Origin of the sequence: Psychromonas sp. MB-3u-54, assembly GCF_002836415.1 — a bacterium.
In the GTDB taxonomy this organism is placed as follows: domain Bacteria; phylum Pseudomonadota; class Gammaproteobacteria; order Enterobacterales; family Psychromonadaceae; genus Psychromonas.
On sequence record NZ_PJBP01000087.1, the window covers coordinates 1 to 57671 of the forward strand.

A 57671-nucleotide genomic window follows, 5' to 3' on the forward strand; every position below is an offset into this window, starting at 1 on the left:
TATCAATCCCTTCACCGGCCCAACTGTCATCATAAACACCCTGATGCAAATAGCGATGGTATGTCGAATAAGGCCAATCGACGACGTTATTCACATAACCATGCTTAACAGGGTTGTAATGCAAATAATCCAGATGCTTTTCATAATCATCTTCATTACGGATTTTATGTTCCCAAAAACGGCGTTGCCAGATAGTCGATTCCCTGCGTTGCTGCTTGGATTTATTGATCCACTCCTCACGTAACAAATCTGGCCCGCATTGTTTGCTAACCGCTCGTTTTATCATTGCCCAACGCATGCTGAAATCCGCATCACCCGCCGGCAGCGTCCAGATACAGTGGAGATGATCAGGCAATAATACCCAGCCATTAATTTCAAAGGGATATTTTTCTTGTACATCGCGAATGCCATTACGCAAGGCAAGCATCACCTTTTTATTACATAATATCTGCTGCCGTCGATAGGTCACCAAAGTGAAAAAATAGGTGCCACCTTTGATATCTGCACGCCGGTAATTAGTCATTATTTAGGCTCCACAATTAACGATGCATAAAATATACCCCATCGTTTCTATTACCCGTAGGGTGCGCTTCAGCACCGATTACCAGATAAACATCAACCGTAGGGGTCTACGCAACAATCATAGTTTGCGATGCATAAAATGCATCCTACAAATAACATCAACCGAACGGCGCATAAGAAATACACCGTATCGATTGCATCGACCGTGGTCATTAACGATGCATAAAATGCATCCTACAAATAACATACCCGTAGGGTGCGCTCCGATTACCGACCTTATTGCGATCGAATGAAGATTTATATGTAGGGGTTTAAGCGTTACGGCCTTAAAGCCTTACAGCTCGTAGGATGCGGTGCATGGAATTCATCATAACGATGACATAAAAAAACCCGCAACGCTTTGATTAAAAAGCATTGCGGGTTCTAGCAACATTAACGATGCATAAAATGCATCCTACGATGGCATCGACCGTGATCATTAACGATGCATAAAATGCATCCTACGATGGCATCGACCGTGGTCATTAACCAAGCATAAAAACAGCCCCGTTAGTTTTACAGATTGGCATAAAGATTCATTAAGCAGCGTTATTGCTGTCTTCTAATAGTTGTGAATCGTTATCCTCAATTGGGGTTGATTCAATCTTGCGAGAAATTCTCGGATACGCAATTTCAATCAATTGTTGTGATTGTTTATAAAAATCCCCGGATATCTGGCTCTGCTGGCACAAGTAAGTTCTAAATTGAGCAAATGATTTTCTATTTACTTTAAACTCATCCTGCCAAAATTTATCCAACTTATCAGGGTAGGTGATCCCTTCAATATCATAAATTGCTTTGCCTAATACGATCGTGGGTAAATGGTGTAATAACGCCGAAATCCCCACTGTACTATTAACGGTTACAACGCCCGCAGTATGAGGGTAAACATCGGGTAAATTAAAATCATGTCCGTAAAGCACCCGCCCGTTAAGGTTTAATTCATCGCTAAGCTGCTTAATTAATTTCCCATAGTGTTCAAAACCACGGTTCTGCGGATGATGTTTGATAAGTAATGCCTGGTCAGGAGCGGCATGCACAGCAAAAGAATGCATCACTTCAGATATTACCTGTCCAACAGAAGAATAATGCGAATGATCTCTTAACTGAAAATCGACTTCAACCTGCAGGGGAAGAAGAAAAAATTTCCCTTTATATTGTTTCAAAAAGTGTTTGTAGCGTATTGGATCGGTTAATTTAGAGACCCACTTTTGCGCAAAACCTTTCCACCAGAACCCTGCTTCCTGGATTGCTGTCCAAGGTCGATGGTGATGATAATCTGCAAAGGTTTTTTTAGATAGGTGCATGAAAATATAGTAACAAGTAGCAAACCAGGTACGGCGAGCAAAAGTTGGACCGACTGAAAACGAGCTTTTTATATTTTTTGGATCGACCTTTTTAAAGTTTTCACTATCATTAAATAGGCTCGAGTTAGCATTGCAGCCCTCTTTTTCAAGGGTAACAAAACCGGCCCTTAGATAACCTTCTTCTAATGCCCAAAATTTGATCCCGGATTCAATGGTCACCTGCTTGGCAACTTTATGGTAAAAACGGCAATCACCATAAACAACGACTCGGCCAATATTATGTTTTTTGATAAACTCCGTTAAATAAGCGTGCCACATCGCATGGGAATCAACATAGTCAAATTGCCAATCTGCCCCGCCATAATATCTGTCTCCCCCATTAAAATTAATTTTATAGGTTTGATGCCCCTGCTTTGAAGCATAATGTGCAAATTTTTTAAAAAATGGCCCCAGCGGCCCCTGTAAGAACAAAATATTACTCATGAACAAAAAACCTTAAAAATTGACACAAAACGCGGAAGAAAAAATAAAAAAATAAGGGCTTGCTTAAAAACGAGTCGCTTCATAGAAGTAAGTTACTTTACGACTGAACCTTGATAACCAGGAACTGTTTAAACGAGACTTAGCACCACCTGTAGATTCATAGCGATGACGTTCTTCACTTAATAAATCAATCACCCGCTCAGGCGAGGTTAACAAGCCCGTTGTCCAATCAACATATTTCGGGTAAGAGATTAAAGTCGCAAAAATCAGTTGGTTCAAAGTTAATTGATGGGTGCGCTCCGTAAAATCCAATTGATCCTCGGTTAATCCCCAGCCGGCATAAAAAGGGGATCCATAAGTATGCACTTTTTTATTTCTTAATAAGGCTTCAAATCCGGTCAAAGAGGTCAAAGTACAAACCCGATCACAGAGATCCAGTAACGAGGTAATATCAACATCAGCAAGGTATAAATCAGCGACCTTTAAAGCCGCCTCATCTCCTAATGCGCCCGGGCGAACGCCAGAATACAAATCAGGATGCTCTTTATAAACAATAAAAGCATCGCTATAATCTTGGCGTACCTGTTGTAACAAAGCTAAATTGGTTTTTATTTTGCCACGGCTGTTAGCAATCGACTGATCTTGCTCAAACTGTCCCGGCACCAGAATAATTTCCTGTTTGCCTTTTGATAATTGCTTTAACTTCTGCATAGTCGCTAGTGCAGCAGCCGATAGATTCTTTTGCCCGACATTGTATTTACTCAAGGAACGTTCAACCACTAACTGCGCTAAGCGCTGCGCACGTTGATTTTGCGCTTTGCTTAATGTGATTTGATTAAGAATAGCGACAATATCAGAGGGCAGATCAGGGACGTAATACATGCCTTGTTTATCAATGACCAGCGAGGAAGGCCGGCGCAGATCTGCGCCTAATCCTATCGAGCGAATAAAGCCATCTTCTATAAACCACACCGGACAAGACGGCTTTAACTGCACTACCCAATCACTGTGGTTTGCTCCCCACAATAAAACCGCTGCAGAGGGTGTGGATGTCACTAATTTTTTTAACTTATTCCTGTTATTAATAAAAATAACTTTCCTGGCCATTCGCCCGACAAAGGGTTTGATAAAGGCGCGTTTCCACAGCGAAAAACCAAATGCATAACAAATCTGCACGGATTGATTCTGCGTTTGCAGTTGTAAAGCCAGCCAATCGACAATGGTTTCAACTTCGCATAGCTTATGCGTTTCAGGATCAAGGTAAGTTGGGTATTGAATCAAAGCGGCGCTGATTAACTGATTAAGTGTTAATTTAATATTACGACGTTCACAAACCTGCTTATCTTTGGTTAATCCCCAACCCGCATAAAACGGCAGGCCGTAGCAATACACAGGTAAACCATATAACAAAGCTTCAAAGCCTAACTGTGAGGTTACCGTATAGACCCGTTCAATTTTGTTAAACAGGGCTTTTAATGAACAATCCTCACCCAGTAAACGTACCCGTGAATGCGAACAGGCCTGAATATCAAGATATCCCTGCTTCTTGCCTTTAATCACATCCGGGTGAGTTTTGACAATAATCAATTGTTCAGGATGATTGTTTAAAGCATCTTCAATCATCTGCGTAAATGCCTGCGTTGAGCCTAAACCGCATTCCACCGACATATCACCGGCGGTTTGATCCACCAGCAAAATAGCACTGTGATCGGCTTGTTCAGCTAACCAAGTGGGTAAATTGTCACGCTGATGATTGTATTTAGAAATGCCAAATTCGACAATCCGGCTACGCAGCGTTTCAGTTCTGCTTTCCAATTCAGGACTAAACCATTGCTGAGACCACAAACACAACTGCTCCAAATCACTTGACTGCGTTGCATCATAATAGATGCCGGTTTTATCTTGAATCAATGAGAGACGTTTTGATTTATCCGTTGGGTGGCCTAAATATCCGATAAAACCATCTTCGAGGTGTGAATAGTTTACACCTAACTGAACAGCAAGTTTTTTGGCTTTTAGGGTATAGGGTTTATGACCCCAACCAACAATCATATCATTGCCTGCAATAGCTTCTTTGTTTACAAAAATACGGTGAAGTTTCTTAATATCCTTACCTAAAAATAAGGTTAATTGGGTGTTATTGGCAATGCCATATGTGGGAGCCCAAATTTTACGCCTGCCATGATCTGATACAGCCAAAAAGAATCTCCTAACTAAGATAGAAAGTTATTATTTGAGAATAATAAGTAAAAAAAGTGGATTATTACGTTTAGGGAAAAATTAATAGCAACATAAAAATTAACGATGAGGATGTAAATCTGAGTGTATTGAGAACAGTCAGTTTCGACATTGCACTCCACCATAATAACGACTTAAAATTTAACAATATCAGACATCATTTCAAGTCGATGCTTCCATGTATGATGGTCCATCACAAATTCAGAACCAGCTTTCACCATATCTTTATCTTGTTGACTCAACCCATCTAAGCTCAAACGTAACAATAGCTCTTTTGCTTCATTAATATTACTTATAACATGACAATAGTCACCAAATAATTTATCAACTGAAAGCGAAGGATTTGTCACGGCCAAGCTACCACAAGCTAAAATTTCAACTAAACGTCTTGAAAACATCGTTGGCGAATTTTCAATTGTATTTACATTTAACGAGACCATATAGTCACGGTAAATATTAGCAGTTTCAACATGAGAAACAGCCGCTTTAACTTCTAGGTGCTCAAGTTCGGGGTACCTATACATGGCAGACTTTCGTTCAGAGTTCCGATCAAAAACGGTCAAACCAAGTGGTTTTGAAGCCTCAAACATAAGATCTTGCCAATATCGCCTTTTATCATGGATAGTTGTACTATAACTACCAACAAAGCACGCTTTTTTATGCTTAAAAGAAAAATCAGTTGGATAATGTGTCGCAGGTTGTATAGGGAACAACATTGTATTCACCGTGGTTGTAGGGTCTAACCTTTTTTTATATTCCGATAAACAATTTTTATCAACAGTAAATACATGATCGAATAATTTTGCACTATTAATAAACCGTTCAAAGTGCACATCATCTTCTTTATTCCAAAAAACAGTTGGTATATTTAAATCTTTTGCAAAATCAACTACCTTTTTGAGCTTTTTATTATTACGTTTAGGGTAATCTGGATAACTCGCAACTTTAAACTTCCAATTTTTATTTTTTCCTTCCCATGTCGATTCAACAAAAAGTATATCAGGCTTCCATGTATACAAAACCCACATATAATTTAAGGGAGATACAATACGAACATTACATTCAAATTGTAAGCAAGACTCTGTTAGGCTATCAGAAATCAATGCGACTTTTAGATTCTTCAATTTATTTTTGCTCAATTTTTTGTTGTTCGAAATTTTCTAGCACACAGTTGATAATTCAGTTCGGCGAGTATTTTTGTTTAAAATTAAGTTCATTTGCAACAACTAAACTGGCTTGTTACCAATTGTGCCTTGTACACTGATTAGTGTTAGTTAAAACGCCCTGCTTGCAAAAGGAATGATAAAAGAAAGTTTGATAGTCGACTGCAATTTAATACTCTTATTTATAAACTATTTTAAGTTAAAAAAATTCCGCTAAAAACGTTCAGCTAAACCGCGTTTCGTTAGCCCAAATCAACCACAAGCACCTGATCGGCAATCCCTTGCGCCAAGCTTTGTACTAACGCCAGCTCCTCTCCCTCGACCATAACGCGGATCAAGGGCTCTGTTCCTGATTTGCGTAGCAGCACTCGGCCCCGACCAGCAAGCTTTAATTCCGCGTTAAGCACGGCCTGTGTCACTGCATCATTTTGCAGAGGATCTCCCTTGCCACTGAAGCGCACATTAATTAACACTTGCGGCAGCATAGTGATGCCCGTTAGTAACTGCTCTAATGTTTGTTGGCTGCGCTGCATGGCAGCTAAAACCTGTAAACCCGCCACAATGCCATCACCCGTGCTGGTATGCTGCAGGCTAAGAATATGACCGGAGTTTTCACCGCCTAAACCCCAACCGTTTTGATTAAGTAGTTCGACGACATAACGATCACCCACTTTGCTGCGGGCAAAGGGGATGTCCAACGCGTTAAGCGCAAGCTCTAATCCCATATTAGCCATCAGCGTGCCAACAACACCACCACTTAACTTACCTTGCTGTTGTAGATCTGTCGCAATAATGAACAGGATTTGGTCGCCATCAATCACCGAGCCATCGGCATTCACCATCATGATCCGATCGGCATCACCATCAAGTGCAATCCCCAAATCAGCACGCTCTTCTAATACCTTAGCTTGCAGGGTATCAAGATGGGTCGCACCACAGCGGTTATTGATATTGGTGCCATTTGGCTCGATGCCGATACTGATCACCTGTGCACCTAGCTCGGTAAATACATGCGGAGCGATTTGATAAGCCGCGCCGTGAGCGCAATCAACCACAATGCGCAATCCCGCTAATGACATTTCGCTCGGAAACGTATTTTTGCAAAACTCAATATAACGGCCTTTAGCATCATTGATACGAGCGACTTTACCGATATTATCGGAGCTTACACATTGCATGTGATTATCTAATTCAGCTTCAATTGCCAATTCAACTTCATCGGACAGCTTAGTGCCATTGGCTGAAAAAAATTTAATACCGTTATCATGATAAGGATTATGTGAAGCACTGATCACCACCCCCGCTTCACCGCGAAACGTTTTAGTTAAATAAGCCACCGCAGGTGTCGGAATAGGGCCAAGCAGATCCACATCAACCCCGGCAGCAACAAAACCTGCCTCAAGCGCCGACTCAAACATATACCCTGATACGCGGGTATCTTTACCTATCATCACCTTACGCGTGCCGCTTTTAGCCAGAACGCGCCCCGCAGCCCAACCTAGTTTCATTGCGAATTCAGGGGTGATCTGGCCTTGACCGACTAAACCACGAACACCATCGGTACCAAAATATTTACGTTGCATTAGATTATTTCCAAACTATCGTGTCGCTGCACGTGGCATGTTTATGCAGCTAAAAATGAAAAGGGTTAAGTTGAAGGATTGCCTTCTTAAAAGGTAAGTTGTTATCCCCAATAGATAATTAATTGAAATTGTATTTTTTTCTTAGTATTTTTAAGCTGTTATTGATTTTTAAATATTGTTAAATTATTTCTGCAACCTATAGACGGTATCAACACAATATCCCTTCACCCAAAGATTGGTACATCAGGCGATAACGCTCGGCATTTTTAACCCAAGTACGATGTTCACAAACCCATGCTCGTCCCTGCTGCCCCAACATTTTAAGCTGTACGCGATTATTGAATGCATAGTCGATGGTTTCAGTTAACGAATGAACATTACTCGGCTGACAGATGAGTCCGGTTTGCTTATGTTCAACCATCTCACGCAGTGGTGCCAAATCAGAGACAATCACAGGGATTTCCATCGCCATTGCTTCTAGTACTTTCATAGGGGGAACATAACGACACACTACATCATCGGTACGCGGGTAAGCGCATAAGTCGAAACTGCTGTACCAATTTTTCACCTCATAATGGGGAATACGGCCAACCAAGTGGATGTAGTCATGACCTTCAACAGATTTCTGTAAATCATTCTCGACTACACCAGAGCCAGCCACCACCAAACTAACAGGATAATCTTGTTTGTTTAGTTGGATGACTGCTGCAATAAGATCAGACAAGCCTTCATAGACAGTCAGTGAACCAATAAAACCGATAACAAAGCGGTCATCGCCCCAGCGTGACCGTAAACTTGAATCACATGCTTGAGCCTTAAACTGCTCTACATCAACCCCATTAGGAATCACATGAATTTTATCTGTATCGACGCCCCAACTGGTAATCAGATCTTTCATAGCGTCCGACAATGTAACGACTTTATCAGACTGTTCAAGTGCCAAAATTTCCATCTTGGATTCATATTTAAACTGATCGGTTTTCGCATAAGCGGGATTTTTTGCTAACCCCGTAATATGCCAAAAGCCTCGTGCCTCATAAACACAGTGCACACCAATGCGCCGCGCTCCATCAATAGCAGCTAGCCCATTTAAAAAATTTGAATGCCCATGGATCACGCTGCAATTTTTTTGCTTCGCTAATTCAGCTAATTGTTTACCATAATTTTCAACATAGTTGAAATCAGAGCCACGTTTATATGCAGCGTCATCCGCTGATAAGCGATAAAGATTTGTACCATCAACTTGATCACATTCAACCACTGGTAAAGCACGATGCTTTTGCAAATCCCAGGGATAACCAGGGCGTGTGGCACAAGTAACTGAGAATAAATTAGCTTGGAGCGCAGAGATTAAAGACTTAGTACGATGCCAGTAACCTGCAAAATCATAGGGGGCTGAGTTATGCAGAGCCATCAAAACGTTACCATTAAATTGCATCGATGATGGCACCGAATCAATATCCGTGTCTTCACATTCCCTATCGAGGAACTTTACTTGAGAATTCAATCGCTCAAGATGCAAGTAAGCATTGAGTTGCTTTGGTTCCCATCCATTTAACAAAGCATGAGGCTGACGAATCGAGTACTGCCTAGCCTGATATAAAGTCAAATGATATAGATGTTGTGGAAAAGAATGAACGATAATTTTTTGAGCCCACACTTGATTTTTTTTAGCGAGCCAACGCACAGCTAGTCCAGTTTTATTCGAAATGATTTTTTTTACCAAAATCAATGGTCTATAAAGATTAGAATCAATACAGAAACTTTTGGGGGTCGTCATTAGTTTACGGAATTTACGAATAACAGAAGACATTAAGTATCCTTACAACAATGATATAAATTAAGCATAAATCCTATATTATTTGAACGACAAGATTGATTTATATGGATAATCTGACATCTACATTGAGGGATTTAGATAAAACTGTAAGTATGATATTACCTCCGTTAATATCATAAGTAACTTCTAGATCTGAAGGATTGTCATTACTATCTGTAAAAATAAATTTAGTTATCAACAATGCTTTTTTTGCATTTATTGAGTTTGTCAATGCATAGTTAGGAGTTAACTCTCTATATTTTAATGATCGCCAGCCTTGAAGTTCAGGCTCCACTTGCCCTTTAACTATTGATAGATTGTTAACTACATTTTTAGTATGTAAAAAGTTAGAATCTAATGATATTGCAGAAGGGTAAATATTCATTTTTATATCTTCATTAATATCGGCTGCAAAAAAATCATTAAAACGTGATACATCAAGATCCTGATGAAAGTGCCATACTTGATCGAATTTTCTTAATGTGTTTGAATCCACTTTATCAATGACAATCAAAAAATCACTAGGTTTGTAAAAGATAATTCTAGAATGATTGACTTGAGGTTTTGTTCTATGTAATTCAGTTTTAAATATAAACGTGTTATCTATTTCATCACAAAATTTCAATGATGACTCATAATACATTTTATCTTTTAATTGATAACTTTTATCATCGATGACAAGTGAATTATGTGCTTTAGTTGATAAAATATAATCTCTTTCTTTATCTTTACTATAAGCATATTGGCCTGCATCAACCAAAATATTCATTCCAAACTCATATAACAACACATTAAAATCATCTGCATGTCGATGAGTATTATTTTTATATGCTGTTTGAAAGAACAACATTGAGGCAGAAGTTGGATCGGAATCAAAACAACTCCTGACGAATAAATAACCGCTATCTTCAAAATGTTTAACTATGTATGAGTCAGGATCACATTGATGATTTGCAGTAGAAAAATCTAAATCTCTAACTTTATATTCACTGTCACCGATCATTAGCGATTCTTTATTAGGAAAAATCGTCCAAAATTTGACAAGACGGCTTAAATTAAGATTTTCTCTAATTTTTGAAGAAGCCCTATAAACATCGAGATTGAGGAATTCATCAAAAGTATCTAAAACGAACCAGTGATATTTATCCGAATTTTCGACATGATAACCATCTGAATTGAATTGTTGCTCAATCAATTCTTCCATTTTCATTATCCCGTGCTGTATTGAGACCTCATTGCCAAGACAAAGTGAAAGCACGACCAAGCCATGAGCTTGAAATATACCATGGTTATTTATAGATAATGGCTGCCGATTTAATTCTGACAAATGATGACGTGCTATTTCCAATATACGCAACTTACGCTCATTACTTATTTTAAAGCTAGAGTTGACATGAGAAAATCTATTGATAATAAATGCCAACTTCAGAGCCCTAAGCCCAGTTGCCATATCATACCAAGTATAATCATTAAGATTTTGTTCGGTTATACTATGACGTTCCCAATCAAAAATAACATCAATTACACGATTAAATATGACTTCATCGAATTGTTTATCTAAAGTGAGTAATGTTAAATCTAAATGTCGCCATGAATTCAATTGAAAACACCAGTTCCTATCGTTAAATGGATCTAAATTCCAATCTAACGGATAGGATAAGTTATAACTAGCTACATCTGTCCTAGGCTTAAATGAAAAAAATGTACTTTTATTGGAATTAAACCCAAATATTCTTAAAGGCAAAATTTCATTATAGAGATTAACATTGGTATCATTACCCAATGAAAATGTTTTTTCAATATCGATGAATGCTTCATCGTATAACGGTATTGCCGTGTGCCCTCGTTCATCATCTGTAATATCAGAAATCATTTTGTCATGTTGATGATTGTTGATATAGCTATCATTAAGCAACATGAAATGTTGTTGATAGTGCAGTACATCTTGTTTATTTTGCTTGTAATAAACAAAAGGAAAGGAAGATTTTTCTTCAAAGTAATCAATTACATTCAATCTCATCTTACTTGGGGGTTTTCCATCAGCATTGATACCTAAATGACTTAGTATTTTTTGTGAGTATTTTTTATGATATTTTAGTGCATCAACTTGTGGGTTAACAACGCAAGCTTTACTTCCTTTCAGCATAGATGCAGACATCAATGCAGCAAACCCCCCAGCAGATGAACCATAAAAAGCAACATTTTCATATTTAACGCCTAATTCCTTGGTTACCCCTTCAATAATGGGGTTTAAATTCTCCAAGAAAAATGAATCTTTATCACCTTGATACCAAGTTATATATGAGCTTTCCGTCTCATTTAAAAAGTCATAAATAGTTGGATCCATAATAATCATGGATGAATAAGGTAACTTCTCCAGCCATGAATGACGTTGGTATACAGGCAAAGGTGTTTTATCTATGTTGACAGCGCCATTGAAGAAAACCACCAGTTTTTTCGAGTTACTTTTAAAACAAGTTAGGATATTGGTATCTAAACTACCCACTTTGACTATATGAGGCTGAACCTTGTCATATTCAATCGGAATTTCATCATGAATAAAAACTTTATCATCTGATTTCGGAGGTATAATTTCTTCAATATTCTTAGGTTTCACAGTAAGATTACTAAGAGTAATCTGGCCACTATCATCATGAGAAAAACGAAATAACAGTTTTAACGCTGTTGAGCTGGGGTGTTTATTAAAAACAATATTATTACCCCCTAACACAAGAGGGTATGATTTAGATTTTACTTTTTCATTTAACTGAAATTCTTGCAAGAAAACACTAACCTTAGCTTTATCCTCTCCTTTGAGAGTAACACTCACATTAATAGAATCGCCAAGGTTATCTATTTTAAACAGATCGTTCGTTCTTAGTGAGTTTGATTTTTCATCACCTAGTAAAAGATAAAATATATGCTTTACCGGTGTTTTTTTAAAATCTAAAGTTAAAGTGTTTGCAGAAAAAAACATATTATTCAAAGAACTACGGTTATTAACGAACCATAGATGCTCTTTGAAAACAAAGTTGGTTATGTCACTGTACACATTATCGCCACTTACATTCTTCAATGAAACGACTTCATCTGCAGTACCAATATAGTCAACTGATGGAACTATCTTATTTGATTCATCTAGCTTCGATTTGAGTGAAAGATTACTGATTGTAATCTCATCACAATGTTCATCTTTCAAATGAACAACAGGTTCAACATACTTCTGTATATCTACCCTATTTTTGGGGTTAATTGGCAAATCAGATAAAAATTCGTCTGCCATTGATAACACTTCATTGAAAAGAGTATTTCCCAAGCGATCATTTAAAGGAAGATTCATCATACTTTCTAGAATCATCCAATTATTTGGTAGAGATAACGTATTGAATACATGATCTGTTTCCAAATAAACATGTGGCATCCATGTTCCCATTCGATGCTCCCAATAAAATATGTCCAACGGATGGAAATACCTAATGGCTTGTTTAAAATCAACATCTTGAAAGAAATCTTGAAAAGCGTCATCACACATATTAACGTTATGTATTGAACTATAAAAATCTTCAGTCTTCTTTGTTTTAAGTGATTTTCGGTAGATTTCTGGTAAATCAGAAAGGTAGTTACCTTTAAATGCAGCTCTGGCATATGCTTGGCTTAAGTAATATCCTCGACCAATTTCATATATATTAGATCTGATATGTACATACTCTTCATCATTTAAAATATTCTTATATGCAGCTAAAAGCCCAGACCCAGAATGATAATAAGTTGACATCACAGCATCTTTTCTGAGTTCTGGATTGGAAAAATTATTCCTATCAAATACAACATGATCTAAATTATATTTTTTTGCCAATATTTTTGATACTTCAACATCTCGATCAAAATCACCTGTATTATTATTTTTATAAGTGATGAATTTTATTTTAGTAATTTGTTCAGGAATGGATAGCATTAACAATGCCAAAGTAACTCTGCTATCTAAGCCACCAGTTAGAGTTACGCATAACTTTTTGTCCGAGTTAGCTAATTTTTTAAGAATGTTCTTACATGAAACTACAAAAGCAGTGGCAACAGACGTTGTAGTTTTAGGGTTGTGATATTCTACCTGCATAATACCTGGATAAAATCTATTTATTTCTCCTGTATCTAAATTGAGCATTGTATTGGGAGTTAATATTTTAACGTCTTGTATTGGCGTTTTATTCCCTGGGTACCCATACTTAATAGGGAATACCTCAGTACTATTTACATTCCCTACTAAGTAGGGATGCGATGAACAAATAACAGAATCTTTAGTGGAATAAAAAACCCCACGCATTGAAGTAGCATCAGTTAAAATGTTGGTTCCAGATGTAGGGCTTGAATATATTAGTGCAAACCTCCCCCATATTTTTTTCAACGATTGGAAAAAATAAAATTCATTCTTATAAAGTTCATTTGCTAAAAAACAAATAATTTCATCAGGGCTGGACTGATCCTCTATTGAAAATATATCTCCAATAATAATCACGCCAACACCTTCATGATAAAAGGATAAAAAAGGGACGTTTGGATCATACGCCACATTTATATCCCCTTCATAATGAAGGTAATTATTAGGCACATTTTCTCCGAACATGCCCTTTTTTATAATAAATCCCAATGGACATTTAGAGTTATTCATTTATCAACCTTTCATATACTCTTGATATTTTATTAGCCAACATCGACCAGTCTTTTTCTGCAACCACCCAGTTTCTAGCATTATCACCCAGCTCTTTTCTTAAGGCAGGATCATCTATCAATTTTTGCAACGTATTAGCAAAGCTAATGGCATTATCTTTTTCAAAGGTTAAACCTGTAACACCATCATTCACAATTTCAGTAAGTGCGGCGACATTTGAAGAGATAACCGCTTTCCCCATACTCATGGCTTCAAAGGGTTTAAGGGGTGATACCATTTCACAGACAGGAACACCAATACGAGGAAATGGTGCAATATCCACCAATGAATAATAATCTTCTACGACTTCGTGAGGTACACGACCTGTGAAAGTGAAATAGTCTGCGACATTTAAGTCATTAACTAACGCTTTTATATTATCAAGTACCGCACCGTCGCCAACAATCATGACGACAAAATTATCTAAGCCTCTTTCTTTGAGCAAGCTTGTTGCTTGGACTAGGTGCTCTAAGCCTTCATAACTGACTACAGAGCCGATAAATCCAATCACAATTTTATCCTGATAACCAAGCTCCTGTTCCAATTCAGCGACTCTAGCTTTTGGCACAAAGCGATCAACATGAACCCCATTTGAAACAACTGTAATTTTATTCTCATTCACACCACGAGCTACCATCTCATCTTTTAATGCGTGGGTAATGGTCAGCACGGCATCAGCATTCATCGCTGCCTCAGTTTCAAGTCGACGGATCATGTTAAAGTGTTCACTGCCTTCCCAATCTGGTTGACGTGACATACGAGTTATTTCCCATAAACCACGCACTTCATAGACGCTTTTTATCCCCAAATTTCTAGCTGCGTAATTTGCAGCAATACCATTCATGAAATTCGAAGCCCCATGTATTATTGAAACATTAAGTTCACAGGCAAGTTCAGTCAACTCTTTCGCATAATTTTCAATATAATCTTGCAAATTAGCCACACCATAATGATTTATATCAGTAAATAACCTGTGGTAGTTCAATCCATCAACCATATCCATTTTAGGAATATCCATCCCCACCTTTTTATGGGATGAAAGGTCATGTGGGTACCCTAAGCGAGAGGCTATCTGAATGTTCCAATCATTATTACTAATACCCTTTGCTAAGCCATGCGAACGAGTCGCATAGCCACCAGAATGATATGGTAATGTATTATGCAAACAGTATAATACGTTAGTATTCTTATTTGCTAACGGCATTTTAATTGGTAAAGGTAAGCCATTTTCAAGTAGATTTTTATAGGCTTGGTAATGTGACAACTTCAAGCTATGTTTAGTATTATTCTCATTAAATCCCTTAACATTTATAGCTGAAGATATATCGCCGAGTTTAAAGTACAAATTACTTAAAGCTAAAGATATATATGCATCTTCACCTAGCGCTAAAACAGCATTAGCGTGTAATATGGCAAGCTCAATTAATTCATCATTATTCTTACATGATTCAAAAATTATTTGCGATACAACTAGACTGTCACCTTGTAATTCTTTTGGTAGGAGGTTATTGATTTCAACAGTTACATCAACGGAGGTTAAAAAAATATTTTTAATTTTAACTTCGTGTATTTTGACGAATTCGTTTATTAGTTTAGATTTAACCTCTGCAGATTTGTTAATTGCATATAACTCGCTATATATATTATATGCTTCATAATTCATTTTTAACCTAGATAACCTAAGCGCCAAAATTAAATTAAAGCTTTCATCAATATTATTGTTATGTTGTGCATATTTAATTCCATACTCAATAGCGAAACTTGGCATCAAGTCTTTAAGCAATGAGAACACGGTTTTATTAAATAACAGCAAGCCATCAACATTATTTTCCGATAGTACAACATAACTCTTTATGTTCGTTATGGTATCGTCATTTAAATCAATGAGATTTTTCAGCCCTGTTCGGAATGTGCTAACTGTTTGTGAACGATTGGCAATACCAGCAATAATTTTTGCTTTTTTTGTTTGCCCAATTTTTATATATCTATTTTGAACGACGTTCAAAAATGAAGGATCATTAGTAATATTGATAAATGGTTCAATGAACTCTAGCGCGAGTTCTGTTTCTTCATCTTTAAGCAATGAAAAAACTATCTTTGCCAAACCAATTCTCACTTGTTCTTTTTTGATGACTTTATTATTAAATGATGAAATTAGAGTTTCAGCGCCAGATTTTTCATAAGTATCTATTAACTTCTTTTTTTGGCTAACGTAACCATTTTCTAGTGTTTCATACTGTTTAACTAATGTAATAACTTCTTTTGCTCTTATAAGATCATTATTTCTTTTAAGTCTGGTGATATATACAGTGGCGAAATTAGGATCTATTTCTCTATTTAAAACTCTTTCAGCAAAATAAACCGAAGTATCAAAATTAATATCTTTAGTCAATCCAAAGGCGTATTTACAAAGTGAAGCATCAGAGTAGCCTTGATCTGTCAACTTTAAAACAAATTTAATTAAACCTGGATAATTCTTCTTATAAACTATTGCTTTCATTTTTAAGCGAGCAGATGAATAGTCTCGACGGGGTTCTCTTACTAACTTAGATTTTATTAACATTACAGTTTTTTTGAACATATACTTTCCTGAAACCAGTTCTATTTGAAAAATCCAACTATAAGAGTTTATAGTTGGATTTTTAATACTACCGAAAATCGATTATTCAATTAATACGGACAATTTAGTTGAAAGTACCCCATGTAATCTATCATGACTATCAGCGTATTTTTTACGTAGACGTCTACACAATGTAATAGCCAAATATGGATATTTACTAATCTGAAAATCAAGTTCGACCAAAGCCAAATCAAGCCCATAATCCTCTATATTATTAATGAATTGCAACTCAAGTTCTTTCAATAATATCTTTTTGTAAATAGGTCTAACTTCTTCATTGCCAAGTTTGAGTATTTTTAATGCCCGTTTTTTAGTTATTGCAAGAAATTTAGCATCATCAATAAGATGAATAGCAGGTTCTATCATTTGCAGAGCCAAAAGCGGCTTCAAATCCTTAAGCACTGAAAACGCAACTTTACGATATGAAACCTTCTTGACTGAGTTAATATTTATTGCATTTTCGAGCACTTTGATTAATTCAACTTCAGTAGTATCAATATTGATCTCAAATTCACTTTTTAATTCTTGATATTCCATATGAATTAATTTCCTTATACAATTGCATTAACAAAATCAAGCACATTAATGTCACTAGCATCCATAGCAACAAACTCTTTATGCTTTACTAAAATAGCAACCACGTCAGCTTGTGCTTTAGCGGTTTCCAGATCCACTAACTGAATATTTTCTAGGCTTGAAAATGCCTTGGGCAGCGCTTCAATATTTGGCTCAACGGCGAGGATTTCATAACTTTTGAGGGCTAAATTCTGGACGATATTTAATGCCGGGCTCTCACGTAAGTCATCAATATCCGGTTTAAATGCTAAACCTAAGCACGCAATTTTAGGGTTCTCGATGCCTTTGACGGCTTGCTCGATTTTATTAATCACCCAAAGCGGTTTGGCATCGTTGGTTAAACGCGCCTGATTAATGAGTTTCGCTTCTTCCGGATTTTGGTTAACGATGAACCAAGGATCAACGGCGATACAATGACCACCAACACCTGCACCCGGCTGGAGAATATTTACTCTGGGGTGTAAGTTTGCCAGTTCAATCAGCTCCCAAACGTTAATACCCTGTTTGTCACAGATCATCGATAGTTCATTAGCAAAAGCGATTTGTGAATCACGACTGGCATTTTCAGTTAATTTTGCCATTTCCGCCGTGCGTGCCGTTGTTGCGATACAGTTACCTTTATGAACAAAAGCTTTATACACAGCCGTCGCGGCCTTGGTACTTGCTTCGTCCATACCGCCTATAATGCGATCATTTTCAACCAGTTCACGGATAACTTGACCGGGTAATACCCGCTCAGGGCAGTGTGCGATTAAAATATCTGCAACTTGTCCTGCTTTAACGGTATGCGGAAAGCTCAAATCAGGGCGCTCTTCCTGTAACCAAGCAGCCATCTTTTCGGTTGCGCCTACAGGTGAAGTAGACTCCAGTACTACCAAGTTGCCTTTTACTAACTGTGGAGCCAATGCTTTAGAGGCTGCTTCTATGTATTTCAGATCTGGCTCGTGGTCAGTACCTTTAAAAGGGGTTGGTACCGCAATTAAAAAGGCATCCGCAGCTTGTGGGCTAGTGTGTGCCGTTAAATGCCCTTCTGCTACTGCAACCTTAACTAACTCTTCCAGCCCGGGTTCAACAATATGAATTTTCCCCTGGTTGATCGTGTCCACCGTTTGCTGATTTACGTCAATGCCTTTAACTCGAATACCGTTACTTGCAATGACTGCTGCAGTTGGCAAACCGATATAACCTAGCCCTACGACTGAAATAGTGTTAATTTTCATATTCTTCTCAAATTATTTAATTAATGTTTTTATAATGCTTATAGGTGCAATTTTACAAATATAAAATCGCCATGGTTAACCTATTAGTGATCTTTTAATACGCTAAAAGCGATGCCTAAAAGGTTTTAAATTAGTCTTTAATTATTGTGATGGGCTAAGCGATAAGCTCAGCGTTTAACCTTAATCTCAGTGCACTTTCACTGCCCAGTATTGCATTGATAATATGCTGGCTCGTTGTACCATCACCGTAGGGATTGCTCGCATGGCTCATGACCTGGTATGCAAATTCGCTATCAAGTAATCTGGTCGTCTCGGCAACAATCGTTTCGGCACAGGTTCCGACTAATTTAACTGTTCCTGCTTTAACAGCCTGCGGCCGTTCAGTCGTATCACGCATACATAAAACTGGCTTACCCAGCGTTGGGGCTTCTTCTTGAATACCACCTGAATCGGTTAAAATAATATAACTTTTTTTCATGAGGTAGACGAATGGCAAATAATCTTGCGGTTCAATCAAAAATACATTATCTAAGCCCTTTAGATTTCTGTTTACGGGCTCTTGAACATTAGGGTTTAAATGAACCGGATAAAGAATTTGCACATCATCTCGTTGCGCGAGTATCGCTATCGCTTTACAAATATTTTCGAAGCCGTCTCCGTGGTTTTCACGTCTATGCCCCGTTACTAAGATCAGCTTTTTAGACGCATCAATAAATGAAAACTTATCGGCAAACTCACTCGCCAGAGTTTGATTGCCATCTAAACGTTTTGATACCATCAGCAAGGCATCAATAACCGAATTTCCGGTCACAAAGATGCCATCTGGCTCTATATTTTCTAAGATTAAATTCTTTAATGAGCTGGTTGTTGGTGTGTAATGCTGATCTGCAAGGTTTGAAGTCAAACGTCGCATTCCCTCTTCAGGCCATGGCGAATAGATATCACCCGTACGCAAACCCGCTTCAACATGACCGACAGGAATTTGTTGGTAGTAAGCGGCTAAAGTAGCAGCGAAAGAAGTTGCAGTATCACCATGTACCAAAATTCGGGCTGGTTTAACCTCTGTTATAATAGGTTTTAATTTCTGCAGAATAGCGGTTGTAACATCCGTTAAATCCTGACCTGGTTTCATAATATTCAAATCATAATTAGGTTTAATATCAAATAGTTCTAGAACTTGATCTAACATTTGACGATGCTGCCCGGTCACACACACGATCGGTTTAATCGCAGGGTTTAATTTCATCGCTTCAATAACTGGACACATTTTGATGGCTTCAGGACGCGTCCCAAATACGATTAAAACTTTCATACTACTTCCTTTTAGTTAAAAACTTGAGTCTCTCGATCAAACAGTTCACAGAATAATTATCGACAAGAAACTGATGATTTATATTTATGTTGCTATGCCTTATTACTTTTTCAAATTCTTTTTTAGTAGCTATCTGATATACAAAACGACTTAGTAAATTCACATTTTTATGGTTAGTAATATCAATAACCGTTGCACCGCAAGCCAATAGTTCAATTAGCCTGCGACTGAGCATCGTTTTAGAACCGTCACAGGTATTAACATTCAGATGTATTCTTCCTGATTGATAATGCTTTTTAGAATCTTGGTACAAAAAACTCTGCATTTTTTCTATTAAAGGATCATTTTCCCAACCGTTATCCCCGTCTAAAAATCGGTCAAATACGACTAATTTTTGTTTATTTAAAGCGCTTATGGCGATTTTTAGACGTTGGGCACGTTCCGGGAATTCCTGCTAACACGTCAAAAACTAATTTAAAATCAGCTTGTTACATTTACATCGTAATGTGTTCTCTATCAGTTCAGTACCACATTCGCGGCAACCGCTATCTGGTAGATGATTTGGGTCATGTCTTTTACCGTCTGCATGGTTTTTGCATCGACCTTCGGCATTACTAGAATTTGGTCACCGCGACGGATTTGTGCATTAGTATCGAAAATCACCATGCCGTTTGCCCGCACTATGGATATTTTCTGATCTTCAGCACGATCGGTAAAACCGCCAGCCCAGGCAATATAATCATCCATTTTGGCATCGTCATTAAAGACAATCGCCTGCGGCATCATCACTTCGCCCGCCACCTGAATGAGATCCGTATAATGCGGAATAACCACCTGATCGCCTTTCTCCAGCAGTATGTTTGCTGTGACCCCGTTATCCGACACTATTACTTTGCCGAGTGGTTGAACTTTGCGTGCTTTTTCAGCAAACTGCATTACCATTTCCGCTTCTTTAGCACGAATAGAAGCGCCGCCATCGGAAGAGATAGGCGCGGTAAAAACGCTGCGTTCCAGCCTGTCGAGTGAGTCATTAAGCAACTGCTTTTGACGTTGCGCGACACTTTCACGCAAAATGTAGATGGATTTGCTATCCGTTAACGCAGGATTAATGGGGATATGGTTTAGAAGATCATGCAATCGGGTACTATTTTTAACGGCAAAGTAGGAAGGCCCCAAATAACTGCCTGATATCTGCACATCAATCACCTGAGCGTGCAAGTCGGCATTAAAGACAACACTGTCACCGTCCTGCAGTTCAAAATCTTGAAAATCCTGTTCTTCCAGATATACCGAGAAAGGCCCGTTTTCGCGGTGACCATAAACGCCGACATGGCTTATTTTGGCCAGCGGTCGGGCATAGTCAGATAATTCTCTGCCGGTGGAGATTTTATGATCAAGCTCGAATCGGAACGGGTTGCGCACGGCACCGGACACATTAATGGCTGATTTTTGCGGTTGCACTAGGATAACGTCTTTGTTCTTGAAGTTGATATTCGGCAGCTGCCCGGTCTGTACAAAACGGTACAGATCAACCTCAGCGATCACCTTATTATTACGCAGCACCTCAATATCACGGTAACTGCCACGCACGGAGTCGATACCACCCGCGCGTTTTAGAAAATATAATAGACTGTCGGACGCCATACCGGCATATTGACCGGGCCTGATTACCGGACCGGATAAATACACACTGACCGGTGTTGTCGACAGTAAGTTAACGTAGACATTAACGTTATTGGTGTAGGTCGCTTTGATTTTTGCGGTAACAAATGCATTTATCTGACTGGCTTTAACTCCTCGCACTTTAATCGGACCGATCTTGGGAATAAAGATATTACCCTGATTATCAACGGTCACCAGATTCGAATAACTCACCCCACCCCACAACCAGATATTAATTTTATCGCCCGCGGCAATCGGATAATTGGCATTTAATCCGTCCGTTCTTTCCGACTCGTAACCGCCGGCAAATAAGTTCGCCCCATAGGGTGGCGGTAAATCTTCACCGGAAGAAGGTAATAAACGCTTAATATCCACTTCACCCGGCAGTAACAAACCGCTTCTTGCCTGCTTATTATAACTGCCGCCATTTAATGAATCGATAGCCGAAGCCGAGCCAATCTCCGGGATTTCAGTGCTGCTATTGGCCCGTAAGGTATCAATCGAGCTGGGCTCAAAGGCCGCAAAAAGCGGCTGAGTGATAAACACCAGACACAGAAAACTTATTTTTTTATTTATCATTCCTACATCTCCACATAATGGCTAGATTCGATGATCTCTTTCTCAAGAAACCAGCCTTTATCTGCTTTATTATTTTTATTAATAAAATGATTTTCACAGGCAATACGTTTTTTTATCACCTGAGTATCATTAAACACTAATTCGCGGCAGGTGAGTCCCAGAGCCGAGGGATAAATGGCGCCTAAGCTGATTTGGTACTGCTGATGCTTTAAACGCGACTGATTGGCATCCGCTAAGATCGGCCAATATTGCTCAGGAATTTCTTTTTTATTCGGCTTTTCCATAGAAGAAGTCACCAATGGTAGCGAAGCACTGACGCTTCGCGGCCCGCTAGCGCAGGCTGTGAGACTTAACAGCGCACAAATCATCACCGCTTTTTTAATAACAGGGTGGGTAAAATTTTTTTTCATAATAAACAGACTCAAATACTTTTTAAAAATAATGATAATGAGGGAAACAAAGCAGCAAAAAGCGGCTGACGGCTGTCGGCTTTCAGCTGTCGGTCCAAAACGTACAGCGACGAGTAACGAGCCGCTAGCTACGAGCTACGAATCCCGAGCTGCTAGCTACGAGTGGCGAAACGCCCAGCTGCGAGCTACGAAACCCTTAGCTACGAGTGACGAAACTCGAAGCTATCGGTTATCGGCTGACAGCTATTGGCTATTGGCTGACGGCTGACGGCTGACAGCTATCGGCTTAATTGTTCGTACTAATTCTATTTTAGGCACGCTACCGCCCCTCGATGTAAACGAAAATCGACTAGAAGCGGTTGACGGCTGTCGGCTTTCAGCTGTCGGTCCAAAACGCACAGCGACGAGCTGCGAGTGGCGAGCTACGAGCTACGAAACCCTTAGCTACGAGTGACGAAACTAGAAGCTAGAAACTCGAAGCTATCGGTTCTCGGCTATCGGCTGTCGGCTGACGGCTATCGGCTATCGGCTATCGGCTTAATTGTTCGTACCAATTCTATTTTAGGCACGCTACCGCCCCTCGATGTAAACGCCAATCGCATTGCGTATGAAAACGGATGTCGGTTTTCAGCTATCGGCTATCGGCTGACGGCTGACGGCTGACGGCTATCAGCTATCAGCTATCAGCTATCGGCTGACGGCTGACGGCTATCGGCTGACGGCTGACGGCTATCGGCTATCGGCTGACGGCTATCGGCTGACGGCTGACGGCTATCGGCTGACGGCTATCGGCTATCGGCTATCGGCTATCGGCTATCGGCTATCGGCTATCGGCTATCGGCTATCGGCTGACAGCTGACAGCTGACGGCTATCGGCTGACTGCTACCCGCAGAAAGCCGACGACTGACAGCCGACAGCTCAAAACCGACAACCGACAACCGACGACAGACAGCCGACAGCCGCCCTTATTCCTGATGCTCTTTAATCACCGACAGCAGTAACCGTCCGACCAGATAAATAAGGGTGATAACAACAAACCAGGTGAAAATACTGTACAGGCGCTGCGGATATTTCTGATCTTCAGCTAACCTCGGATGGACAACCACCAGCAGGTATTTAAGATTTTTAAAGGCTTCGGCACGGGTCATCTCTAGACTTGCCATTGCCGATTTATACAAATCTCCCGCAAAAACCGCATTAAGCTCTAATTCTTTAAAATCAAAATTCACTTTATTAAGCGACTTCTGATCTTCATTCGTCAGTCGGGATTTTTCTTCTTTTAACTGCGCTTCCAGGGCGGTTATCTGATAACCCAGAGATTTTATCTCGGCGGCATCATTACGCAGATAAGCCTGCAGTGATTTAAGCGTTGTCTTTTTTCCTATCAGAGAAGATTCAATTTCATTGATCGCAGCAAACAGTGCCGCGCTTTGTAGTTCCGGATTATAAAGTGAGTTTTTATCCTGAAAATTGATTAAATTAATTTGCTGCTTTTTCAAATCGTTATACGCGCGCTGCACTTCTTTCTTGGCATAATCCAGGTGCTGCTGCGCCATATCGTCACCCAAACTGTTAATGAATTTTTTACTGAGGGTTAATAACGTTTGGGCCACTAAAAGCGAATATTGCGGATCAAAACTTTGCGCTTCTACCAGTAAAATTTCCGACATCTCGTCGTAACGCACGTTAATATGTTCTTGATAAAATTCCAGGTAATCTTCCTGAGAGCTGTCCGCACTTAAACGGCTTAAGCTATCCCAATTTTCCTGTTGATAATGCGATCGCAGGCCGACCGTTTTATCCAGTGCTCGAGCCATTTCCTGTGATAAAATATATTCCTGTAAAATAAATGCATCCCGCGTTGAAGACGAGGAAGCGCCGCCCAAAGCCATCAATGCGCCTATTTGTACCCCACTACTGGATGCCTGTTTGATAACAAACTGTACCTGGCTGACATAACGCGGCGAGGCGATTAAAGTAAAATAAACCACCACCAATAAGGATGCCAGCAGCACTACGGCAAAGGATCCAATTTTGGCTCTCGCCATATAAACGGTTTTTTTAGCTTGAATATAAGCTTTTGAATCAACCAGAAATAATTTAGGATTAGCTTTTAATTTCTGTACTTTACGCAATAATGCCGTGTCTTTTTTGTTATCACTATCTGACATAAATATCCTGATATTCCTTTATTGCATCATCCAATTTTTCGAAAAACACTAAATTCTGCTGATGGATAAGCAGCCCGGCATCGCAAAACTTTTTCAGTGCAGGCATGGAATGATTGACCATAATTAGCTTGGTTTTTTCATATTTTTCTAATAACAATTTTTCACTTTTTTTTCTAAAATTCGCATCACCCACCGCGCCCAGTTCATCAATCAATAACACATCAAAGTCAAAATCAAAGCCCATGGTCAAACCAAAAGTAATACGCGAACGCATACCGCTGGAATAATTTTTTACCGGCTCGTCAAAAAACTGGCCAATCTCGGCAAAGTCTTCGACCTGCTGCTCAATGACTTTGGTATTTTTATAACCGTGAATGCGCGCCACAAAACGCACATTTTCACGCGCGCTCAAAGAGCCCTGCAGTCCGCCCTGCAGACCTAATGGCCAGGAGATCTTCTTTTTTGAATGGATGCGTCCGCGGTTAGGCATATCTGCACCGCCCATCATTCTGATCAGCGTTGATTTGCCCACCCCGTTCGGGCCTAATACTGCAATATTACGGTCCGTCGGCAGGCTGATATTGACGTCTTTAAAGACATAAAAACGCCCTTTTTTGGTGGCGTAATATTTATTTAAATTCTCAAAATGAATCATGCGGTTATAAACCTCAATCTATTGACATAAAAACTGGTTAATCCGAGACTGAAAATCACTAGCGCATTCATTGCAAGATAGAACCAGCTGCCTAAGGGGGTTACATAGCTGCTGAAATAAGCAGCGCGGCTTAACTCAGTCGCATGAAAGATCGGATTCCAATCCACTAAATACCAATACTGAGGCGGGATCATAGTGGCACTGAACATCACACCGGACATAATCATCATAGGCAGAGTGATCATGCCGACTAATTTATTTACGTCTTTCCAATAAGAGTTTGCAGTGCACAGCATTAAGCCGAGGCCAGTCGCTAACAAAGCAACTAAAACACTGGCCGCCAGTACTTTAAGCAGATCATCGGGTAAAACGTTAAATCCCAGCCAGGCCAAAAAACTAAAAATAAGGCAGTAGACGATAAGGTAAGTAGCGAGTTCAATGATGATTCGGGTGATCACCGGATCGATAGCGGAAACTTGCCGGTAAGCCAGCAAAGCTTTATTGGCATTGACCGCAGAGGTGAGCTGGGTCATTAATTTGGTAAAGAGTTTAAACGGCAGCAGCGCCGTTAATATAAACAGCGCTACAGGAATATTCGCGACACTGCTGCGGCCTATTAGCGTGAACATCAGCGCCATAACAGAAACTCCGGCAACAGGTTCGGCAATTGCCCAAAAATACCCTAAGCGGTTAGCCCCGAAGCGGGTTTTTATTTCCCTCATCATTAAGGCATGCACGGTATCGCACATTATGGTTAGAGAATTTCTGTTTTTTTTCACAATGGCTCTTTTTTAAAAATAAAAAACTTACAAACATAAAAGATCGACAAAGCCATTTTATTATCTTTGTATAGTAACTGACCGATTTCATCCGATTGAAATATAAGCAGTTAGTCTAATTTAACATGAGACATAGATCAACAAAAACTGATTCAATAGTTATTTAAAAGTTATTTTATAGTAAAAAAAGTTTGCAGGTAGTAGCACTCAGAAAAATAAATTGAACTGTTTTTAAGTACCGGAAGGGGCCGTGCGGGGGCACGCATCAAGTAGCACATCCCAAATAGATCACTATTGCGGTTAACATTGGCGGGTTAAGAGGCATTATGTGCTGGTTAGCGGATAACCTCTGAGGTTAAAATCACTTCTATTACTGTGGTTACTTTAAAAATGGTAGGAAATACTGATACCGTGGCCATCAAATCCGGGGTTTACTTCATATCTGTTACCGTTTGATAGGTGCAAAAAAGAGTAACCAACAGCCCAGTTGGTTAATAAGTGATACTGCAGCCCCAGTTTTGCAAAAAACATCACATGACCGCCGTAATCTTTTAATGCTTCTCCCCGCTTGCCGTATTCCACATCAGTCAGCCAGGATGATCCCCCCTCAAAATAGAGATCAACCTTTTCAAAAAAGCTGTAATTCATACCCAGCCCACCTCCCAGCAATGCACCGTAATCACGGCCCGAGATAACGGCGCCCAAATTTAAAAGGGGGTAGAATGTCAACGAGTCAGTTATTTTCCCTACATCAAAAGGAAATAAATAGCTGCATTCTGCAATCTTAATGTCGACATTTTGCCTTGTTGCCGCCTGATAATATAAACAGCGTAATTGGTTTTCATTCTGCAAAGCAAAAGATGAATGGGGGAATATAAGAGTAGAAAAAATTGCTGACACAGTTAACAGACGATGCATACCGACTCCAGAGCTTGAGATCACAACAAGAAAAACGACAAGCTAGAGATTAGTCAGAAAGCTGAAATTTGGCAACACAAAAAACAGCATCCAGTTCAAAATTTTAATAAATAGGTTGACTTAACATTCTAAATATGAGTTTTTATTGGCGCAGGCTGCTATAGAACTTAAATTTTTGCGGCATTCCCCTATGTTCTGCTCCTGAATTTTTTGGGGAAATCATCAAAACGGCTTATACAAAGCAGCGTTATATTGTCCTTATTAACGGGGCATGGAATGCACCCTACCGATTGCATCGACCATGGTCATTAACGATGCATGGAATGCATCCTACAAATAACGTAACCCGTAGGGTGCGCTTCGCGCACCGATCAACATTAACGGTGCGCGGAGCAATATTAATGGTGCATAAATACACCGTACCGATGGTATCGGCCGTGGTCATTAATGATGCATGGAATGCATCCTACAAATAACATAACCCGTAGGGTGCGCTTCGCGCACCGATCAACATTAACGGTGCGCGGAGCAATATTAATGGTGCATAAATACACCATACCGATGGTATCGGCCGTGGTCATTAACGATGCATGGAATGCATCCTACAAATAACGTAACCCGTAGGGTGCGCTTCGCGCACCGATCAACATTAACGGTGCGCGGAGCAATATTAATGGTGCATAAATACACCGCACCGATGGTATCGGCCGTGGTCATTAATGATGCATGGAATGCATCCTACCGATAACATCACCGCACCGGGTAACATTAACGGTGCATAAATACACCGTATCGATGGTATCGGCCGTGATCATCAACGATGCATGGAATGCATCCTACAAATGACATACCCGTAGGGTGCGCTCTGCGCACCGATTGTCTGTGTTATTCACCAAATTCATTATCAATCCCGTCACCAGCAACATTAACGGTGCATAAAATGCGTCCTACCGATGGCATCGACCGTGGTCATTAACGATGTATAGCATGCCCCCCACCAATAACATAACCCGTGATCATCAACGGTGCATAAAATGCATCCTACAAATAACCTACCCGTAGGGTGCGCTCTGCGCACCGATTGTCTGTGTTATTCACCAAATTCATTATCAATTTCATCAATCCCGTCACCAACAACATTAACGGTGCATAAAATGCACCGTACCGATTGCATCGGCCGTGGTCATTAACGATGCATAAAATGCATCCTACCGATGGTATCGACCGTCGTCATTAATGATGCATGGAATGCATCCTACAAATAACATAAACCGTGATCATTAACGGTGCATAACATGCCCCCACCAATAACATACCCGTAGGGTGCGCTCTGCGCACCGATTGTCTGTGTTATTCACCAAATTCATTATCAATCCCGTCACCAGCAACATTAACGGTGCATAAATGCACCGTACCGATTGCATCGACAGTGGTCATTAATGATGCATGGAATGCATCCTACTGATAACATAAACCGTGATCATCAACGATGCATAAAATGCATCCTACCGATGGCATCGACCGTGGTCATTAACGATGCATGGAATGCATCCTACAAATGACATAACCGTAGGGTGCGCTTCAGCACCGGGTAACATTAACGATGCATGGAATGCATCCTACAAATAACATAAAAAAACCCGCAACGTTTTGATTAAAAAGCGTTGCGGGTTTTAGTCGTATATACCCCATCGGTTGCATAGACTGTGGTCATTAATGATGCATAAAATGCATCCTACAAATGACATAACCGTAGGGTGCGCTCTGCGCACCGATTACCTACCTTTTTGCGACCGAATGAAGATTTATATGCAGGGCTTAAGCCTTTTAGCCTTTTAGCCTTTTAGCTTTACAGCTTTATAGCTTTATAGCTTTAGTTTATGCACATCCGATGAAGAAACGTCAGAAAATTGTGATTTTAAGACTTTCTTACTTTCCATATGGATTTCGCCACCTTTGGCGATCGAAAAGTGATCTGGCTTATCATTAAATTGACTTTGATAGACCATCAAAAATTGCAGAGAATCCGCTTTTTGCTGTGCCGTTAATTTATCGCCGTTTACCCATTTACCCGTTTCAACAGCCTCTTTGAGTTGATTGTATACTGCGGGTGATATGCTCTGCGCATAATCCGTCATCTCTTTCATGATGCTTCCTCATTAATTCTGTTTAAGATGTCATTATTAATTTAAAAATCAATATCCCATAAAAAAGCCCTAACAAAGCGGTGCCAGGGCGTTAAATTTAGTTTATTTTAAGATAAATTATTGGCTGCAATTTATACTTGTACCGTTAATCATTAAGTTAAATGGCGTACACACTTTAACAAAATAACGGATCTGGCTTTAACTTGAATAGCGTCGGTGATATTAGCCTCTTCGTCGGTTAATTTACCCGACGAACAAACCGTATTTATTTTCATTTTCCAAGCCAAACCAACTTCTAAGGACGGCAAATTACAAGTAATGTGATAACTCGATGAGTTTAATATTATAAACCAACGCTCACCCAATTGCTTTTCCTCGCGCAATTCAACCGCAATCGCTTGAGAATTACTCGCGTGCCAATCAATCTCTTCCATTATCTCACCATTAGGGTGATACCACTGGACAAGATCTGAATTTTCACAGCGGTCAATACAATCATCACTGAGTGAAAGACTGCCAAATATATGAGATTCCTTACGTAGTTTTATAACCTCACTGGTAAAAGAAAATAGTTTTTTATCAGCATCAGTTAAATTCCAACTTAACCAGGTTAGAATATTATCCTGGCAATAAGCATTATTATTACCGGTTTGGGTATGACCCATTTCATCACCCGATAAAAAATGGGGTGTGCCCTGAGAAAGAAATAAACTGGCAATTAAATTACGTTTTTGCTGTTGGCGTATTTGATTGATTTTGACATCATCGGTTTGACCTTCAACACCATAATTAGCAGATAAATTATGCCCATGACCATCGCGACTTTTTTCACCGTTAGCTTCATTGTGCCTGCGCTCATAGGAAACAAGATCATCCATTGTAAAACCATCATGATAGCAAATGTAATTAACGCTAGTGGAAATAGAGCGGTAACTCTTGGCAAATACGTCACGGGAACCGAGTAAACGTGTGGCAAGATCGCCCACGTTACCGGTATCTCCACGCCAGAAAGAACGTAATGTATCGCGATAACGGTCGTTACACTCTAACCAATCACTGGGAAACCCGCCTAAACGATATCCTCCAGGGCCGATATCCCAAGGCTCAGCAATCAACTTGACGCGGCTTAATACCGGATCCTGTAACAGTGCTTTAAAAAAGGCACTGTGTTTATTAAAACCATTCGCTTCACGGGCGAGGGTCACAGCCAGGTCAAAACGGAAACCATCAACCTGCATTTCTGTTACCCAATAACGCAATGAATCGAGTGCTAATTTTAAAGCCCAAGGGTAATCAAGGTTTATCGTATTACCACAGCCGGAATGATTACTGTAGTTTGAATAATTAAAATGGTTGCCATCCACTTCTTTTTCAAAGGTATAATAGTTACGGTTATCAAACCCTTTTAAACTCAGGATTAGACCGTTGTTTCCCGCCTCTGCGCTATGGTTATAAACCACATCTAAAATGACTTCTATGCCTTCAGCATGAAGTTCGCGCACCATGGTTTTAAATTCATTGACCGCATCAAATTGTGAATAACGGTTTTCAGGCGCAAAGAAGTTAATCGGGTTATAACCCCAATAATTGGTTAAACCAAAACTTTTAAGTCTTAATTCACTCACAAAGCTAAACACCGGCATTATCTGCAAACTGGTAATGCCCAAAGCTTTATAATGTTTAATACTTTCAGGATGTGATAAACCAAGATATTTACCACGTTTTTCCAACGGAATTTTTTTATTACGCTGGCTGAAACTCTTTACATGTACTTCGTAAATGATGCGCTCATGCTCAGGAATATTAGGTTTAGTGACTCCTTTCCAATCAAAACTGTTATCAATAACAACTGACTTAACCACCTGAGAGTGATCGTCATCACTCTGCGCCTGAGCAAAGTTATGCTGGACACGATTTAAAGCCCTTGCATAGGGATCAATTAATAAATTATTTTGATTAAACAAAAGACCATTTTCTGGTTGGTAATCACCGTATACCCGATACCCGTATAGCTGTCCCTTTTTGACCTGATCAACAAAAATGCTCCACATCTTCCCTTGTTTGACTTCAAGAGGATAGTTAGCAATTTCATTTTCATGTTTATCAAATAAACATAAGTCAACGCGATAAGCGCCTAAGCTATAAACTGAAAAGTGACAGCCTTCTTTATCTAGAATTGCACCAAGGGGCAGAAACTGCCCGCGTGATGCAGAGAAAGGATGCTTTTTTTTATCCAGTTCTAAGAGTTTATCTTCCAATTATTTTACCTTTTTTTGTAAATACACAGTGGATAAAGGGGGTAAATTCAGTTTAATTGAATATTCCTTACCTTGCCACTGTTGTTCTTCTGCAACAAAGACGCCCATTTTATCGCCCATTGCATAATTACTGCCCCAATAATATTCACTATCGGTGTTTAAAATAACTTCATAATCAGCTAATTCATCAACGGCCACCCGGTAACCATCACGGGGTAACGGGGTAAAGTTAGACAGGCAGATAACCTGTTTATCTTGCGCTAGGTTTTTCCTTACAAAAGCAAGGATACTTTTTTCCCCATCGGAATGATCTAACCATTCAAACCCTTTCGTATCGTAATCAGCTTCATAGAATGCAGAGTTGTTTTTATAAGCTTTATTCAAGTCACAGGTAAGTAGCTTTTGACCTTTATGTTTATCAAACTTCAACAAGCCCCAATCTAATCCCTTGTTATAATTCCATTCACTCGCTTGCGCAAATTCAGTGCCCATAAAGTTTAATTTTTTGCCCGGATGAGCATACATATAGCCCATATAAGCACGTAAATTGGCAGCCGCTTGCCATTCATCACCCGGCATTTTGCCAATTATACTTTTTTTACCGTGCACTACTTCATCATGAGAAATAGGTAAAACAAAGTGTTCATTGTAATGGTAAACCATCGAAAAGGTCATTTCATGATGGTGGTATTTACGATACATAGGATCTGTTTCCATGTAACTTAAGGTATCGTTCATCCAACCCATATTCCATTTAAAACCAAAACCTAAACCACCTTCAAAAGTAGGTTTAGAGACACCCGCAAAGGCAGTTGATTCTTCCGCTATGGTCATTGCATTTGGATATTGACCGTATACTTCTTCATTAAACCATTTTAATAAGCTAATAGCTTCATAGTTATGGTTACCACCATCTACATTAGGTACCCATTCGCCTTCTTCACGTGAATAATCCCAATGCAGCATTGAAGCTACGGCATCAACACGTAAACCATCAACATGGAATTTATCTAACCAGATTAATGCACTTGCCACCAGAAATTGACGGACATGATCGCGACCAAAATCATAAATGTATGAGTTCCAATCTAGATGCCAACCACGGCGCGGATCTTCATACTCGTATAAAGGTGTGCCATCAAAGCGCGCTAAACCGTGCGGATCCGCAGGGAAATGTGCAGGTACCCAATCAACAATGACCGAAATACCAGCCTGGTGACATTGATCAATGAAATATTTAAGATCGTCCGCATCACCAAAGCGGCTGGTTGCCGCAAATAGACCAACGGGTTGATATCCCCACGAACCATCATAGGGAAATTCAGAAATGGGCATGACTTCAAGGTGCGTATAGCCCAATTCAAGCAGATAAGGAATGAGTTCAGCAGCCAGTTCACGATAGGTAAGCATACGATCGACACCATTTTCGTGTTTACGCTTCCATGAGCCTAAATGCACTTCATAGATGCTCATTGCGCTATAACGTTTGTCACCTGTTTGTGATGCGCGCCATTCCTGATCGTTCCATTGGTAGAGATCATGATCAACAACAATCGACGAATGAGACGGGTATAGCTCAGCTTGGAAACCGACAGGATCCGCTTTATGCGGCAGACGATTACCTAATCCATCTTTGAGTTCAAATTTATAAGCACATCCCGCTTTTAAATCCGGTACAAAAATAACCCAATGCCCACACCAGCTGCGCTGCATGGGTTGACGTCGTCCATCCCAATGATTGAATTGAGTGATCAGGCTGACACTGGTGGCATTCGGCGCATAGACAATAAAACGTACGCCAGAGATATCGATGTCACCAACATGTGTTGTTTTAAGTTGTGCACCTAATGTTTTATAAACATTTTGCGGCGCTTCATGCAAGGTAGACAAACCATCAAAAGCGATCTCATGGAATTGATAAGGATCGACAAAACGATGCTCGCCAGCAGCGTAAACGGCCTTAAATTCATAAATGAATTTTTCGTTCAGTTCTGGCAATTCAATTTCAAATAAACCCGCTGCATCTATTAACTTCAGCTCAGTTAATGGCTTTTCTTCTGATAAAGCATACAGCTCTACTTTTTGGGCATCGGGTAGCCAAGCGCGGACCACAAACCCTTTGCCTTTAGGGTTTTTCAACAAACCCAACTGCTCAAAAGGATCAGGTAATTTCGCTTCGTTCAGTAATGAAATTAAAGAGGCATGGACCTCAGGTACCACTGCCTTTTTAGCCTCATTTTTTACCGGCTTAGTTGTTTTTTTTGCCGCTTTAGTTACAGTTTTATTCATAATTTAAGAGCCTACTGGTTAATGTTAAATAGCAATTATATTTTACCGTTGCGCGCTTGAGATAATTTATTGAGCAGTGTTTTTATGTCTGGATCGGTAAATATCTGCTCAATATTTTTTGACAGTTTACGTTGCCAGTTCTTATATTCATCTGAAGTCCCGGGTACGTTAACCGGTTGATCCATTTCTAAAAAGTCTTCCAACTGCAAACTTAATAATGCGGAATTACCGGCCGCCAGATGGGTTTGCAAGGCGAAGTTTAAAGTTTGATCCATCGGAGTTATGTAAGCATCTCGCGGAAAATTACCGGGTAAGCGATTGTGACCATGCAAACTGTCCAGTATCTGCTGTTTACAACGTATACGATTTTCGAGTAGCTGTTGATAAGCGACCGGATCAGGATACAGCCCCAATTCTCTGCCAAGGTGAAGATCTTCACAATTCCAGAAACCTTTAATGGTTGGCATATCATGGGTCGACAGTGTTGCCATTGCCTGCTCACTGTAATGTGAAGGTGATATATAACCACCATCCGATGCGACTTCGAAGAAAAATACCTTATAAGAATACACACCGGCATCTTTTAATAAAACATCCATCCCTTCGGGTACAGTACCCAGGTCTTCGCCAATAACAAGACACTCATTACGAACACTCTCAAGTGCCAATAAATTAAGCATGTCATGTACCGCATAATAGACGTATGCCCCTTTATCTGCACCACCATTTTCAGGAACCCACCAAAGTCGTAATAAGGCCATCACGTGATCAATACGCAGTGCACCACAATGACTCATATTAGACTGCAACAGATCGATAAAGGGCTGATAACCCGCTTTGATCATTTGATCCGGTGCTATTGGCGGTAATCCCCAACTTTGTCCGAGAGGACCAAGCACATCCGGTGGCGCACCGATACTGATATTCTCACAATACAGCGAGCGGTTTGCCCAAATATCAGAGCTGCTTTTACCCACACCGACCGCCAGATCCCGGTAAATACCTAATGTCATTCCCAGAGATTTAGCTAATTGATGCGCTTCTTCGAGTTGCAATTCAGCAATCCACTGGCAATAGCACCAAAATAACACCTGATCCTGATTATCTTTTATCCATGCCTGTGATCCATCACTTTGAAAGGACTGAAATTCTTCAGGCCATGATGGCCAGCCCCAGGAATTTGAATCTTCAGCAAGGAATTTAAACTGCAGAGCATCGTAACTTGCTTGTTGCTGTAATGATTCGCCTTTTTGCTCAACATAAATTTGCAAACTGGCTAGCCGTTTTATACTTGCCGCACTGCCATCATTAAGTGTCGCAAATAATGCTTTTAATATTTCAAGTTTAAGTGCAGTCACCTTTTCATAATCGACCCAATCAGTCTCACGTAAACTTGTTAGCTGATGTTGAAATTGATCACTTTCTATTTCAGTTTGTAAGGCTTTATTACGTTTCAGCTCATCAACTGCAGTGAGATCCGTATATAAAATATTGAGCCATTTTCTTGAAGAGGGACTGTATGGGCTTGCCTGCTTAGGCTGGGAAGGAGATAACGCATGGATAGGGTTTAAGCCGATAAAATCACCGCCCGTTTCGGCGGTGTTTTTTAACAAGGTTTTTAAATCGCTGAAATCACCAATGCCCCAGTTAACCTCACTCTTAACACAATAAAGCTGGACACTGGCGCCCCAAACCTTTTTCCCCTGGTCTATCTTCTTCGGCGTATAACAACTTGCCGGCGTAATGATTAAAGACATTGTTGCCAGTGCTTCATCATTACCTTGTTCATAAAGCGATAAGGAATGATAACCAAAAGGCAAATCTAAGGTCAGTGCCATCTGATAACAGTGAAATTCAATATCTGAAATTTCGTTAACCGCGATTAACGGAAATTTTATTGCGGATAAGGTCTGCGTAATTTCATTTTTATCTTCGGTGGTGATTTTATAGAGCAAATCATCCGTTGCAAAATCAATCGGTAAACAGATATCCAGGGTATAAGTATCGTGCTTTTCATAAATAGCAACAGGCGGTAATAAAGATAACCAATGCTGCTTTTCCTGTTCGAGGTAATGCGCGGTTAGTGCATCATCATTATCGGCTTCGTAGCCCATTTTATTGATGATATTTCTAATGTTTTCATCTGAAATTTTAGCAGGTTTCCCCCATGCATCAACAAAACCAGGATCAATTCCTTTTAATTCCATAAACATATTTAAAGCTGAGTTAGTCATGTGACACCTATTTTTATCTAAAAATACAACTTATCAGTATTATTAATCGTTTCCCACATTTCATCTGTTAAAAGTTCAATAGCAGTTTAAAATGGAAAAATTTAATACTTGTTTCTAGAATATATTTAATATATCGCTCTGGAATATATAAACATTTTATGATTTAGTGTACAAGTACTACTAATAGATTTACTGAAAAAACAGTTCACATCCCACTTTATTATTTTGCACCTAGGGTGCCAATAAACAAGTGCTAAAAGCGTTATCTTAACCCAATACAACACCTCATCACATAGGATTTTTTCATGCTACGTCACATTTCTTTAGATAAAATAAAGACGTTATCCACAGCCGTTAGTATCCAAGCCGATGCAGCCGGTTATGAATTTTTAATCATCGGGCACGAAAAATTTGATGCCGCTTTTGCGCTTCATGGCGGCCATCTTGTGCATTTCCAATTAAAAGAACAACCGCCCATTATCTGGTTAAGTAAAACCGCCATTTATAATCAGCAAAAGGCAATTCGTGGCGGCGTCCCCGTTTGCTGGCCCTGGTTTGGTGCTGCCGATAAATCTTTGGGAGAAAACCTACCTGCACATGGATTTGCCCGCACCAGCAAGTGGGAGCTTGCTGCGCATAACGAATTTTCCGAGGGTGTGGAGATTGAACTGCGCTTAACCGACAACGCGGCAACGCGGGAAATCTGGCCATTTCAATTTGAATTAGTGCTAAAGGCGACCTTAACTGATCAAATAAAACTTGAGTTGATCAGCAAAAACACCGGCAACAGCCCTTTCTCATACCGAGGGGCTTTACACACTTATTTAAATATTAGTGCGCCGGAGTCATGTGCTATTTCGGGCTTAAATAACAACTATAATGATTCGTTGAATAATGGCCAGGCAAAGTCCGGTGACAGCACATTAAAAATCACAGGTCCGATCGATGCTATCTATAAAAAAGCGCTTTCCCCTATTAAATTGTCAGATAAGCAGTTTAACCGCCAACTTATTATAGACAACTCAGGTAATGACACCGAAGTTTTATGGACTCCTTGGGTCGCTGGTGCGCAAGCTTTTGCAGACATGACGGATCAGGGTTACAAAACCATGTTCTGCATTGAATCTGCTATTACAAATAAAAGCGGAGTAACAGTAAAACCGGGGCATTCACACAGCCTGACAAGCACAATAAAATCTCATCTAGGGTGAAAATATTTTCGTATTTCGACATTTTTAAAATGGGAATATTACTGAAAATTGACCACCAGATAAAAGAGTTTGCTAACATAAAACTGAGTTAAATACCTGTTTAGCTTTCTTTTTTGTGTGTTAGCCATTAAAATAGCTGTGTAATTTAATTACAAATGATTTTTTCTATAAGCACAATGATAAAAAAAAGACATTATTTACTCTTTTTATGAAAATTTATCATACAAGGCAATTAACTTGACTAACACTAAGTAACTTGACTAACATCAAGCCTTTGGTGTTAGTGGCACCTATAATAGACACAGTTTTTAAAATCAAACCATCCAAAAGGATCTATAAAAAATGACAATTAAAGTAGGTATTAACGGTTTCGGTCGTATCGGACGTTTCGTCTTCCGTGCAGCATGTGAACGTACTGATATTGATGTTGTAGCAATCAATGACTTGATAGATGTTGATTATATGGCTTACATGCTTAAATATGACTCAACTCATGGTCGTTTTAACGGTACAGTTGAAGTTCAAGACGGTAACCTAGTTGTTAACGGTAAAACAGTTCGCGTAACTGCAGTCCGTAACCCTGAAGAACTAAAATGGGATGAAGCTGGCGTTGATGTAGTTGCTGAAGCAACTGGTCTTTTCCTCACTGACGAAACAGCTCGTAAGCACATCACTGCTGGCGCTAAAAAAGTTGTTTTAACAGGCCCTTCTGGCGATGTTCCAATGTTCGTTAACGGCGTAAACTTTGCTGCATACGCAGGTCAAGATATCGTTTCTAACGCTTCTTGTACTACTAACTGTCTTGCACCTATCGCTAAAGTACTTAACGATAAATGGGGCATTGAGTCTGGTCTAATGACTACAGTTCATGCAACTACTGCAACTCAAAAAACCGTTGACGGCCCTTCTGTTAAAGATTGGCGCGGTGGTCGTGGTGCTTCTCAAAACATCATTCCATCATCAACTGGTGCAGCTAAAGCAGTAGGTAAAGTAATCCCTGCTCTTGACGGCAAATTAACGGGTATGGCTTTCCGTGTACCAACTGCAAACGTTTCTGTTGTTGACTTAACTGTTAACCTTAAAACAGCTGCTACTTATGCTGAAATCTGTGCTGAAATGAAGCGTGCTTCTGAAAATGAATACGCTGGCGTTCTTGGTTACACAGCAGATGCAGTTGTTTCTCAAGATTTCATCGGTGAAACTCAAACTTCAGTATTTGATTCTACTGCAGGCGTTTCACTAACTGACAAATTCGTTAAAGTAGTATCTTGGTACGACAACGAAATCGGTTACTCAAACAAAGTTCTTGACCTAGTTACTCTTATTTCAAAATAAGCAATAATTAGCTAAAACTTGTTGTAAGCCTGTGTTTTTACACGGGCTTTTTTGTACCTAAAATTCGCCCGAAGCTAAAAACTCGAAGCTCGAAAGCTCGAAGCTCGAAGTTTAAGAAATTGAATCGACATCATAAGTTAATAAATGGAATGGGAATTATGTTATTTGTAGGGTGCATTCTATGCACCGCAGCCAGCTGCAATCGGTGCTGAAGCGCACCCTACGGGCACAATAAGCAATAATTAGTCAAATTTGTTTTAAGCCTGTACTTCGGTATGGGCTTTTTTGTACCTAAAATTCGCCCGAAAGCGCGAAAACTCGAAGCTAAAAACTCGAAGCTCGAAGTTTAAGAAATTGAATCGACATCATAAGTTAATAAATGGAATGGGGATTATGTTATTTGTAGGGTGCATTCTATGCACCGCAGGCAGCTGCAATCGGTGCGCAGAGCGCACCCTACGGGCACAACAAGCAATAATTAGTCAAATTTGTTTTAAGCCTGTACTTCGGTATGGGCTTTTTTGTACCTGAAATTCGCTCGAAAGCGCGAAAGCTCGAAGCTCGAAGCTCGAAGTTTAAGAAATTGAATTGACATCATAAGTTAATAAATGGAATGGGGATTATGTTATTTGTAGGGTGCATTCTATGCACCGCAGGCAGCTGCAATCGGTGCTGAAGCGCACCCTACGGGCACAATAAGCAATAATTAGTCAAATTTGTTTTAAGCCTGTGTTTTTACACGGGCTTTTTTGTACCTAAAATTCGCCCGAAGCTAAAAACTCGAAGCTAAAAACTCGAAGCTCGAAAGCTCGAAGCTCGAAGTTTAAGAAATTGAATCGACATCATAAGTTAATAAATGGAGTGGGGATTATGTTATTTGTAGGGTGCATTCTATGCACCGCAGGCAGCTGCAATCGGTGCTGAAGCGCACCCTACGGGCACAATAAGCAATAATTAGCTAAAACTTTTTTAAGCCTGTGTTTTTACACGGGCTTTTTTGTACCTAAAATTCACCCAAAGCTCTAAAACTCGAAGCTAAAAGCTCGAAGCTCGAAGCTCGAAGTTTAAGAAATTGAATTGACATCATAAGTTAATAAATTGAATGGGAATTATGTTATTTGTAGGGTGCATTCTATGCACCGCAGGCAGCTGCAATCGGTGCGCAAAAGCGCACCCTACGGGAATAATAAGCAATTATTAGTCAAAATTTTCTTTAATCCTGTACTTCGGTGCGGGCTTTTTTGTGCCTGAAATTCGTCATTAAATTACGACTATTGGTACAATAACGTCATCGGAAAATAACAAAGTGCTTGATCTAGTGCTAACCGACAGTCCGTATACACAATATAATTGTCCCTCGCCTTTACTGTTAAAGGATTTATGATGAAATAAAATCAGTCAGTATGTAATAAAAAACTATGTTCTAAGATACTGGCAAGCATCGAGCCTTAAGGCTCAGTTCCAAAAAAATTTAAATCTCTTCGGGAATAGCGATTGAGGACGTGCAGGTTTCTCCCGTCAATCCTGCGATAAGAAACCATGTCATATCTTGTGATTAGGCTTCGCTAATACGGCTCTCCAGTAAGTGGAGTTCTTCTCGACGTTAAATAATTAACATCGGTATCTCGCCAAAATGAATTTGCTGTTTATCAACCTTTCTGTAATTGTTTGCAGATAAAACCTAACTGTTTGAGGCGTTTTTTACGTTCACTTGCTGATAAATTAACCTCATATTTTAGGCTATTGTATTTGAATGAAAAACTTTTAAATAGTGTGGAGGGCTGTGAAGATTTAGCACTGGCCAGTTGGCAAAAATCGGTGACTGTTTGCCCTTTCTGGCGGCGCAGCCCCCTTTTTGAATAATAGCGCTGTAGTTGTGCATAAAGCTTGTCTTCTGCATTTATTTTTTGTCTAATCCAAGGTTTAAAGATCAATAAAAAAACACTTAAAAACAGCAATAACATGATCATTAGTACGGTAGAAAAAAAATTCAACCATGGCACTTTAGTAAACCATGACTGCAGCAAACGCAGCTGTTTTTGATTATCGTAATTGATAACCCAGCTTGCCCATAAATAATCTATCTGCGCAATTTTGGTGCGCAATTGATTTAGCAGCTTTATATTTCGCCATTTCTGCAGAGAAAAATATTCATCGGCTAAAAACTCGTCACTGTTCGATAAACTTTGCTCTAACCCCCATTCAATACGCTCCGGGGCAACATAAGCGGTTGGATCAATCCTAAGCCACCTGTCTTCTTGCCAAATTTCAACCCAGGCATGTGCATCATATTGACGAATAGACATAAATTTATTTTCAGCTTGCCACTCGCCTCCCAAATATCCGGTCACCATGCGCGCAGGGACACCTAAAAGCCGCGCAACATACAGATAACTGCTGGCATAATGCACACAAAATCCGGCTTGTGTTGAGAACAGAAAATCATCAACGTGGTCGATACCCAGTGCGGGAGGTTTGAGCGTATAGCGGAAATTTTTTGTTGAAAAATCATTAAGAAGTTGTTTAAGAATATCTTGTTTATCAATCCCTTGCTTTACCTTAGTGGCAACCCAATCTTGTGTTTTCAGATTGCCTTGTGCCGGCAGGCTGAGCAGTTGTTGCCTTTCTTCTGTAGTTAATGGTTTGGTTTCAATCTGTTGATATAAATCAACCTCAAAGTGCTCTCTTCTGACCACTGGTGTTGTACTGCGCAACGCATAATCACTTAAACTGACCCGCCCAAAACCAGGTTCGCTATAATCAAGCGCGGGAACCCAATAGTTGTAGTGCGGCTCAACAATCAAATCAACGCTATTTTTCCTGGTGCTTAATTGCAAATTTACACTTAGCCCCTGCTTAGCCTGTTGCTCCTGCATTTTTTTGCTTTGGCTTGCCGACCAGGTTTGCCCATCGAAATCATCAAAGGTCATCACTCGCCAATAACGCTCACTTTGAGGTACCGGATCCCCGACAAATGAGGCACGAAAAGCCAAGGCACTGGATCTGCTTAATTCAGCAATTTGTCCGGGACTGACACTGTCACTTAAACCCGTGCTAGCCTGTTGCTGTAACGGCATTTTCCACAACGAGGGTAAACGCGGAATAACAATAAATAGGAGCACTGCGAGTGGTAAACTGAGTAAACAACTTTTCAGCAATAATTTAAGAAAGTGGGTGCCGGCTAAACGCCCCCCATGCACACTTAACAGTACGGCTAATAATAAAAGAATCAATAAAGCCGCCACCAGCGCCATGGCTATCGAGTAATGAAAGATAAAAAACAGCGCGACTAACACAAAACCCGTATTAACAAAAACATGCACATCTCGGATTGATTTCAGTTCCAAAAACTTCAAACTAAAACCTAACATAATCAGATGCAGCATGATGCTGAATAAACCCAGTGGATACACTATTACGATAGTGACTAAGCTACTTGTGATCGTAATAAAATTAAGCCATGACCTGCCCAGCAGGGGCAAACGCCCGTAAAAGTTGACGATCCGCCAAACACTGCAGAGCAGCCCAAATAAAACTAAAAACGGATTTATCTGTTCGTATAATGCGCTCATCATGCTGATATAAGTCAGGATAATGAACAATAAATTAAAACGATTAAGGAACTCTTTCATAGGTATAACGCCAATGCCTTTAAACACATATCTTTATGCTCTAAACCATGACCCGCGGCAATGGTTTTGTTCCCTAGTTTTAAAGCATAACGGCAATCATTCCTGTCTAACTCAATAATCTGAAAACACAGTAAACTGAGCTTTTTCTCCAGATCTAAATTTTTATATAAAGCCAAATCTAACAGCACATTCCCACCCTGCGCTTGTTCAAAGTGCTTACTAAACCAACCCCGCCCTTGGGCCAGCTGTTTCCATGCAACTGATTTTAAAGACTCTCCCGGTTGATAACTTTTTAGCATTGAGAATTGCTCAAAACCAGGCGAAAAATTTGTTAAACCCTTATTTGTTTGCTCAGCAGAGGCGCTAACCAGCGGCATGCCATTGTTCAGCGGCTCGGGATATAACAATACACTTAATCCGAAATCAAGGTGCGTCCACACGGTAAATAAACCAAAGGGAAAGGTTGAACGCAGGGTCACTCTGCCCGGCTTAAACCAACCTCTGGTTTTCGACAAGCCATAAACAAACACTTGTTGATCTTTTATAACCGATTTAAGCGCCGAACTTGGCTGTTGAAAATAAAAATCAATCTTCTGTCCACGGTCGAATTTTTTCGTTATACGTAAGCAAAAAACACTATCTTGCCCCGCAAATTGAGCTGTGATCGGGTTGGCCGTCAGGGTTAAATCAGCAATGTTTTGATAACTTAACAGCAGGCAAGTCACCATAAAACTGATCAGGAAAAACACCACAAATAAAATTAAGTTATTTTGATAATTAGTACCGAGCAGAAACAAAATAAAACCAAGGATTAAAAACTGCAGGCCAAATTTAGACGGAAAAATAAAAATGTTTTTCTGATTCAAGGTAAAGCTATTGTTTGCTGGCAGGCGCGCCGTTAACCAACGCTCAAAACGTTGCTTGATTAACCGCTTGAACGGGTCGCTTGGATTAAAGACTTTTTTCATAAATTAAGCAAAGGGATCAACACTGTCAAGCAATGTTTGACTGAAGGTTTTACTGCCTGGTTTAGCACTATTAATCCCCGCTAAACGGTGTTCGGTTACCGCCACAAAGACAGCCTGGATATCCTCTGGAATGAGGTAATCTCTTTGCTGTAAAAAAGCCATTGCTTTGGCAGCCTGCAGTAATATTTTGCTGCAGCGAGGCGATAATGGATGAGCTGTAATACCACCGTAGCGACTTTCGTGGATCAGGCGCAGCAGATAATTTAAAACCGCATCACTGGCTTGAATTTTACGCACAGCAGATTGCATCATGCGCAAATCTTCAATATTTATAATGGCCGGTATTGGCAACTTTTTATTCGACGATATATGCCCCTTTAGCATTTTTAATTCCGCATCAATATTCGGAAAACCAAGCTCAATACGCATCATAAATCGGTCTAACTGGGATTCGGGCAGTGGAAATGTACCCGCTTGGTCCATGGGGTTTTGTGTCGCAATCACAAAAAAAGGAAGTGGTAAAAGATAGGTTTCACTGTCCAGTGAAATTTGCTTCTCTTCCATCGCCTCTAACAAGGCGCTTTGGGTTTTAGGGCTGGCCCGATTTATTTCATCAGCTAATAATACCTGACTAAAAATAGGCCCTTTATGAAAATTAAATTGCTGTTTATTACGGTCAAATATCGACACACCAAGAATATCAGCGGGTAACATATCACTGGTAAATTGCACCCGTTTATAATCAAGTCCAAGGGTTTTTGCTAAAGCGGATGCCAGTGTTGTTTTACCCATACCCGGCAGATCTTCAATTAAAAGATGACCGTCGGCAAGCAGACAAACGAGCGCCAATTTAATCTGCTCTTCCTTGCCCAGTAAAATGTGATTCAATTGCTTCAAGATGTTGGCTATTTTATTGTGCATCAGCACGCCCTACAGTCATTAACCCGTAAACAAACATTAATTAGATACCTGCGCGACTTAAAAATTTAGAATAGCAGAAAAAAAAACCAAAAAATGTAAGCTATCTTCACAATTGATCGGCTATTTTCTGTGCTCAGATTAAATTATAGTAAAGTTCGCCAATATTTAACCTCGACGTTCGAAGCTCGCAGCCCGATGCTCGACGGCCCGCAGCTCGAAAGCTCGAAAGCTCGAAAGCTCGAAAGCTCGAAAGCTGGAAAGCTCGATGCTCGAAGCTCGAAGCTCGCAAGCCCGCAGCCCGATGCTCGACGGCCAGCAGCCAGCAGCCTTCAAGCCGACAGCCAACAACCGACAGCCGACAGCCTTACAACTCCCCCCCCATCTGACAAAGCAAATTCATTGCCGCTTGTTTTGGGGACTGCGCATGACAAATAGCCGATACCAATGCAACACCATCAACATGACTTGCAATAACCGCATCAAGATTTGCAGTATTGATACCGCCGATAGCCACTATCGGTAAAGCGCTTTGCGCGACGGCGTCAGTAAGCCCTTTAATACCCCACTCTTTCTTAATATTGGTTTTTGTTGACGTCGAAAAGATAGCACTCAATCCCAAATAATCCACGGGCAAAGATTGCGCTTCAATAAGCTGCTGCTGATTCTCAATAGAAAGACCAAGCAATTTATCTTTGCCTATCAGTCGGCGGGCAGTTTCTACCGGCATATCCGATTGCCCCAGGTGCACACCATCGGCATCAACAGCCAGTGCAACATCCACTCTGTCGTTGATTATCAAAGGCACGCCCGTCCCCTGTAAAATCACCTTTACCGCTAATGCCCTTGCTATAAAAGTGCGAAGATCACCCTGCTTTTCGCGCACTTGGACCATAGTCACGCCACCGGCAACCGCTTCAGCAACCACCCTTTTCAAGGTTTCAAGATTTTGCTTATCATCGGTCACTAAATATAAACGATAAGGGTTCACTTTTTTCTCCCATTTTTTTGATGCAAGCTAAGATATTTTCAAACGCTGAATCAGCGTCGCTTCATCAAGCTGATACAAAGCATCCAAAAGATTAAGCTGCAGACTGCCGGGCCCTTTTGACTGCTCTGCGGCAATTTCACCCGCTACCCCTAAGACTGCCGCCGCTGCCAGACCCGTTTCTTCTCCGACAGCTGCAAAAGCCCCGGTTAAGGCACTGAGTGTGCAGCCCATTGCGGTCACATAAGGCATCATCTCATGACCGTTATCGAGCTGAGTTTGCCCATCGGAAGTGACAATAAAATCTGTCGCACCTGAAATAACCACAGCGCACTGATAAGTGTCACGCAAATACCGAGCAGCACCGAGCGCGGCAGCACTGCTATCGAGCGAGTCAACGCCTTTGCTTTGTGCTTTCTCTCCGGCTAAGGCAATAATTTCTGACGCGTTTCCTCTGATAATCAGCTTGTTAGCGGCTGCTGCAATTTGCCGTGACGTTGCTGTTCTTAAGCTACTTGCACCGCATCCGACAGGGTCAAGTACCACAGGTTTTTTATGGATATTCGCCTGCTCAACGGCAAACAACATCCGCTTAATCCAGGTACTGTCCAGAGTACCGATATTGACCACCAGAGCACCGGAAAAAGACAGCATTTCAGCCATTTCATCGCGGGAATGCGCCATAATGGGGGACGCACCAAGGGCAAGTAAGGCATTAGCGGTATTATTCATCCCGACATAATTACTCATATTGACCACCAGCGGTTTCTGTTCACGCAGAGCATTAAGCGCGCTGACGATGGTTTTAATATTTGAATCTATATTTTGCTTCATATTTTTTCTCTGAGCGACGGCTCTAGTTTGCCAAAATTAATTTAAAAGGCACTTTTCAGCCCAAAGTTTTTTCTCTGTACTCTCGGTGGTAACCGTCTTTTAAACCACAGAGAAATAATTTAAAAAGAACTTTCAGCCAAAAGTCTTTCTCTGTGACCTCTGTGGTAAACCTTTTTTAACCACCGAGAACTCCAAGGAAGGGACATATTACTGATATTGACCATCTTAACCGCCATACGAAAATAAGTTATGGCGTAAAATTCTTTTCTCTGTGTGCTCGGTGGTAACTGTGTTTTTAATCACAGAGCAAGGGATAAAGGACGAGGGACAGGCTCGACAGCGTCTAACCCTTGCTGCCAAAAAGCAATTTCCATCCGTGTTGCGGTTCTAAATACGCGAATAAGTTCTCGGCCGCGCGAACTGTTTAAGTCAATATCAGCGAGTAATGCATCGATATGCTCAGTCCCTTGTGCAACGCTTTGCTGGAATTCATCACTACCATAGAGTGCAATCCAGCCCGCAAATGGATTATCTTCACGGTTGGTGTTTTTATCGTTGCAGAGGTTACGCCCTATTTCTGCATAACCAATAGAGCACGGTGCTAACGCCGCATATAAATCAACTATATCGCCCTGCATGCCGGCATCGAGCACATAACGCGTATAGGCAACCGTACCAAAATCTTCGTCTTCTGCTTCCAAGTCCGATTCAGTCAGTCCCCAGTCAGCGCAATAATTTACATGATAACTGATTTCAACGTCTAGTAATGCATCTACGCTAGGCAGCGCTTTACGCATATCGGCTAAGGTGCGGGCTTTGTAAATAGCCAGCGCATAAGCGCGGGCATATTGCTTAAGAAACAAAAAGTCTTGTTTCAGGTAATGTAAAAAGCATGGCTGCGCTAACGTGCCTTTTGCTAATTGCTGTATAAAGGCATGCTTAGTATATGCATCCCAATCCTTGCGACATGCATTAATTAGATCTTGATGATTCATATGACAACTCTATTTATGGGTAAAAAGCACTTATTAGTAAGTGCAACTTATTAAAACGTTGGAATATAATCCTGTGCTTTTGGCAGCGTGCTAATGATTTTTTGGCTATACATAAAATTGGCATAATTATCATAACGCTTTAAATCAACCGCAGACGGACGCAATGCAAATCGGGTCAATGTGTCATCCCAGGCCAGTTTATTAAGCTCATTATTTAAGGTATCCGGCGCATAGGCTGCAAACTCTTTCCAGGACTCTTGAGGATAATTTATAATGTGGATTGTCGCCTGCTCTAACGCTTTATTAAAGGCCTGAATGGCGGCTTTATCATAGCTGTCGGCATTTGCCACAAAGACAAGTTCATCAAAGGGCGGCACACCGTGCTCTTCGGGGAAGAAAGATTTTGCCTTAATTCCCTCAAGTGCTAACTGGTTTGTTTCAAAATTGCGGAGTCCTCCCCAGATTGCATCAACCTTTCCAGAAGCAAGTGACGCAGACAGTGCCCAACCTACATTGATAATCTCCACATCCTCATAGTTAACACCCTGTGTTTTCAACATAGTGCTGATGGTCGCCTCTTCATTACCCGCAATAGAAATACCAATCTTTTTACCTTTAAGATCCGAGAGTTTGTTAATCTTATTATTGTCTAACACGGTCAAGGTATTAAGCGGTGCGGCAATCAAGGTAGCCGAACGGATCAGCGGCAACCCTGCAGCCACATCCATGATTAAGGTAGGCTGGTAGGAGATAGCCAGATCTACGTTATTTGCCGCGACCAATTTAGCGGGCATACTCGGATCTGTCGGCTCTTGAATCTCAACATCAAGGCCTTGTTGTTTAAAATAACCTAGTTGCTGGGCAATCACCACGGGCCCGTGATTCGGGTTAACAAACCAGTCCAGCATCAGGGTTACTTTTTTCATCTCGGCCTGTGCCGGCAGAGCTAACATTAATGCAACTGCGCTTAAAATTATTCTTTTTTTCATTGTATTTCCTTTTTTATGGCAGAGCATTTATCAATAACGCCCTTTCTGATTAAACTTCCCAAGGGATGAATTTTTTTAACAACTTATCGACGACAAAATAAAGTAAAATGGACAGCATAGATAAGATAAACAGTGCGGCAAACATTTCATCTATCATCATCCGCGCATTGGCCTGTAACATCAGATAACCCAAGCCTTCGCTTGAGCCGACCCACTCTCCCGCCACGGCACCGATAGGTGCAATCACCACCGCCACCCGAATACCAGACGCCAGTGTCGGTAAAGAGGCGGGAAACTGAATATGGCGCAGCATCTGCCATTTTGTCGCCCCCATGGTTTGCGCAAGATCAAGATAACCCGAAGGAGTATTACGCAGCCCATCGTAGCAGCAGGTGGTCACCGGAAAAAAGATGATTAACGCTGCCATCACTATTTTTGAGGCGATGCCATAACCCAGCCAAAGCATCAGTACCGGCGCAAGCGCAAACACCGGAATCGCCTGACTGGCAATCAAAATGGGTAATAGCCACTGTTTAATCGGCTTAAATAACAACATCTGCAATGCAAAGAACAACCCCATAAACAAGCCTAAAAACAGGCCCAGTATAATTTCTTGTCCTGTAACAAGCGTGTGTTTAAGGAGAATGTCATAGCGCAGCAGCAGTCTTTCGAATACCTCTATAGGGGCGGGTAAAATAAACGAAGGCATTCCAAAAAAAACCACAATAGCCTGCCATAAACCAAGAATAACCATGATGCTTATCATCATGCGCAGAAGCGGTTTTATCAGTGCTTTTTGATGAGTTTTCTGACCAGATAGCCTGGTAAAGGCAGTAATATCAGGCATCATCCTGCTCCAGAAATGCCATAATAGACTGCTGAAGTTGTGCACACTCTGGATCAAATTGACGGGGTGTTAAAGAGGCAGGTACCTTAAGAGACTCGGCTGAACTGGGCTTTCCCTGCATAATATAAATCTGATCAGCCAGGCGAATCGCTTCCTGCGGATCATGGGTAATCAACACAACGGTTTTATCTTTGAGCAATTCCCAAGCCAGATCCTGCAATCGGTAACGTGTTACCGCATCCACTGCAGAAAAGGGTTCATCCATCAATATAACGGGCTTATTCTGCATCAATGTTCTGGCCAGCGCGACACGTTGGCGCATACCGCCCGACAGTTTTTGAGGCAAGCAGTCTGCACTATCTAAAAGTCCGACCTTTTCAAGCAATGCCAATGCAGCTTGTTTTTGAACAGCCGTGATAGTATTACCGAATTTTGCGCTTAAGGTGACGTTATCTAACACCGACAGCCAGGGCATCAACAAGTCCTGCTGCGCCATATAAGCAATGTTATTTTTTAAATTAAATTGCGGGGGTGTCGTTTTCAGTTCGCCGGACCAACTTGTTTTTTGATCAAGTAAACCTGCCAGATAACGCAGCAATGAAGTTTTTCCACAACCACTGCGGCCCAAAATACAGGTCCATTGCCCGGCAGGGAAGCTCATATTAAGGCCCTGTAATGTTGCCGTTTTACTGCCGGTATAACGCAGGTAACCAGCACTGATATCTATTTGCAGCGCTGGAATTTTGGCCGATAAAGCCCGCATGCTAGCGGACATTCGCATGCCCGGCAAAAAAATGGTTTACCGGGCCATGACCCTGTCCAACCTGTAATTGATCAGCATGCGCAATCGCTTGAGAGATATAGTTTTTGCCCAGCTGAACGGCGCGTAATAGCTCATTCCCTTGCGCCAGATACGAGGCGATTGCTGACGAAAGTGTACAACCTGTACCATGGGTATTAAGCGTATTGATGCGAATTGCACTTAACTGTTCAACATGATTAGGGAAGATAAGCAGATCATTGCTGTTTTCATCATCAGTCAAATGCCCCCCTTTAAGCAGCAGCGCATTAAGTTTCAATTTATGGAGCTTGTCGACCATCTTCTCCATGCCTTGTACATTGGTTGGCACGTCCGAATAGATCAATTCCGCAGCTTCGGGTAAATTAGGAGTGACCAGATCAGCAAGAGGAAGCAGTTCCGATTTCAGCGTACCGATAGCAGATGCTTTCAGCAATAAGTCTCCGCTGGTTGCAACCATCACCGGATCAACCACTAAAAACGCAGGACGATACTGTCTTATTTTTGCCGCCACAAGTTTTATGATGTCACTGTCAGCCAGCATTCCAACCTTGACTGCAACCACATTCAGATCGTCAAAGACCGCATCAAGTTGCTTTTCTATATGTTCAAGAGGAATAGGGAAAATAGCGGACACCCCAAGGGTGTTTTGGGCGGTAATCGCGGTGATCACTGAACAGGCATAACCGCCCGTAGCTGAAATGGCTTTAATATCAGCTTGAATACCGGCTCCACCACCACTGTCGGACCCGGCAATAGTGAGTACGATAGGTGTTGATGAATTTTGAGCAGTAGAAATTGCACTAAGGTTTGACATAAAAGCTCCTAGAATGGGTACAGAGGAACTATATCAAGCCAAGTATTTAAGATAGGTGTCGCAGAGAGAATCAAAAACAAGACTTATAGTTCCCTACGACAGTATTAACTGAGTCAGGTTCAACGGGTCTCGCACTATGCGCTCTCAGCCTTCTGGCTCCCCGACTATATCTGCCGCAATAGTAACAAGTTTTTTTGAAAGAGCAAGAGCTCCCTTGCGTAAGGTTGCTCATTTTTTTAACAATCGCAACACTCCGCAATAACACCAAAAAACGAAACAAGTGTTCAGCCCGGTTGGTTAAAATCATCAACAACGGCACGGTAAATTGTCTTCACCTATTGCGCACGAATCCCCGTCCCTTATGTCAAAAATAGAGGTCTTTAAAGACCTGGAAAATGATCTTAAATTAATGGATTTAGTATTCGTTAACTATGCCTAACTATGCAGAACAAAATTGGACACAGTCTTCCGATAAAAAAAGATTAACATTGAGAATTGAGATCAAAGAGGCTTATTTCTACGTACAACAGCAATGCCAGAAATCAACCGACAACGCGCCTTAATGATTGATTTAGCGATTTTTTCTTTCCTCGATTGCCCACCTACAACATTTATCACACAGTGATCAATATCAATATAGACATACAAAAATTCTATTATAATGACTCTACCATAGAATTTACCTATCCCCCTTAAGGGCAACAATGTTCAAATTAATGCTTCAATTCATCCAGGTAGCAAAAGCCCAAAATGTGACTCAAGCGGCCAACAGTCTCTGTTTAAGCCAACCCACCTTAAGTCATAACATGAATAAATTAGAGGAAAAACTTGAAACCAAGTTATTTAATAGAAACTCTAAAGGGATCACGCTCACGTCAAGTGGGGAACTGCTCTATGAGCAAGCTAAAATGATGCAGCACCTTTATGAAAACACCCTCAATAAGATAGAGAAAAATAAGCTCAGGCATCAATACGAACTTAAAATAGGCTGCGGTGACGCTTGGTGGCATCTATTTGTTCGCGACTGTGTGCAGAACTTCCAAAATACGTACCCGCACAGCAATATCACCATCGACGTAGGTGATCATCTGCAGCTAATGAATCTGTTACTCAGCGGAGAGCTCAGTATTTTCGTTGGCCATGAAATATTAGGGCTGGCACAATATGAAGATGTCCTTTTTTATCCTCTTTTTAGCAGCCGTGAAGAAGTTTATGTAAGAAAGGATCATCCTCTGCTCGGACTCATCTGCAGCAATGAGAGGATTGCCCTCATTGCTGCCTAATATTAAGGAAACATCAATTCTAGCAGCGCGTCCAGCAGTGCCTTATCTATTTCCATGCTTTGTAGTTGCAGCACTTTATTGGTTGTATGTCTTGTTCCTGTACACACTTGATAAAGCCGCTCTTTCAAATTGAAATCAATTTGCGCAACATCCAACAAGTGATACAGCTTTTGCGCCTGATTGTCGTTGTCCGATATCCAATCATTACCAGTAAGAGTGATGAGCAGTTCTGTATGGCTATGATGCTGCCCGATATCCACACTGAGCGTCTGAGTGGTTTCATCATAAGCGCAATGGTAGGATATTCGCTCGCCATTGCGCGTGACACCTATTTTAGCCACATTTTGGTATCCCCGGAAAAGTACTCTGATTGAACGCAATTTTGGCACCAGCGTAGCATCTCCACTTACGGGTGAAATCTTGAACGTCACATTCTCTCTCCATAGCAGTTCCATTTGGGTTTCTGCATATTGCCCATTCTGATAGCCCATGCTTTCACCGTCATCTTCGTACATGTCGAAAACATTATCCTTTCCGGGGAAGACTAATATATCTAACGCATCTGGCGTGCCAACCTGATTTTTTTGGGGCTGATGCTCCGCCATAGGAATAATAGCACCGGCTTTGGCCAGTACCGGTTGACGCGATAAGTCACGCGATAAAAGGATTTTTTTATCTCCGTGATAGACTGTGCCGTCAAAAAAATCTATCCAAATCCCTTCTGGAAGCCAGGCATTGACACTCGCCAGTCCTATTTGCGGATCTATTTTACTGGTAATTGGGCATACCATCAGTTCGCTGCCGAAGAAATACTGATTCGGTACCTGATACGCCTGTTCATCATACGGATAGTGATAATAAATCGGCTGTATGAAGGGTGTTAATTTAGCATGGTTCTGCCAGTTCATGGTGTAAATATAAGGCACCAACTGATGACGTAGGCGCAGGTGGGCTTTCATCGTTTCACAAGCATCTGTACTGTAACGCCACGGTTCCTTACCATTAAAAATACTGCAGGAGCTGTGTAATCTCAGGATGGGGCTGAAGGTGCCAAACTGCAGCCATCTCGCGCTCAGTTCATCATCTTTGGCACCCATGAAATGACCGCCAATATCGTGACTCCACCAGCCATAACCGATATTCGATGCGGTTGAGGTAAAATAGGGCTGGAAGGCATAGGAATCCCAGCTGATACAGGTATCCCCCGAAAACCCAATCGGATAGCGATGGCTACCTACACCTGCGTAGCGGGAAAAGGTTAAGGGCCGTTTGCCATCTCGAGCCAGATCTAGAGAGTGATAGTGATTAAGCATCCATAAGGGATCCAGTCCCTCGGTCTGAGTGGTGCTACCCTGTTGCCAGTCCAACCACCAGAAATTAACCCCATCTTGCTCCTGCGGGTGGTGCAGATGGGTGAAATAGGCTTCCAGAAACTTTTTGTCTGTAAAATCGAAGGGGATGGGATCCTGACAGGAGGGATCCAGACCCAATGCCTGTGCCATCTGCGGATACATTTCTTCATGTGCTTGTACGCCATCAGCAGGATGGAGATTCAAAGTAACCCAAAGATTCTTGTCATGCAGCCAGTTCATAAACTTTGCCGGCTCGGGGAAAAGTTCTTTATTCCAGGTATAACCGGTCCAGCCACTACCATATTGACTATCGATATCCACAAGGTGCCAGTCCATATCTATAACACAGACGGAGAAGGGAATATCTTCATATTCAAAGCGATTGATAAGGCTCGTCAGTTCTCTCTCGTCATACGGCCAGTAACGGCTCCACCAGTTTCCTAGTACTTGTCGAGGTAGCAATGGCGTCGTTCCCGTCAGGCGATAAAAATCGCGGATGCCGGCCAGGTACTCCCGCCCATAGCCAAAGAAGTAAAGATCAATTATATCGGCTTTTCTCGATTCAACCCCGCCATCTTCAGTCAGTAGCAATGAGCCTGAATCGTCAATCAAAGAGAACCCCTTTTTAGATAGTACTCCTTCATCTAGTGCTACGGCGCCATCGGCCTCGTCAAGGGTGCGATAGGTACCCTTTAAACTGTCGGGCTGCTCTCCAAAATACCAACGACTCTGGTAGGCACTAAAATTGCCTTTTAAGTCGATATACAGGGAACTTCCCTTGAATTTCCCCTTCTGATAATACAGATGCAAATGTTCTGTAATGATCTGCAGCTGGCTCTCATCTTCCACTACTCGATACTCAGGCACCACAAACTGACGGTTCCAGACAGCTTGGGTGGGCCGGTCTTCAAAAATACTGTCCTCGGCGTATTCCATGCGGATCAGTTTGCTGGTCAGCAACGTAAAACGATATTGATCCCCCTGAATTACAGCGGTAGTAGCTGCCTTTCCCGATGTGATTACTTGAAATCGCTTATCTAACATAGCCATAAAAATATCCTCTTAAAAGTTTTTTAATATCAATTGGGTACAAGTCTATCTATATGACTGCTCAGTCCTTGTCTCTCCATAGCGCCAGCGCTAAATTCTTAGCTAAATAAATTAGATAAAATAAGCATGGCTATGCCGCTTAATTTATCCAGTAGGCGAGCGGCATAATGGTACCTTGATAAACCAAGCATAAAGGATTCACTGGTGATGCTGAAATGCTCTTCTTTAGCGATGACCATAGGTTTCACCTATACCAATAACAAGAAAGGTGATCACGCGCAAAATTATCCAAGTATTGCTGTAGGTAGACATTTTAAAAATTGTGATAGGGATGGGAAACTATGTTTTGACGACAGAGAATTGGGATAAGTTACAACTTTCCACTTGAATAAAGTTTCTCAGTCCAATGAATATACTTTTTGTGGTTTAGGTCACGGTTTTTAATAATCTTGAAACGAATGATGGGTGAAAAACTCTATCGAGGATCACCTTTCCGCTGAGGAATATGCATTTTTTCTATGAAAATACCGAGTAAAGAGCATTTCAGTCTATATTGGATACTGCCTATGATGGTGCCTATTCAAAAGAAATACACACGGTGATTTTCAAGGACAATAGCGATGACAATTGATGTAAAAAAGAGCGATGCTGGCATAATACAGACATTAGATAAAAAATGGTGGCATGATGCCGTCATATATCAGATCTACCCACGCAGCTTTATGGATGCGAATAATGATGGTATGGGTGATCTGGCCGGGATTATCAGTAAACTTGATTACCTTAAGGAATTGGGGATTAATGTTATCTGGTTGTCTCCGGTATTCAAATCACCGATGGATGATAACGGTTATGATATTTCCGACTATCAAGATATCGCTTCTGAGTTTGGCTCTCTGGAGGAGGTGGACAAGCTGATTGCTGAAGCGGCTAAGCGTGATATTCGTATTATTATGGATCTGGTGATCAATCACAGCAGTGACGAGCATCCCTGGTTTATTGAGTCAAGAAAATCTAAGGATAGCCCTTACCGCGATTATTATATCTGGCGAAAGCCTCAATCCGACGGTTTACCACCGAACGATTTTCACTCCTATTTTGGTGGCAGTGGCTGGGAATTTGATGAGGCGACTGGTGAATACTATTTCCATCAGTTTTCTAAAAAACAGCCGGATCTGAACTGGGAGAATCCCAAGGTACAGGAGGAAGTGCACAGAATGATGAACTGGTGGCTGGATCGCGGTATCAGCGGCTTCCGTATGGATGTAATCGATCTGATAGGTAAGGACGTGGATAAGCAGATCATGACCAACGGACCACATCTGCATACTCTATTACAGGAGATGAATAAAGCAACTTTTGTTGGTCGCGATCTACTGACCGTCGGTGAAGCCTGGAGCGCCACCCCGGAAATTGCTAAGTTGTATTCCGATCCAACTCGCGATGAACTCTCTATGGTATTTCAGTTTGAGCATATCACCATCACCTTTGATCCCGAGCAAGGTAAATGGAAACCTCGACCGTTTGATCTAGTGGAGTTCAAGCAGGTAATCAGCAAATGGCAAACTGAACTTGGTGATTGTGGTTGGAACTCCCTGTTCTGGAATAACCATGATCTACCGCGAGCGGTTTCAAAATATGGCGATCCGGGGCGCTACCGCGTGCAGTCGGCCAAGATGTTAGCGACCGCGATGCATTTCCTCAAGGGCACACCTTATATCTATCAGGGAGAAGAGATAGGAATGACCAATGTGCAGTTCGATGCCATTGAGGATTATCAGGACATTGAAACCCTGAATCTTTACCAGGAGCGCACTGCAGCAGGAGTCTCACATGAGGCAATGATGCAGGGGATCTATGAAAATGGTCGTGACAATGCGCGCACGCCGATGCAGTGGAATAACACGCTTAACGCAGGCTTTAGTGAGGGCCATCCTTGGCTTAAGCTTAATCCTAATTATCCTGAAATTAATGTCGAGTCTGCATTGGATGATCCTAATTCCATTTTTTACCACTACCAGAAATTGATCCAACTGCGCAAAAATCACCAAGTGATAGTCTATGGTGATTATCAACCATTATTTGCAGAACATGAAAAGGTATTTGCCTACCAGCGCCAGCTGGGTAATAAGCGTGTAGTGGTAATCAACAACTTCAGTGCTGAGCCGCTGGAGCTGACCTTGCCGATATCGTTACAGGGATTAAAAGGGCAATGTCTGATTAGCAACTACGCGGCGCGTAAGCAGTTAAGCGAGTCACTCACGCTTGCACCTTATGAGTCTTTTGCGTTGCTCATTAAGCAGTGTTAAACGCGCCCGGATATATGAGTCAAAAGGAAAATAAGATGAAAAATTATAGTTTAGTCGGCGATGTGGGCGGCACTAATGCACGTCTGGCATTATGTGATCTGGAAACGGGCAGCATTTCTCACTCTCTGACCTATTCAGGTTTAGATTATCCCTCGCTGGAGGCTGTGGTTCGAGTCTATCTGCATGAACAGTCGCTCAGTGTTGAGCTGGCCTGCATTGCCATCGCCTGTCCCATTGGGGGGGATCAAGTCTCGATGACTAACCATAGCTGGGCATTTTCAATCAAACAAATGCAGAAAAATCTGGGTCTAAAACAGCTCACTATTATTAATGACTTTACGGCGGTATCGATGGCGATACCGGTGCTTGGTGTTGATGATAAGGTACAGCTGGGAGGCGGTGCTGCGCAGCCATACAAACCGATCGCTGTCTGCGGGGCAGGCACGGGGCTCGGTGTCGCGCATCTGGTGCAGTCCGGCGATCGCTGGTTAAGCTTAGCGGGCGAAGGAGGGCATGTGGACATGGCGAGCTGTACTGAGCAAGAGGATGCGCTGATTCAGCAACTGCGCCACGAGCTCGGCCATGTTTCAGCAGAAAGGCTGCTCTCCGGACCGGGACTGGTGAATATCTATAAGGGTTTAGTGACCTCCGATCATCGGAAGCCTGAAATATTAACACCTAAGCAGATTTCAGATCGCGGGCTTTCTGGAGAGTGCCATGATTGCCATCGAGCATTGAGTCTTTTTTGCATCTTAATGGGACGCTTTGCCGGTAATCTGGCACTCAATCTTGGTGCTTTTGGCGGTGTTTATATTGCCGGCGGCTTAGTGCCTCGCTTCCTTGATTTTTTCAACGCTTCAGGCTTTCGCTCAGCCTTTGCAGAGAAGGGGCGTTTTAAAGAATACCTGCAGGAAATTCCTGTTTACGTCATCACCCATTCGCAGCCGGGCTTGCTGGGCGCGGGTGCCTATCTGCGGCAGTCTTTGGGAATAAGCCTTTGACAGACGGTTTAAATAGATCAAAAAGTATTTCATTATCAACGGCGATTTTTATGACGCGCTTATCTGCGTATGCCCGCGCAAGAACATAACGGATCAGTCTGGATCTGTTCTTTGCGCAGTTTAAGTAATACCAATCCGCATAAGTAAATGGTCTAAAATTGCGAAGGAAAAAATAATGATAGCAAGACGTTTGATTGAGCAATAGCTGGCTATTGAGATTGAAAACAACGAAGCTAGCGTTAATTTTAACAAGTAAGACAGGTCAGATATTTATGCGGATTGGTATAATAGGATTATAACCCATGTTAAATACAAACAAGACAGTAACAAACAGCCACTATACAAAAAACTGGTGGAAAGAAGCCGTCGCTTACCAGATATATCCTCGCAGTTTTATGGATTCCAATGGTGATGGTATTGGGGATCTGAACGGTATCATCGAGCGGCTCGATTATCTTAAAGACCTTGGCATTGATGTTATCTGGATCTGCCCTATGTTCAAATCGCCTAATGATGATAATGGTTATGACATCAGTGACTATCAGGAAATTATGGAGGAATTTGGCAGCATGGTCGATTTCGATCGTTTGTTAGCGGCTGTGCATGCGCGTGGGATGAGATTGATTTTGGATCTGGTGGTCAATCATACTTCC

Annotated in this window: 42 protein-coding genes and 1 riboswitch (1 of these 43 running past the window's edge); of the genes, 8 read left to right on the plus strand and 34 right to left on the minus strand. The window is 41.1% G+C overall.

The window, feature by feature from the left end; translation table 11 throughout:
* From CXF72_RS01780 to CXF72_RS01870, 18 genes are all read right to left on the minus strand, one after another.
* On the minus strand, nucleotides 1–523 hold a 523-nt coding region (locus tag CXF72_RS01780), incomplete at its 3' end, for an REP-associated tyrosine transposase (RefSeq protein WP_101036412.1).
* Nucleotides 524–1100: 577 nt separating this feature from the next.
* The gene (locus CXF72_RS01785; RefSeq protein ID WP_101036413.1) at nucleotides 1101–2351 is read right to left on the minus strand and encodes a capsule biosynthesis protein; all 1251 of its coding nucleotides are present in this window, start codon (nucleotides 2349–2351) and stop codon (nucleotides 1101–1103) included.
* A 63-nt stretch (nucleotides 2352–2414) separates the two neighbouring features.
* The gene (locus CXF72_RS01790) at nucleotides 2415–4550 is read right to left on the minus strand and encodes a capsular polysaccharide biosynthesis protein (RefSeq protein ID WP_232784852.1); all 2136 of its coding nucleotides are present in this window, start codon (nucleotides 4548–4550) and stop codon (nucleotides 2415–2417) included.
* Between the two features lie 173 nt (nucleotides 4551–4723).
* On the minus strand, nucleotides 4724–5728 hold the full coding sequence (locus CXF72_RS01795; RefSeq protein ID WP_198552468.1) for a CgeB family protein: 1005 nt from the start codon (nucleotides 5726–5728) through the stop codon (nucleotides 4724–4726).
* Between the two features lie 266 nt (nucleotides 5729–5994).
* The gene (gene glmM / locus CXF72_RS01800; RefSeq protein WP_101036417.1) at nucleotides 5995–7335 is read right to left on the minus strand and encodes a phosphoglucosamine mutase; all 1341 of its coding nucleotides are present in this window, start codon (nucleotides 7333–7335) and stop codon (nucleotides 5995–5997) included.
* A 208-nt stretch (nucleotides 7336–7543) separates the two neighbouring features.
* Nucleotides 7544–9148, minus strand: coding sequence for a glycosyltransferase family 4 protein (locus tag CXF72_RS01805; RefSeq protein WP_101036419.1), 1605 nt, complete (start codon nucleotides 9146–9148; stop codon nucleotides 7544–7546).
* Nucleotides 9149–9215: 67 nt separating this feature from the next.
* A complete protein-coding gene (locus CXF72_RS01810; RefSeq protein WP_101036421.1) occupies nucleotides 9216–13820 on the minus strand; it encodes a heparinase II/III domain-containing protein in 4605 nt (1534 codons plus the stop codon).
* Entirely contained in the window at nucleotides 13813–16440 is a 2628-nt protein-coding gene (locus tag CXF72_RS01815; protein WP_101036423.1) for a glycosyltransferase family 4 protein, read from the minus strand. Before CXF72_RS01815 ends, CXF72_RS01810 begins: the two co-directional genes overlap by 8 nt.
* Nucleotides 16441–16521: 81 nt before the next feature.
* A complete protein-coding gene (locus CXF72_RS01820; protein ID WP_101036425.1) occupies nucleotides 16522–17016 on the minus strand; it encodes a hypothetical protein in 495 nt (164 codons plus the stop codon).
* A 14-nt stretch (nucleotides 17017–17030) separates the two neighbouring features.
* On the minus strand, nucleotides 17031–18275 hold the full coding sequence (gene wecC / locus CXF72_RS01825; RefSeq protein ID WP_101036427.1) for a UDP-N-acetyl-D-mannosamine dehydrogenase: 1245 nt from the start codon (nucleotides 18273–18275) through the stop codon (nucleotides 17031–17033).
* Nucleotides 18276–18429: 154 nt separating this feature from the next.
* Complete coding sequence (gene wecB, locus CXF72_RS01830) at nucleotides 18430–19587, minus strand: non-hydrolyzing UDP-N-acetylglucosamine 2-epimerase (protein WP_101036428.1); 1158 nt, start codon at nucleotides 19585–19587, stop codon at nucleotides 18430–18432.
* Between the two features lies 1 nt (nucleotide 19588).
* Nucleotides 19589–20008 carry a glycosyltransferase family protein gene (locus CXF72_RS20175; RefSeq protein WP_442966019.1) on the minus strand — a complete coding sequence of 140 codons (420 nt, stop codon included), beginning with the start codon at nucleotides 20006–20008 and terminating at the stop codon, nucleotides 19589–19591.
* Between the two features lie 95 nt (nucleotides 20009–20103).
* Nucleotides 20104–21828 carry a polysaccharide biosynthesis/export family protein gene (locus tag CXF72_RS01840; RefSeq protein ID WP_101036433.1) on the minus strand — a complete coding sequence of 575 codons (1725 nt, stop codon included), beginning with the start codon at nucleotides 21826–21828 and terminating at the stop codon, nucleotides 20104–20106.
* 2 nt (nucleotides 21829–21830) lie between these two features.
* The gene (locus CXF72_RS01845; protein WP_101036434.1) at nucleotides 21831–22238 is read right to left on the minus strand and encodes a hypothetical protein; all 408 of its coding nucleotides are present in this window, start codon (nucleotides 22236–22238) and stop codon (nucleotides 21831–21833) included.
* A 966-nt stretch (nucleotides 22239–23204) separates the two neighbouring features.
* Entirely contained in the window at nucleotides 23205–24410 is a 1206-nt protein-coding gene (locus CXF72_RS01855) for a lipopolysaccharide biosynthesis protein (RefSeq protein ID WP_232784853.1), read from the minus strand.
* Nucleotides 24400–25065, minus strand: a complete 666-nt coding sequence (locus tag CXF72_RS01860; protein ID WP_101036436.1) for an ABC transporter ATP-binding protein — start codon at nucleotides 25063–25065, stop codon at nucleotides 24400–24402. The genes CXF72_RS01855 and CXF72_RS01860 overlap by 11 nt, the downstream gene beginning before the upstream one ends.
* Nucleotides 25062–25844, minus strand: a complete 783-nt coding sequence (locus tag CXF72_RS01865) for an ABC transporter permease (RefSeq protein WP_101036438.1) — start codon at nucleotides 25842–25844, stop codon at nucleotides 25062–25064. Before CXF72_RS01865 ends, CXF72_RS01860 begins: the two co-directional genes overlap by 4 nt.
* A gap of 384 nt (nucleotides 25845–26228) precedes the next feature.
* Entirely contained in the window at nucleotides 26229–26762 is a 534-nt protein-coding gene (locus CXF72_RS01870; protein WP_101036440.1) for an acyloxyacyl hydrolase, read from the minus strand.
* Between the two features lie 323 nt (nucleotides 26763–27085).
* Here CXF72_RS01870 and CXF72_RS19205 point away from each other — a divergent pair, with 323 nt between their 5' ends.
* Nucleotides 27086–27238 carry a hypothetical protein gene (locus CXF72_RS19205; protein ID WP_157823169.1) on the plus strand — a complete coding sequence of 51 codons (153 nt, stop codon included), beginning with the start codon at nucleotides 27086–27088 and terminating at the stop codon, nucleotides 27236–27238.
* Between the two features lie 119 nt (nucleotides 27239–27357).
* Nucleotides 27358–27510, plus strand: coding sequence for a hypothetical protein (locus CXF72_RS19210; RefSeq protein ID WP_157823170.1), 153 nt, complete (start codon nucleotides 27358–27360; stop codon nucleotides 27508–27510).
* Nucleotides 27511–28627: 1117 nt separating this feature from the next.
* On the opposite strand, the gene CXF72_RS01875 is transcribed toward CXF72_RS19210, so the two are convergent.
* The 4 genes from CXF72_RS01875 to malQ all read right to left on the minus strand — a co-directional run bounded on the left by CXF72_RS01875 (nucleotide 28628) and on the right by malQ (nucleotide 35690).
* Nucleotides 28628–28909: a YeaC family protein gene (locus tag CXF72_RS01875; protein ID WP_101036442.1), complete on the minus strand. Its 282-nt coding sequence runs from the start codon at nucleotides 28907–28909 to the stop codon at nucleotides 28628–28630.
* Nucleotides 28910–29061: 152 nt separating this feature from the next.
* Nucleotides 29062–31167: a glycogen debranching protein GlgX gene (glgX, locus tag CXF72_RS01880; protein WP_101036444.1), complete on the minus strand. Its 2106-nt coding sequence runs from the start codon at nucleotides 31165–31167 to the stop codon at nucleotides 29062–29064.
* Nucleotides 31168–33456: a 1,4-alpha-glucan branching protein GlgB gene (gene glgB, locus CXF72_RS01885; RefSeq protein WP_198552469.1), complete on the minus strand. Its 2289-nt coding sequence runs from the start codon at nucleotides 33454–33456 to the stop codon at nucleotides 31168–31170.
* A 35-nt stretch (nucleotides 33457–33491) separates the two neighbouring features.
* Nucleotides 33492–35690, minus strand: a complete 2199-nt coding sequence (gene malQ / locus CXF72_RS01890; RefSeq protein ID WP_101036446.1) for a 4-alpha-glucanotransferase — start codon at nucleotides 35688–35690, stop codon at nucleotides 33492–33494.
* 305 nt (nucleotides 35691–35995) lie between these two features.
* Between malQ and CXF72_RS01895 the strand changes: the two genes are divergently transcribed.
* On the plus strand, nucleotides 35996–36901 hold the full coding sequence (locus tag CXF72_RS01895) for a D-hexose-6-phosphate mutarotase (protein ID WP_101036450.1): 906 nt from the start codon (nucleotides 35996–35998) through the stop codon (nucleotides 36899–36901).
* 342 nt (nucleotides 36902–37243) lie between these two features.
* Nucleotides 37244–38236, plus strand: a complete 993-nt coding sequence (gene gap / locus CXF72_RS01900; RefSeq protein WP_101036451.1) for a type I glyceraldehyde-3-phosphate dehydrogenase — start codon at nucleotides 37244–37246, stop codon at nucleotides 38234–38236.
* Between the two features lie 1649 nt (nucleotides 38237–39885).
* On the opposite strand, the gene CXF72_RS01905 is transcribed toward gap, so the two are convergent.
* The 10 genes from CXF72_RS01905 to thiD all read right to left on the minus strand — a co-directional run bounded on the left by CXF72_RS01905 (nucleotide 39886) and on the right by thiD (nucleotide 50023).
* A complete protein-coding gene (locus CXF72_RS01905) occupies nucleotides 39886–41868 on the minus strand; it encodes a transglutaminase family protein (RefSeq protein ID WP_101036453.1) in 1983 nt (660 codons plus the stop codon).
* Entirely contained in the window at nucleotides 41865–42836 is a 972-nt protein-coding gene (locus CXF72_RS01910; RefSeq protein ID WP_101036455.1) for a DUF58 domain-containing protein, read from the minus strand. Before CXF72_RS01910 ends, CXF72_RS01905 begins: the two co-directional genes overlap by 4 nt.
* 3 nt (nucleotides 42837–42839) lie before the next feature.
* On the minus strand, nucleotides 42840–43757 hold the full coding sequence (locus tag CXF72_RS01915; RefSeq protein WP_101036457.1) for an AAA family ATPase: 918 nt from the start codon (nucleotides 43755–43757) through the stop codon (nucleotides 42840–42842).
* A gap of 364 nt (nucleotides 43758–44121) precedes the next feature.
* Nucleotides 44122–44745, minus strand: coding sequence for a thiamine phosphate synthase (gene thiE / locus CXF72_RS01920; RefSeq protein ID WP_101036459.1), 624 nt, complete (start codon nucleotides 44743–44745; stop codon nucleotides 44122–44124).
* A 27-nt stretch (nucleotides 44746–44772) separates the two neighbouring features.
* Nucleotides 44773–45576, minus strand: a complete 804-nt coding sequence (gene thiM / locus CXF72_RS01925) for a hydroxyethylthiazole kinase (protein ID WP_101036461.1) — start codon at nucleotides 45574–45576, stop codon at nucleotides 44773–44775.
* 299 nt (nucleotides 45577–45875) lie between these two features.
* Nucleotides 45876–46571 carry a thiaminase II gene (gene tenA / locus CXF72_RS01930; protein ID WP_101036462.1) on the minus strand — a complete coding sequence of 232 codons (696 nt, stop codon included), beginning with the start codon at nucleotides 46569–46571 and terminating at the stop codon, nucleotides 45876–45878.
* A 50-nt stretch (nucleotides 46572–46621) separates the two neighbouring features.
* Nucleotides 46622–47560 carry an ABC transporter substrate-binding protein gene (locus CXF72_RS01935; RefSeq protein ID WP_101036465.1) on the minus strand — a complete coding sequence of 313 codons (939 nt, stop codon included), beginning with the start codon at nucleotides 47558–47560 and terminating at the stop codon, nucleotides 46622–46624.
* A 49-nt stretch (nucleotides 47561–47609) separates the two neighbouring features.
* Nucleotides 47610–48407, minus strand: coding sequence for an ABC transporter permease (locus tag CXF72_RS01940; RefSeq protein ID WP_101036467.1), 798 nt, complete (start codon nucleotides 48405–48407; stop codon nucleotides 47610–47612).
* Nucleotides 48400–49182, minus strand: a complete 783-nt coding sequence (locus CXF72_RS01945) for an ABC transporter ATP-binding protein (RefSeq protein ID WP_442966018.1) — start codon at nucleotides 49180–49182, stop codon at nucleotides 48400–48402. Before CXF72_RS01945 ends, CXF72_RS01940 begins: the two co-directional genes overlap by 8 nt.
* Complete coding sequence (gene thiD, locus CXF72_RS01950; RefSeq protein WP_101036469.1) at nucleotides 49172–50023, minus strand: bifunctional hydroxymethylpyrimidine kinase/phosphomethylpyrimidine kinase; 852 nt, start codon at nucleotides 50021–50023, stop codon at nucleotides 49172–49174. The genes CXF72_RS01945 and thiD overlap by 11 nt, the downstream gene beginning before the upstream one ends.
* Nucleotides 50024–50096: 73 nt before the next feature.
* Nucleotides 50097–50196, minus strand: a riboswitch (TPP riboswitch).
* Between the two features lie 531 nt (nucleotides 50197–50727).
* Between thiD and CXF72_RS01955 the strand changes: the two genes are divergently transcribed.
* Nucleotides 50728–51306 carry a LysR family transcriptional regulator gene (locus CXF72_RS01955; RefSeq protein WP_198552471.1) on the plus strand — a complete coding sequence of 193 codons (579 nt, stop codon included), beginning with the start codon at nucleotides 50728–50730 and terminating at the stop codon, nucleotides 51304–51306.
* A 2-nt stretch (nucleotides 51307–51308) separates the two neighbouring features.
* On the opposite strand, the gene CXF72_RS01960 is transcribed toward CXF72_RS01955, so the two are convergent.
* Both CXF72_RS01960 and CXF72_RS19215 read right to left on the minus strand, forming a co-directional pair.
* On the minus strand, nucleotides 51309–53708 hold the full coding sequence (locus CXF72_RS01960; protein ID WP_198552472.1) for a glycoside hydrolase family 31 protein: 2400 nt from the start codon (nucleotides 53706–53708) through the stop codon (nucleotides 51309–51311).
* A gap of 98 nt (nucleotides 53709–53806) precedes the next feature.
* Nucleotides 53807–53947, minus strand: a complete 141-nt coding sequence (locus tag CXF72_RS19215) for a hypothetical protein (protein WP_157823171.1) — start codon at nucleotides 53945–53947, stop codon at nucleotides 53807–53809.
* A 381-nt stretch (nucleotides 53948–54328) separates the two neighbouring features.
* Between CXF72_RS19215 and CXF72_RS01965 the strand changes: the two genes are divergently transcribed.
* The 3 genes from CXF72_RS01965 to CXF72_RS01975 form a co-directional block, all read left to right on the plus strand.
* On the plus strand, nucleotides 54329–56017 hold the full coding sequence (locus tag CXF72_RS01965; RefSeq protein WP_198552473.1) for a glycoside hydrolase family 13 protein: 1689 nt from the start codon (nucleotides 54329–54331) through the stop codon (nucleotides 56015–56017).
* 35 nt (nucleotides 56018–56052) lie between these two features.
* Nucleotides 56053–57018: a glucokinase gene (gene glk / locus CXF72_RS01970; RefSeq protein ID WP_101036471.1), complete on the plus strand. Its 966-nt coding sequence runs from the start codon at nucleotides 56053–56055 to the stop codon at nucleotides 57016–57018.
* 302 nt (nucleotides 57019–57320) lie between these two features.
* Nucleotides 57321–57671, plus strand: the start of a protein-coding gene (locus tag CXF72_RS01975; RefSeq protein ID WP_101036473.1) for a glycoside hydrolase family 13 protein. Its footprint extends 1347 nt past the window's final position; only the first 351 of its 1698 coding nucleotides appear in the window; the start codon lies at nucleotides 57321–57323; its stop codon lies off the right edge, out of view.

What these genes read in the sequence shown, in the direction of transcription:
- CXF72_RS01785 (WP_101036413.1), bottom strand. Translation starts at nt 2,351, where the DNA reads ATGAGTAATATTTTGTTCTTACAGGGGCCGCTGGGGCCATTTTTTAAA.
- glmM (WP_101036417.1), bottom strand. Translation starts at nt 7,335, where the DNA reads ATGCAACGTAAATATTTTGGTACCGATGGTGTTCGTGGTTTAGTCGGT.
- CXF72_RS01805 (WP_101036419.1), bottom strand. Translation starts at nt 9,148, where the DNA reads ATGTCTTCTGTTATTCGTAAATTCCGTAAACTAATGACGACCCCCAAA.
- CXF72_RS01810 (WP_101036421.1), bottom strand. Translation starts at nt 13,820, where the DNA reads ATGAATAACTCTAAATGTCCATTGGGATTTATTATAAAAAAGGGCATG.
- CXF72_RS01815 (WP_101036423.1), bottom strand. Translation starts at nt 16,440, where the DNA reads ATGTTCAAAAAAACTGTAATGTTAATAAAATCTAAGTTAGTAAGAGAA.
- CXF72_RS01820 (WP_101036425.1), bottom strand. Translation starts at nt 17,016, where the DNA reads ATGGAATATCAAGAATTAAAAAGTGAATTTGAGATCAATATTGATACT.
- wecC (WP_101036427.1), bottom strand. Translation starts at nt 18,275, where the DNA reads ATGAAAATTAACACTATTTCAGTCGTAGGGCTAGGTTATATCGGTTTG.
- wecB (WP_101036428.1), bottom strand. Translation starts at nt 19,587, where the DNA reads ATGAAAGTTTTAATCGTATTTGGGACGCGTCCTGAAGCCATCAAAATG.
- CXF72_RS01840 (WP_101036433.1), bottom strand. Translation starts at nt 21,828, where the DNA reads ATGATAAATAAAAAAATAAGTTTTCTGTGTCTGGTGTTTATCACTCAG.
- CXF72_RS01845 (WP_101036434.1), bottom strand. Translation starts at nt 22,238, where the DNA reads ATGAAAAAAAATTTTACCCACCCTGTTATTAAAAAAGCGGTGATGATT.
- CXF72_RS01855 (WP_232784853.1), bottom strand. Translation starts at nt 24,410, where the DNA reads ATGTCAGATAGTGATAACAAAAAAGACACGGCATTATTGCGTAAAGTA.
- CXF72_RS01860 (WP_101036436.1), bottom strand. Translation starts at nt 25,065, where the DNA reads ATGATTCATTTTGAGAATTTAAATAAATATTACGCCACCAAAAAAGGG.
- CXF72_RS01870 (WP_101036440.1), bottom strand. Translation starts at nt 26,762, where the DNA reads ATGCATCGTCTGTTAACTGTGTCAGCAATTTTTTCTACTCTTATATTC.
- CXF72_RS19205 (WP_157823169.1), top strand. Translation starts at nt 27,086, where the DNA reads ATGCATCCTACAAATAACGTAACCCGTAGGGTGCGCTTCGCGCACCGA.
- CXF72_RS19210 (WP_157823170.1), top strand. Translation starts at nt 27,358, where the DNA reads ATGCATCCTACAAATAACGTAACCCGTAGGGTGCGCTTCGCGCACCGA.
- CXF72_RS01875 (WP_101036442.1), bottom strand. Translation starts at nt 28,909, where the DNA reads ATGAAAGAGATGACGGATTATGCGCAGAGCATATCACCCGCAGTATAC.
- glgB (WP_198552469.1), bottom strand. Translation starts at nt 33,456, where the DNA reads ATGAATAAAACTGTAACTAAAGCGGCAAAAAAAACAACTAAGCCGGTA.
- malQ (WP_101036446.1), bottom strand. Translation starts at nt 35,690, where the DNA reads ATGACTAACTCAGCTTTAAATATGTTTATGGAATTAAAAGGAATTGAT.
- CXF72_RS01895 (WP_101036450.1), top strand. Translation starts at nt 35,996, where the DNA reads ATGCTACGTCACATTTCTTTAGATAAAATAAAGACGTTATCCACAGCC.
- gap (WP_101036451.1), top strand. Translation starts at nt 37,244, where the DNA reads ATGACAATTAAAGTAGGTATTAACGGTTTCGGTCGTATCGGACGTTTC.
- CXF72_RS01905 (WP_101036453.1), bottom strand. Translation starts at nt 41,868, where the DNA reads ATGAAAGAGTTCCTTAATCGTTTTAATTTATTGTTCATTATCCTGACT.
- CXF72_RS01910 (WP_101036455.1), bottom strand. Translation starts at nt 42,836, where the DNA reads ATGAAAAAAGTCTTTAATCCAAGCGACCCGTTCAAGCGGTTAATCAAG.
- CXF72_RS01915 (WP_101036457.1), bottom strand. Translation starts at nt 43,757, where the DNA reads ATGCACAATAAAATAGCCAACATCTTGAAGCAATTGAATCACATTTTA.
- thiM (WP_101036461.1), bottom strand. Translation starts at nt 45,576, where the DNA reads ATGAAGCAAAATATAGATTCAAATATTAAAACCATCGTCAGCGCGCTT.
- tenA (WP_101036462.1), bottom strand. Translation starts at nt 46,571, where the DNA reads ATGAATCATCAAGATCTAATTAATGCATGTCGCAAGGATTGGGATGCA.
- CXF72_RS01935 (WP_101036465.1), bottom strand. Translation starts at nt 47,560, where the DNA reads ATGAAAAAAAGAATAATTTTAAGCGCAGTTGCATTAATGTTAGCTCTG.
- CXF72_RS01940 (WP_101036467.1), bottom strand. Translation starts at nt 48,407, where the DNA reads ATGCCTGATATTACTGCCTTTACCAGGCTATCTGGTCAGAAAACTCAT.
- CXF72_RS01945 (WP_442966018.1), bottom strand. Translation starts at nt 49,182, where the DNA reads ATGTCCGCTAGCATGCGGGCTTTATCGGCCAAAATTCCAGCGCTGCAA.
- thiD (WP_101036469.1), bottom strand. Translation starts at nt 50,023, where the DNA reads ATGTCAAACCTTAGTGCAATTTCTACTGCTCAAAATTCATCAACACCT.
- CXF72_RS01955 (WP_198552471.1), top strand. Translation starts at nt 50,728, where the DNA reads ATGTTCAAATTAATGCTTCAATTCATCCAGGTAGCAAAAGCCCAAAAT.
- CXF72_RS01960 (WP_198552472.1), bottom strand. Translation starts at nt 53,708, where the DNA reads ATGGCTATGTTAGATAAGCGATTTCAAGTAATCACATCGGGAAAGGCA.
- CXF72_RS19215 (WP_157823171.1), bottom strand. Translation starts at nt 53,947, where the DNA reads ATGGTCATCGCTAAAGAAGAGCATTTCAGCATCACCAGTGAATCCTTT.
- CXF72_RS01965 (WP_198552473.1), top strand. Translation starts at nt 54,329, where the DNA reads ATGACAATTGATGTAAAAAAGAGCGATGCTGGCATAATACAGACATTA.
- glk (WP_101036471.1), top strand. Translation starts at nt 56,053, where the DNA reads ATGAAAAATTATAGTTTAGTCGGCGATGTGGGCGGCACTAATGCACGT.